This is a genomic window from Salinibacterium sp. NK8237 (genome assembly GCF_015864955.1).
GTDB lineage: Bacteria > Actinomycetota > Actinomycetes > Actinomycetales > Microbacteriaceae > Rhodoglobus.
This window is the reverse complement of record NZ_JADYWE010000003.1, coordinates 1-57,387: the sequence shown is the minus strand read 5'-3', so window position 1 is coordinate 57,387 and position 57,387 is coordinate 1. Positions and strand designations below refer to the sequence as shown.

Below are 57,387 nucleotides of genomic sequence, written 5' to 3'. Positions count from 1 at the left end.
CCATTGTGATTTCCCACAGCCCCGACGCACAGATTCTGTCGGTGATGCCCATCAACCTGCAGCCGGGCCAAAGCATCGAATTCCCCGTGGCTATCGCCATCTACGACTGCACCACCATCGACACGGGCGGAATGGTTGACCCCGGCACGTATGCGGTCAGCAGCACTCTCGCATTCGTTCCCACCGACCCAGCCGACGGCGCCGCCGCTGAGGTACGCAGCGAACAGATGCCGATCGTTCTGCAATAACCCAAGGTTCCTGTCGTTAGACTCGCCGTGTCACTTTTGTCGACGAAGGAGCATCCTGTGAAGGCACGATTGGGCACTGTTTTTGCCCTCGCTGCGGCATTAGCTTTGCTAACCGCAACCCCTGCCCTGGCCGACGACCCAGTGAGCCTCGATGGCGCCTATGTCGTCGATTCCGCTGGGGTGCTTGCGGGCGATAGCGGCGACGTCACCGACGCACTGGATTCGTTGTATGACCGGGCCGGCATCCAACTCTTCGTTGTGTATGTCGACGAGTTCACTAACCCGTCGTCTCCCATTGATTGGGCGGATGCCACAGCCGAAGCTAATGGGTTCGGTAGCAACGATGTGCTTCTCGCGGTGGCAGTCGACACTCGCCAGTATTCGCTTCAGGTAAGCACCGACACGTCTCTGAGCGATGCCCAGTTGGATGCAGCGGAAGCCGCCATTGAGGCGCAACTGCGCGACGATAACTGGGGACAGGCTGCGATCGCGGGCGCAAATTCGCTCGCGGGCGATATCGCTGCGGGCACAGGCACAGGCACGGACTCCGGCACGACCGAGTCATCGAGTGGCGGTATTTCGGTGTTGCCGATTGTGGGCGGCGCGGCTGTGGTTGGTGTTGGCGCTTACGTGTTTTACCGTGTTCGCCGCCGCGGCAAAAAAGGTGCAGCTGCTGGTACCCCTGTCGAGAGCGTGTCGCAAGAGGAACTCGACCGCCGGGCCGGCAGTGCGCTTGTCGAGCTGGATGACTCGCTCAAGACGAGCGAACAAGAGCTCGGTTTTGCTGAGGCCCAGTTTGGCGCGGCGGCCACGACTAACTTCGCAGCATCGCTGAAAGAGGCGAGCGCTGCGGTGGCGCAGGCGTTCCGCATCCGCCAGAAGCTCGATGATAGTGAGCCTGAGACTGCTGAGCAGAAGCGGGCGATGACAATCGAGATCATCGAGCTGTGCGAGCGAGCAGACGATTTGCTTGATGCTCAAGCGGCCGCGTTTGAGGAACTGCGCAAGCTCGAAACGAATGCCCCCGCAGCCCTCGCCGAGACGTCCACGCTGATCGCGAAGGCTTCGGAGCGTTTGCCCGCAACCGAGAGCGCCCTCGAAGCGCTCCGCGGTCGCTATGCGCCGGGTGCTATCGAAGCCGTGACTGACAATGGTGAACGCGCTCGCGCCTTGCTCGCCTCGGCGGTTGCCGATTCCACCGCCGCCAGCGCTGCCATCGAGGCGCAGAAGCCGAGCGAGGCCGCCGTCGGTGTTCGCACGGCTCAAGCAGAACTCGGCCAGGCCATCCAACTCATGGATGCCGTCGATTCCCTTTCGACAGAGCTCCAGTCTGCCGAGACGCAGCTTGCAGCCACGATCACTGACACCACGGGCGATATTGCTGCTGCTCGCGCGCTGCCGAACGATGCCACTGCCGGAGCGTTGCAGCCGGCGATCGCGGCTGCCGAAGCGGCTCTCGCGACGGCGCAGTCCGCGACGGACAACCCGGTGGCGAGCCTCAGCACTCTGGGTGATGCCAATGCGGCGCTCGAGACAGTTTTTGTCGGCGTGCGCGATCAGCAGGCGGCCTTCGCCCACGCCGCTACGCAGCTGTCGGCGGCTTTGGCCGCAGCGCAGTCCCGCATTACGACCACGGCGCAGTTCATCACCACCCGCCGCGGCGGTGTGGGGGCGACGGCACGAACGAGAATCAGCGAAGCAGACCGTCAGTTCAAGCAGGCGTTGGCTTTGCAGACGTCCGACCCTGTGACGGCGTTGACGCATGCGCGCCAGGCTGACCAGTTGGCGGCAAGCGCCTATGACCTCGCTCAGCGTGAGGTGTCGCAGTTCTCTACGGGCAGCAATTCCGGTTCGGGAATGCTTGGCGGCCTGGGTGGCGCGGTTGGCGGCAGCGGCGGTGGCGACCTCTTGGGCGGCATCATCGGTGGTTTGATCGGTGGCAGCCTCGGATCGCGGTCGTCACGACCGTCCAGTGGCGGTTCGTGGGGCGGGGGCTCCCGCTCGGGAGGATTCTCGGGTGGCGGCGGTAGACGTTCCGGTGGAAGTGCTGGACGCAGTGGTGGCGGTCGCAGTCGCGGCGGTAGATTCTAAGTACGGTTTCTTCGAAAACTCACGAAAGGCACTTCGCATGGCAAAGCAGTCGATTCTCGGTCGTATTTCACAAATGGTGAAGGCGAACATCAATTCAATCCTCGATCAGGCTGAGGACCCGCAGCTCATGCTCGACCAGCTGGTTCGTGACTACACCAACTCCATTGCGGATGCGGAGAGCGCCGTCGCTCAGACCATCGGCAATTTGCGCCTCATGGAGCAGGACCACGCCGAAGACCGCGAAGCTGCCTCCGACTGGGGTCGCAAGGCTCTCGCCGCCAGCGTCAAGGGAGACGAACTCCGTGCTGCCGGCAACACCGTTGACGCCGACAAGTTCGACAACCTTGCCAAGATCGCGATCGGACGTCAGGTTTCCGCTGAAAACGAAGCTCGCGCTGCTGCCCCCACGATCGCCTCGCAGACGCAGGTCGTTGACCAGCTCAAGAGCGGCCTCGACGGAATGCGCGCCAAGCTGAGCGAACTCACCGCGAAGCGCGACGAGCTTGTCGCTCGTTCCAAGACTGTCGAAGCTCAGTCGCAGGTTCACGACGCTCTCAAGTCGATCGACCTCCTCGACCCCACGAGTGACCTCGGTCGTTTCGAAGACAAGATCCGTCGCGAAGAAGCCAAGGTTCTCGGTCAGCAGGAGCTTGCAGCATCCAGCCTGGATGCTCAGTTCGAAGGTCTCGAAGACCTCGGCAAGGTCACCGAAGTTGAAGCACGACTCGCTGCTCTCAAGGCTGGCGGCGCTCAAGCACTCACCGCCGGCGAATAGTTCGCCCGCACGAAAGTTCACACCATGGCACTCACTTATGTTGTCGTGCCCCAGTGGCAAGGCTCGGGTTCTTCTCGAGCCATGCAGCTGGTCGACGGAGCCGAGTCGATTCGGGGAGATCTTCCCTCCGCAGCGACTCGCTCCGTCGATATCCCGCTTGAGGCGGGCGACCACCAGGGCACGGGCATCCACCGCTACAGCTCGCTGTTGCTCGTGCGTGACCGCACCCGCAACGCTCTCGCTGCTGACGACACACCCCACCTCACGATTGGTGGTGACTGTGGCGTTGAACTCGCCGCAATCGAGCATGTGAGTGCTCAGCAACCGGCCGTGGTGTGGTTTGACGCGCACCCCGATCTGCACACTGCGGCTTCCAGCCCGTCTGGCGCCTTCACTGGCATGGTGTTGCGCACCCTGCTGGGTGATGGGCCGGCAGAACTTGTTCCCGAGCATCCGGTGCGCGCTGATCGGGTCATTCTGGCCGGAGTGCGCTCGATCGACACTGCTGAAGATGAATACATCACGCAATCCGACATCCGGATGCTGGGCCCCGCCACCTTCTCAACGGAAGCGTTGCTCGATGCCATCACCGCAACCGGTGCCGACAGCGTTTACTTGCACATCGACCTCGACGTGCTCGATCCTGCCGCACTGGCTGGGCTCGGCTCCCCCGTGCCGTTCGGGCTCGAAGCGTCCGCGCTCACCGAGGCCATTCGCGCGGTGCTCGCGAAGTTCCCGCTTGCGGGAGCGGGTATTACCGAGTTTGCTCCGTCATCCGCAGCCCATGCCGTGGATGATCTGCCGACCATTTTGCGATTGATTGGCGCCCTCAGCAGCGCCAACACTCATTCGCGTGGTTCTTCAGAAACCTCGACAGAAACCGAGTAGTTCGCGCCGTCGACATCGCTGAGTGTGACACGGCTGTCGAAGTCTTCATCGAGCGTGGTGTCGGTGAGCACGCAATCGAGCTTGGTGCCGTTCTTGAGCGGGATGCTGTCGTCACCGCAGTCCATTTCGGGCAGTTCTCCCGTGGTCTGTTCAAGCGCGCCTGCTGCCGTGGCAGCGATCTCACTTGCGGGGACTTCGACTGGAGGCTCGCTCGAGCAGCCGGCGATGAGCGCCGTCGACGCGAGCGTGAGTACGAGGATTGCGGAACGCAACACAGGAGCCTCCGAAAAGTTGGTGTGGGTATGAGCTTATCGCCAGCATCCGGCGACAGAACAGTCGGTGAGTCGTAGTCTGAAGACATGACTGACGCCAACACCAGCACGCCGAAAATCACTGTGGAGCGAGACGGATACGTCTTGCTCATCGGACTCAATCGCACCGATAAGCGCAATGCCGCCGACATGGAGATGTTGCAGCAGCTCGCGCTGGCCTATGGCGAGCTTGAGCGCGATCCCGAGCTGCGGGCAGGTTTCGTTTTTGCTCACGGCGACCACTTCACTGGCGGCCTCGACCTTGCCGACATCGGCCCCCGCATCGGAGCGGATGGGCTCGATATGGTTCCCGAGGGCGGCATCAACCCGTGGCAGGTCTCGGGCGAAAAGCTCTCGAAGCCTGTCGTGATTGCGGTGCAGGGCACGTGCCTCACCCTCGGTATCGAGCTGCTGCTGGCGAGCGACATTGCGGTTGCCGCCGACTCGACCGTCTTCGGTCAGGTTGAAGTATCGCGTGGCATCCTGCCGTTCGGCGGCGCCACTATCCGCTTCCCCCGCCAGGTTGGCTGGTCGAATGCGATGCGCTGGATTCTCACTGGTGACAGCTTCGACGCCGCCGAGGCGTACCGAATCGGGATGGTGCAAGAGGTCGTTCCGCACGGCGAGCAGTACGCGCGTGGCCTCGAACTGGCGCACCGCGTCGCAGCCCAGGCTCCCTTGGCAGTGGAGGCAGCGCTCGCCAACGCCAACCTCGCGATTCGCGAGGGCGATGCAGCGGCTGAGGCTGGCCTTCAGCCCGCCCTCGTAGCGGTCGCCCAGAGTAAAGATGCCAGAATTGGCATGGAAGCGTTCATGACCCGCACGACCGCCGAGTTCATCGGCAAGTAGGATCGCCGGCACAACCAACCCCGGCAACACGCGCACCACCACCGCGAAGGAGTTCGAAATGACCGAGAACAACTGGGATGTCATTGTCATTGGAGCCGGAGCGGTTGGTGAAAACATTGCAGATCGCGCCGTTCAGGGCGGGCTCAGCGTCGTACTGATCGAGAGCGAACTCGTGGGTGGTGAGTGTTCGTACTGGGCGTGCATGCCGTCGAAGGCCCTCATCCGCAGCGGTCTCGCTCTGCGGGCGGTCGAGAAGCTACCGGGTGCCGCCGAAGCCGTCACCGGTGGCATCAACGTTGAAGCGCTCCTCGCCCGCCGCAACAGCTTCACCAGCAATTGGGATGACGCTGGTCAGGTGAAGTGGGTGAAGAAAGCGGGAATCGGGCTCGAGCGTGGTCACGCTCGCCTCGACGGAGAGAAGAAGGTCACCATTACAGCTGACGACGGAACTGTGAAGACCTTGACTGCCAATCATGCGGTGGTCGTCGCGACCGGCTCCGACCCGAAGCTCCCCAACATTCCCGGGTTGATCGACGCGAAGCCGTGGACCCCGCGTGAAGCGACCTCGGTGAAAGTTGTTCCCGAATCATTCGCGATCATCGGCGGCGGCGTTGTGGGCGTCGAGATGGCCACTGCCTACCTCGACCTCGGTGCCGAAGTCACCCTGTTTGCCCGCAGCGGATTGCTCCACGGTCAAGAAGACTTCGCCGGCGAAATGGTGGCGAAGGCACTCAAGGAGCGCGGTGTCACCATCGTCGCGGCCTCCCCCACGAGCGTGGAACGCACCGCTGACGGTGTCGTGATCACAACCGACGATGCCACCTTCACGGCATCCGAAGTTCTGATTGCCACTGGTCGCGCCGCGCGTACGAACGACATTGGGCTTGAGAGCGTTGGCCTAACTCCGGGCGACTGGCTCTCGGTTGACGACACGATGCTCGTGCACAACACTGACTGGCTGTACGCCGTCGGTGACGTCAACCACCGTGCGTTGCTCACTCATCAGGGCAAGTACCAGGCTCGTGCTGCCGGTGATGTGATTGCCGCGCGCGCCAACGGCAAACCTGTAGATGACGCCCCGTGGGGTGCGCATGTTGCGACCGCCGACCACGGCGCTGTGCCGCAAGTCACGTTTAGCGACCCCGAAGTTGCTTCGGTCGGTGTGATGTCGCACGACGCCGAGAAGCAGGGCATTGACGCCCAGGTCGTTGACTACAACATCGGGTGGGTTGCCGGCGCGAGCCTGCAGGCCGACGGCTACGAAGGCCACGCACGACTCGTAATTGATCGCGAACGTCAGGTCATTATTGGCGCAACTTTTGTGGGTCAGGATGTCGCGGAGTTGCTGCACTCGGCCACCATCGCCATCGTCGGCGAGGTTCCCATCGCGCGCCTGTGGCACGCGGTTCCCTCGTACCCCACGATCAGTGAGGTGTGGCTGCGACTGCTCGAAACGATCGGGCGTCCGTGAGCCGAGCACTAACGCTGGGCACGCGGTTCGGGCACGCTCTCGCGCGCACCGAACACAGTCCGCGCGCTCAGCGAGTGCTGCTGCACCCCGTGGTCACGCGACCTGGCTACTGGTTTGCTACAGCATCCGGGCTGCTGTGGGGTGGCGTGCTGAGCGGACTGCGGGTGCGTTCTCAAGGCGGCGTTATCGTTGCCGAGCACGTGCCTCGCTGGGCCTTCGGTCGCGGCGGCACCACGATTGGCGCCGTGTATCTCACCTGCGACAACGCGAGCGATAACGTGTTGGCGCATGAGGCTGTGCACCGCAAGCAGTGGCGCAAGTATGGGCTGTGGTTTATTCCGCTGTATCTGCTGGCCGGGCAGAACCCGCTGACGAACCGCTTTGAGGTGGAGGCGGGGCTGGAGTTGGGCGGGTATGTGCGCGCGAAATCATCGCGTGCGCCGAAAGACAGCACGGAGAACTAGTAGGCGGATGCTGGGCGCGAGCTAGTTCGAACTGAGCAGGCGTGCGGGGCCCTGATGGGCAACCCACGCGTAAACGGTGCTCTCGCCGAATGCGCTCACCGGCAGCATTTCGCTGAGCCACGCATCGACCGAACGGGCAACGCTTTGGCCGCGTTCGCGCAGCAACCAGCACACGCTGAAACGACCAGGAGCCGATAGCGGCTGGATGTCGTCAGCCGAGTCAACCTCGATGAACACTTGGCCGCGTGAACGGGCCGGCAATGTCGCGAGAATCATCGATATTGCGTCGATCGAGGTCTCGTCTCCCGCGAGCAGCACACGGTCAGCCGACTGGGGATTCCAGGCGATCTGCGGGGTGAAGAGTTCGGGAAACATTGATCCCAGTATAGGCATGCCTTACCTAAATTACGAAGCCCTCTCGGCGGACTCCAAGCCATGAGTTTCAGCGGCCTAAAAGGATCTCGGCACCGTCGGGTGGCTCAGAGTGCTCGCGAGCTTCCTAGCATCGGCGGTGGTCTGAACAACTGCCTGCCGAATGCCATCGAGCCCGCGGGGCGGGCTCAGGCAGGGCAACCGAAGTAGGGACCGAAGTCACTAAGGCGATACTGCCGACCTCCGAAGGTTGCCCTCATATTCCCATCTCCGCGAGCCACACCGCGACCGCCCGGGAACCAAGCCAGAGTCGCTTCGATCGCAATCAAAACTGCCCCTTCACGCTCGGTGTCAGACGCCCATCGGTGTTTCGTGAGACCGCGTTGCACTTGACCCGCAATGCTACTGCCGAAACTGCCGATTTCGATGTCGTACCACGGCGCCGGCTCGTCGCGCCTCTCTTCGACCCGGTACTCGTATGGGATCTCGACTCCGTTGATGGTGAGAGCCGCGATCTCTACTAGGCCTCGCTCGGTGGCGCCGAGTGAGCGCCAGCTAAACCCACGCTCCGAATCGATCATCGTGGGCTGGCGGGGTACTGGTCGAAACATCGACATCCTCATGACTCTCGCATCAGCGTTTGTAATGAGCGTACGACGCACAGCTACGAAGAGAAATCACCCCGTTTTAGGGCCGTGCGCCATCCGTCCCATGGGACTGAGCTATAGCAGCGCGCCGCCCAGAAGCCGCATTTCGGCGAGGGGCTAAGCCCCAAACGCCACCGGATGCCTTGAGCCCCACTGGAAGCGCCGCTCGAGCTGCGCACCAATCGCGAGTAACACGTCCTCGCGACCGGGGCGGCCAATGAGCTGCACGCCCATTGGCAGCCCTTCCGCGGTTTCGTGCACGGGGAGGCTGATTGCGGGCAGGCCTGAGACGTTGACGAAGCTCGTCCAGGGTGTGTACTGCACTTGCTTTGCAAAGTTCTCGAAGGCATCCTCGGCATGAAACCAGCCGAGCGGGCGTGGGGTCATAGCCATCGCCGGGGTCAGCACAGCGTCGTAGGTCGAGAACTGGCGGATGACGCTGCGCTCGAACCGGGACAGGGTCGCGATGGCGACGCCCACGTCGCGCGCGCTCATCCGACGTCCGCTTTCGATGAGCCATTTCGTGAGGGGTTCCACGAGCTCGAGTTGTTCACCATCGAGCGGGATCCCGGCAGCCCCCGCTTGCCACAGCACCGTGAAGGCTTCGGCGTATTCGGGTGAGGGGTCGAGCGCGAAGTCTTCGCTGCCGTGGCCGAGCTGGTCGAGCGCGCTGCGGGCGAGGGTGAGAGCATCCTGAGCTGCGGGCGAGACGCTGATCTCGTAGGTCTCATCCCACGGTGAGGTTGTCATGACGCCAATGTTGAAGGTGCCCTCACCGCGGATCGCGGCGTTGAGGAAGGCGCCGCCGTCCCACGTGGGCGGACCAACAGAGAAGGGTGAAGGGCCGGCAATGCCATCGAGGAGCAACGCGGCATCTGCCACGGTGCGAGCCAGCGGCCCGGCCACCGGGAGCTGGCCGAGACTACCGAAACCGCTGCCCGCGGGCACGCGACCACGCGAAGGCTTGAGCCCGACGAGTCCGGTCGCCGCGGCGGGGATGCGAATCGAGCCACCACCGTCCGAGCCGGGCGCGAACGGCAAGAGACCGGCCGAGACAGCGACCGCCGCTCCCCCGCTGCTGCCGCCGGAGCCCAGCGAGGTGTCCCAGGGGTTCACAGCCGGGGCATCCGAAAGTGGTTCGGTGTAGGCGGGGAGGCCGAATTCGGGAGTCGCGGTTTTGCCGAGGCTAATTGCGCCGGCGGCATCGAGAACGTCGGCGATCTCATCCGACACCTCGGGCACGAAGTCGGCGAAGGCGCGCGATCCGTAGGCGGTGCGCACTCCGGCGCGGGCCCACAAGTCTTTTTCGCCCGAGGGCAGGCCCCAGAGGGCGGAGGCGCGGGAGCCAGAGGCCTCGAGCTCCGCAGCACGCTGGCGCGCAGCATCCGGAGTCACGACCGTAAAGGCACCAAGCTCAGGGTTCAGCCGTTCGATGCGATCGAGATAGCACTCCACGAGTTCGCTGGGCTTCACCTCGCCCGCTCGCACGAGATGGAGCTGCTCAAGGGCGGTGAGGCGATGAAGTTCTGACACGGATTCAGCCTAAGGGGGTTGACAACAACCCGCGATGCTGGTTGGTTAGTTACATCACCAACTAACCAACTAGCCGCCGTACTGTTACCGCATCACCGCGGCACCGCTAGATCACCACCCGCACTCAGAAAGGAGGCTCACATGGATGACTCTCGCCCCATCTTCGCGCAGGTCGCCGAGAACATTGAGAACGACATCATCTCCGGCGCACTGCCCGAAGAAGGCCAGGCTCCCTCGATCAACGAGTTCGCAGCCTTCTATCGCATCAACCCCGCGACCGCCCTCAAAGGCGTGAACGTGCTCGTCGATGCAGGAATTCTCTACAAGAAACGAGGAATCGGAATGTTCGTCGCCGCCGGCGCTCAAGAACAACTCAAAGGTGCCCGCCGCGACAGCTTCAGCAGCGAGTACGTTCGCCCCCTCTTGGCCGAGGCAGAAAAGCTCGGCATCGACTCTGCCCAACTCACCCAGATGATCGCCAAGGAGGCGAACAACTCATGACCCCCACCATCGAGGTCACTAACCTCAGCAAGCACTTCGGCAAAGTAAACGCCGTCAACGACGTGAGCTTCACGGTCGAAAAGAACAAGATTTACGGCCTGCTCGGTCGCAACGGTGCCGGCAAGACCACGCTCATGCAGCTGCTCACCGGCCAAGAGTTCGCCTCGAGCGGCTCCATCTCGCTGTTCGGTCAACCCCCGGTCGAGAACGCCAAGGTTCTGCAGAACACCTGCTTCATCAAAGAGAGCCAGCGTTACCCCGAAGACTTCCGCCCCAAAGACGTCTTTAAAACTGCCCCGTGGTTCTTCGCCAACTGGGACCAAGAATTCGCCGATCGACTGATCGCCGACTTCCGCCTCCCCCTCGACCGCCGCATCAAGAAACTCTCGCGCGGCCAGCTTTCCTCCATCGGCGTCATCGTCGGCCTCGCCTCGCGCGCCCCGCTCACCTTCTTCGATGAGCCCTACCTGGGGTTGGATGCCGTGGCTCGCCAAATCTTCTACGACCGCCTTCTTGAGGACTACGCCGCCCACCCGCGCACCGTGATCCTCTCCACTCACCTCATCGACGAGGTCAGCAACCTGCTCGAACACGTTCTCGTGATCGACGAAGGCAAACTCCTCATCAACGAGGATGCCGAAACTCTCCGCAATCGCGCCACCAACGTTGTCGGCATGAAGACCGCCGTCGAGGCGTTCATCGGCGACCGCGAAGTGTTGCACCGCGACGGTATCGGCGGGCTCAGCTCTGTCACCGTCGCCGGGCTTAGCGAGAGCGAGCGCCGCGACGCACACGCTGCCGGGCTGGAACTGTCACCGGTGTCGCTGCAGCAGCTCATCATCCAACTCACCCGCACCGAGACCAAGGAATTCGAGGCCAGCGCATGACCACCACAACAACGGCTCTCGCCCAGCCGGCAAGCCCCCTGAAGCGCATCACGCGCGTCACGAAACTGCACTTCGCCAACCCCTGGACGACCCTCGGCTTACCGTGGATCATTCTCGGAGTGATCTTTGTCGGGTCGCTCACGATCTGGTGGCTGATCTACTCGGCGCTCTCTCCCGAGCAAAGAGAAGGCGCACTCGAGGGAACAGAATTTGGTGGATCCAGCTTCTTCATCTTCATCTACATGATGGTGGTGGCGATTCAAGCGATCAGCATCACGTTCCCGTTTGCACTCGGCTACGGCGTCACTCGTCGCGACTACTACCTCGGCAGCGCTCTCGCCTTCATCGCTCTTGCCGTGATCTACACAACAGGTCTCACCGTGCTCGGAGCAATCGAAAAGGCAACAAACGGCTGGGGCATGGGCGGAACGATGTTTGCACCGATTTATTTCGGTGAATCTGCGCCGGAACGCATCTTCGTTACGTTCGTGCTGTTCCTGTTCTTCCTCTTCTTCGGTTCCGCGATTGCTGCGGTCTGGGTGCGGTGGAAGGCAACCGGCGTCACGATGTTCTTCATCATCGTCGGGGCGCTCCTCGTCGGCCTGATCGCGCTGACCACCTTTACCGACTCGTGGGCTGCCGTGGGCTCCACACTGGTCGACCTCGGCGTACTCGGCGTCGCCGCCTGGAGCCTCGTGCTCACCGCGATCAGCGGCGTCGCCGGCTTCGTGCTGCTGCGACGGGCAACCCCGCGCAACGCGGCGTAGCTCTAAGGCTGCGGTTGCTAGAACAACTCAGAGACGCGGATGCCCGGCTCTCCCCTTCCGGGAGGCCGGGCATCCGGCGTCAATGACCAAGCAAGCCGCTTCTAGGGTGCCACTCGGGTCAGGTATGCCTGAAAGAGAAATCCACCCAAACCGAGGACAACCTTTCGCCCATGCAACAGACCTCCGATATCTTTGCAGGAACCTGGTTGACCGTCGATTGATCGAGGGGTATGCGGAGGATCGCTATGTCTTCGAGCTAGCGGCCTCGCTCAGCAACGAATGCAGTGCCTGATCATTCAGAGCCTTGTTCGAAGATTGGGTCGAGGATGGCCGCGACTTGTGCAATCTGATCGTCCAATTTTTCTGCGCAGACGTCTTGTAAGCGTTCTTTCTTGCGCCATGCTGCCCACTTTGGCTGACTCAATGCGCCATATCCTTGGAGAATCGGGGCGATCGGTGACAGACTCACTTCCCGGTAGGCGGCCACTGCGCGCACTGCTTTGAGGAGCTCTGCAGCGTCGAGACCGGCGCCACTGAGCGTAACGATATCGACGTAATCCCGCCAGCGAGTGCTCGCAATGCCTCTTTCTAAAATCGTGACCCCTTTCTCGGCGACAGTCGACTCCGGCGCATATCCGACCAGCCTGATGGGGTTTCCGAGAATTCGCTCCAACGTGACCTCACGCGGAGCCGGGACGATGGGATCCCCAGCGGATACGTCCCATGCCACAACGCCCTGCCAGCTGCTTACTGTTACCTGCACACGAACGCGCACGCCTGGATAGTCAGCGTCGTCTCGAATTTCTGCGATGTTGAGCGTATCGAGCAAGAACTCAACCCCGTCACCTGCATCAACGGCTGCGACGTCGCGCACTACCTGGCTGAGATGTTCTGGAGTGACATCCGCCGCTATCGCGTTTGAGTCTGCATCTTTGGTCGGACGGCGAACCCCGTACGCCCCGAGCAGTAGTCCCCCTTTCAGCACGAAGTCGGGCGCGTGCACGGTGCGGTTGAGTCTGTCGAGGAATGACTCCAGCGAGTGACGAATTAGGTACTCCTGTGTGGGCGCAGGAGAACCGTTCGCAGCAACGCTCGCTCGCGCAGCTGCTTGGATTCGACGAAAGACTTCGTCGCCATTCACGAGAGAGCTTCCAAAGCGGCCAAGACTGGGGTCTTGGTGCGCGGCAGCTGTACAGCAGCCTGCACGAGCTTGGCTGGCTTACCTCCGCGGCGGAGCCACTCTTTGAGCGCCTCTCGAGGAATTTCATAGCCAGTTATTGCTCGCAGACGGAAACAATCGGCAATGGTGCGCTCAGGCGTGTAGATACCGATGGTGTGGGAGCTTCCCGGGATGGCAATTTCGTTGCGCTCGATGCCGAAGGTGGCTTTGTCGAACCGGTGCCAACGGATGGCCCCGTCACTGACCGGTGCGCGCGCTCCTCGGGGGATGGCGACATCGAGCTCAGCGGGGATGGCGTCAGTGAGGTCGTAGTACGCGAGGGCGGAAACGAGACAAATTGTCGCTTCAGGACGCCGCGCTGAAGCTTCAATCTGGTCCCAGTCTGCCGCAGGCGAACCGACGGGGAGATAGAGACCGCGTGCGATCCGTTCCCATTTCCCCGCTTGTGCATCACGGTAGAGACCGCTCCGGTTTGTCTCGGCGCTCTCAGCAGATTTCGGCCTGACTACTTTCATCACCCCTCCTTTACGAAACGAAATGTACACAGCTAACTCTAGCTGGCTACGTTTCGTTTCGTTTCTGAGTGGCCGTACCTGTGCCAGCGCTACGCGTCGAGCGACTTCTGCAGCAGGTACGTGCCGACCCAGCGGTCGAACTTGAAGCCGACGCCTTTGAGGTGCCCGATGGATTCGAAGCCCAGCTTCTGGTGAAGGTGCACGGAAGCCTCGGTGCCCTCATCCGAGATCACGGCAATGACTTCGCGGATGCCGATCTGCCGTCCGCGATCGAGCAGTTCGGTGAGCAGTGCGCCGCCCACGCCCTGACCGGTGGCGGCCGGCGACAAATAGATCGACCCTTCGACGGTGTGCTTGTAGGCAGCCTTGGGGCGCCAAGGGAACATGGCGGCATAGCCAAGCACTCGCTCATTGTCGTCGACCGCAACGATGAACGGTAGGCCCGAGTCTTCAACGCCGGCTCGTTTGGCGGTCATGATCTCGGGCGTGACCTCGACGATGTCGAAAGTGACGACGGTCGTGCTCACATAATGGCCGTAGATGTCGGCGAGCGCCGCGTCATCCGCTGCGATGGCGTCTCTAAAGTGGTGTGCCATGGCTGCTCCCGAGGTGTCGTGACAAATGATGCAAGTGGTGAGGGGTGAGGGGTGACGCGACCTTAATTTTAGGGGTCGATCTACCGGTCAACGCGCCAGTCGATAGGTGCAGCGCCTTGCGCCTCGAGCGCAGCGTTCACTCGACTAAACGGCTTCGAACCGAAGAATCCGCGGCTCGCAGACAGCGGGCTCGGGTGCGCGCTCACGATTACCGGCGTATCGCCAAGCAACGGCGCAACGGATGCCGCATCCTTGCCCCACAACACGGCAACGAGTGGTTGCGGCCTCGCCGCGAGCGCCCGAATCGCGTGGGCTGTAATCTCTTCCCAGCCGTGACGACGATGAGAGCCCGTCTGGCCCGCCTGCACCGTCAGCACCCGGTTAAGCAACAACACGCCTTGGCGTTGCCACGCGCTCAGATCGGGGTGCACAGCGGGCGGGATGCCGAGGTCGTCGTTCAGTTCCTTGTAGATGTTGGCGAGGCTCCGCGGTAGCGGTCGCACCGCCCGGTCGGCCGAGAACGCGAGCCCCACGGCGTGCCCGGGCGTCGGATACGGGTCTTGGCCGACGATGAGCACCCGCACGTCATCGAAGGGCGCTTCGAAGGCGCGCAGTACGACATCCGGTTGGGGAAGCCACGGCCGCCCGGCAGCAGTTTCAGCGTCAAGGAACGTCGTGATCGCCTTCAGTTGACCCTCTAACGGGTGTAATTCGCGAGACCACCCGGGGTCGACACTGCTCAAGTCCATGTCACTACGCTAATGCGCGCCCTGTCTACCGATAGCATCCGTTCATGTCATTCCTGCGCGGAAAATCCGGGGCCATCACGATGGGCCTCATCGGCTACCTCTTCTTTGTCGAGCTGGTGAGCGGAATCATTCAGGGGTATTACATCCCGCTGATCCCGGACATTGTCGATCACCTCGGCATCCGCGATGCTGACTTCAACTGGTTCGAAGCTGCGCAGTTGCTGCTGAGCGCCATTGTGGTGCCCATTTTGGCGAAGCTCGGCGACATGCACGGGCACAAGCGCATCCTGCTCATTTCGACCGTTCTGACCGCCGGCGCAACCTGGTGGCTGGCATTCACGGGTGACTTCACGAGCTTCTTGATTGCGTGGGCTCTGCAAGGTTTCTACGTTGTCTGGCTCCCGCTCGAAGTCGCGCTGATCTTTGACCGCGGACGCGTCACTGGCATGGGTGCATCCCAGACCCGTCGGGCCGCAGGATTCCTCGTGGTTGCTCTCGAAGCCGGTGCCATCATGGGCGCCCTCGGTGGCGGCCGCATCTTCAAGGCTTTCGGCGAGAACGTGCAGCAAACGCTGATGGTCCCGGCCATCGCAGTGACCATCGTCTTCTTCGTGATCCTGTTCGGCGTTCCCGAATCGAAACCGCTGCCGGGCCGCACTCTCGATTTCTGGGGCTTTGTGATCCTCACGATCGGCCTGCTGCTCATCACGTCGGGGCTCACATTCTTGCGCATCAATGGGCCCGAGGCGTGGTGGGTTTACCTCGTCATGCTCGCCGGTGTCGCGACCTTCATCCCGTGGGGTCGTTACGAACTGCGCCAGAAAGACCCCGCGATCGATCTTCGGATGCTGCGCGACCCGAGCATGTGGCCCATTCAGCTCACGGCGGGACTCGTCGGCATTAGCTTGCTCGGCGCTCAGGCGCCGCTCGCGACCTTCGCCGGCACCGACCCGATCAACGGGTACGGCCTCGGCATGGAATCGGATGAGATTTCGTACATCATCGGCGCCTACCTCGTTTCGATGATTGTGGGCGCACTGCTGTTCCCGATTCTGTCGAAGTGGAAGAGCCCGCGCGTCGCACTCATCGTGGCCACCTTCTTCGTGGCAGCTGGCTATTTGATGTTCTTGCCGTTCCACGCGACAGCACTGAGTGTCTTCCTCAACATGAGCATCGCAGGTCTTGGCTCGGGTGCGCTTGTCGGCGCCCTACCCGCTGCGGCCGCAGCAGCAGCACCGCGAGGCCAGACGGGCATCGCGACCGCGCTCACCAACACGACCAAGACAATTGGTGGCTCGTTCGCCTCGGCGATCTTCGCGATCGTGCTTTTGGCCGGGGCGGCATCCGCTGTCACCGAAACCGCCTCAAGCCTGTTCGGCTATCTGACGGTGTTCACCATCTGCGGTGTTGGTGCACTCGTCGCCGCCGTGCTGTTGTTCTTGGTGCCGAAGCTGGCGTTCGCCGATGTCGTGGACGAGATCGACGAGCTCGTTCCAGTAGCAGCGGCCGCAGCGGACGACACTGCGACCGAGAGCGCCGAACCTGCGGCAGCCCCCGGAAACAGCAACGACTAACGAACCTTCAGCTCACCGCGGATCATTTTGAAGGGTGCCGCCTGAGCGACCGGCTTAATCGTGACGAGGTCAAGGTTGACGAACGGCGGCAGCTCGAGAGCGTGCACGATCGCCTCGGCAATGTCATCGGCGACCAGCGGGTCGGGCACATTGTCATAGACGGTGTCGGCCTTGGCTGCATCGCCGCCGAAACGAACGAGCGCAAATTCTTCTGTCTTCACCATGCCGGGAGCAACCTCGATCACCCGGATCGGCTCCCCCGCGAGCTCTAGCCGCAACACAGCGGTGAGGGCGTGCTGAGCAAACTTAGCGGCGTTATACCCGCTGCCACCCTCGTACGGCACTGAGGCTGCGATTGACGTGATCATAAGGATGCTCGCCGTGTCGCCCTCAACGATTGCTTCGCGCAACAGCGGCAAGAGTGCGCTGGTTACTCGCTTGGTTCCCACAACGTTGACGTCGAACATCCGGATCCAGTCATCCGCGTCGCTCTCTTCAACACTCGCGACGCCGAGCGCGCCACCGGCATTGTTGACGAGCGCGTGGATGGGGCCAAGCTCACGCAGGTAGGCAGCGAGCGCCTCGACGTCATCCTGTTTCGTCACGTCGGCAACGAAGGTGTCGACGCCGGTGTCGGCCGCGAGCGCCGCAAGCCGTTCCTCCCGTCGGGCGACAGCAACCACCTGCCAGCCATGTTTCACAAAACGACGTGCAGTCGCTTCGCCGATTCCTGAACTTGCGCCGGTAACTACTACTCGCTTGATCGCCATGCTTTAACGGTAGTGGCTTCGGGCGGTGGCTAGCCACCGGATGCCGCGCTCGCTCACGCCGAGAGCTCGCTAGCGTTCGTTCGCGATCAGATATTCGGCGGAGGCCAGGATGGCGTCGGTGGAGGAAATGTAAGTGAACCCAAGGTCGCGCGGAGCATCAGAACCATCAACATCGAGGTTGCGTTGAATGGAGCCGGCCAGCGCCCGCACCGCGGGATTAAAGGGAGCCACAATCTTCACGAGCCAGTTGGGCAGCTGCCGGGTAGTGATCTTGCGCTCCGGATAGACATTCTTGAGCACGGTGCTGGCTTCGGCGATCATCATCGCACCCGCGTTCGCCGGATACCGTTTGCCGATCGCTGCCGCGGTGTCGATTGCTGCAACGTGCATGCGGGCAACATCGCGCACATCCACAATCGGGAGATTCGACTTGGGGTAGGCCGGATCGACACCTCCCAGAAAGCGCTCCACGTACGCCAAAGAAGTGCCGTAGTGCTCATCCATCGGCGGGCCAAAGACCGCGCCGGGGTTGATCGTGGTGAGCTGCATTTCAGGATGCTCGGCCACGAACTGCCACGCCGCTCGCTCTGCCAAGGTTTTGGATGCCTCATAAGCGGTGGTGTCAGGATGCGTCGGGTCCGTCCAGTTTGCGGGCGTCGAGACATCCATTCGCGGCTTAGTCGAATCCTTATAGATTGCGGCACAGCTTGAGGTGAGAACGACGCGGTGCACCCCCGCTGCCTGCGCGGCGACGAGCGCCCGCCGAGTGCCCTCCACCGCTGGGCGAATCAGCTCCTGGGGGTCCTTAGGCTCATCCACCGGGAAGGGTGACGCGGTGTGAAGAAGCACATCTACCCCGGCCATCGCCTCGGCCCAACCCTCGTCAGAGAGCAGATCAAGAGAGACAAAGCTCAGGTCGGCACCGGGAAACAAAGCCTCGACCTGAGCCTGTCGCGTTCCGGAGCGCACGGCAGCTTTCACCGAGTAGTTACTCGCCAGCAATTCGCGAACAATGTGTTTGGCGATGAAGCCTGAGGCGCCGGTAACGAGAACGGTGGTCATTTGTCTCCTGAAATGTTTTCTGCAGCGAACAGTCGGTTCAATCTAGTTCCCACAACCCGAGAAAAGGCACACGAAGCTCACGGCGAGGCCCAGTACACTTCAACGAATGACCGGAGCTTCTCTCACCACTTCGCAGCCTGCGCGCACCCCCAAAGTACGACTCCCGCACTGGGACAACGCCCGCTTTCTCGCCGTCACCCTCGTGGTGATTGGCCACGGCATTCAACGGATGACGTACGACTCCGACTACGCCCTCGCACTTTACTTATTTATTTACGCGTTCCACATGCCCGCGTTCGCAATTATCAGCGGCTACTTCTCTAAACCCGGAGCACCGACTGCCCTCCAAATGCGACGCGTCATCACCGACATCATCGTGCCGTACTTCATTATGGAGACCATCTGGACTCTCGTGAAGTTTTTGGTTGAAGGAAAAACGGATCTCAATCCCTCCACGCCGAGTTGGACACTGTGGTTCCTGCTCGCCCTAGGAATTTTCCGTCTTATCTTGCCGTACCTGTCTCAGGTACGGTGGCCCCTACTTTGGGCCGTTATCGCGTCGATCGGGGTCGGGTATCTAGACAACGTTGACAGCACCTTCTCGCTTTCGCGGGCCATCGGAATCCTCCCGTTCTTCGTTCTCGGCTGGGAGCTACGCGAGTGGGGCCTGATGGAGAAATGGAATGTTGCGGAGCGCATCGTGCTGCTGCGAGCGCTCGCGGTCACCGTCTTCTTGGCCTTTATGGCGATCATCCTCGCCAATATCGAACTCTGGCGCGCCATCGATCTCCGTTTCTGGTTCTTTTACGATGCCTCCTACCACGGCCTTGGCGAAGACCAATGGTGGGCCGGAGGAGTGCGCTTCGGGCTCATACTTCTCGCCGTCCTGCTCAGCGCTGCGTTCTTTGCGCTCGTGCCACGCCGCCACACTTGGGTTACGGATGCCGGTCAAGCCACCATGTACGTCTACCTCCTGCACAGCTTCATCCTCTATCCCCTCCGAGAGAGTGGACTGCTGCTAGACGACCGCGCCTCGGCGATGTGGCTCGTGAGCATGGTGCTCTGCTCGATCGGTATCGCTCTCCTGCTATCGACACCACTGGTTAAGAAGATTTTCCGGCCCATCATCGAGCCGAAGCCCAACTGGGTTTTTGTTCCCTTGCCCAAAGAGACAGATCTGTCTACTAAAAAACGTTGAGTTACGACATATTTCACGAGTGATTGACCAGCCCATACAGGCCTCCTTAGGCTCACAGTGTGGCGGTCATCCCGATCCACCAACCGACCTAGGAGGCCGCCGTGAGCGACTGGAACTTTGAAACCAAGCAGATCCACTCGGGCGCGCAGCCTGATCCCACGACCAACTCGCGGGCAACGCCGATCTACAAGACCACCGCGTATGTCTTCAACAACGCGGATCACGCTAAAAACCTCTTCGCGCTTGCCGAATTCGGCAACATTTACACTCGCATCCAGAATCCAACTCAGGATGTCGTCGAGCAGCGCGTTGCTGCCCTCGAAGGCGGAACCGCAGCGCTGTTGCTCGCGTCCGGCCAGTCGGCAACGACTTTCGCCGTTCTCAACATTGCTCAGGCCGGCGACCACATCGTTTCGTCGTCGTCTGTCTATGGCGGAACCTACAACCTCTTCAAGTACACGCTCGCGAAGCTTGGCATCGAGGCCACCTTCGTTGAGAACCAAGATGACGCCGCGGAGTGGGCCGCCGCCATCCGCCCCAACACGAAGCTCCTTTTTGCAGAGACAATCGGTAACCCACGCATCAACGTTCTCGACATCGAACTCGTCGCCGACGTCGCCCACGCTGCTGGCGTTCCGCTCATTGTCGACAACACGATCGCGACTCCGTACCTCATTCGTCCGTTCGAGCACGGCGCCGACATCATCGTGCACTCCGCTACCAAGTTCTTGGGCGGTCACGGCACGGTTCTTGGTGGAGTCATCGTCGATGGCGGCAAGTTCGAGTGGTCGAAGAACGTCGACAAGTTCCCCGGCCTCACCGAGCCAGACCCCTCGTACCACGGCGCCAGCTACACCGGCGTTCTCGGCGATGGCATTGCCTACATCATCAAGGCCCGCGTTCAGTTGCTGCGCGACCTTGGTTCTGCCATCTCCCCCGACAGCGCCTTCTCGCTCATCCAGGGAATCGAAACCCTCAGCCTGCGCATCGAACGTCACGTTCAGAACGCTCAAGCAATCGCCGAGTGGCTCGACAGCCACGACGACGTCGACACCGTCTTCTACGCCGGACTCCCCTCGAGCCCGTGGTACGCGAACGCCAACAAGTACGCGCCCAAGGGTGTCGGCGGAGTTCTCTCCTTCGAACTCAAGGGTGGAGTGGATGCTGGGCGCTCGTTCGTGAACAGTGTCGAGCTCTTCAGCCACGTCGCCAATATCGGTGATGTGCGCAGCCTCATCATTCACCCCGCATCGACGACGCACTCACAGCTCTCCCCCGAGCAGCAGTTGACTGCCGGAGTAACACCAGGACTGGTGCGTCTCTCGGTGGGCCTCGAGAACATCGAGGACATCAAGGCCGACTTGCAAACCGGTTTCGATGCCGCACGCGCCACAGCCGCTGAGGCTCGCGCGCGCGCCTAAGACTGCTGGCACAACGGTGGCGGTAGTGCTCTTCGGAGCACTACCGCCACTGCCCGTTAACGCGCTCGGCGTTCACCGTCTCCGTAATAATTTCGTGCCACACAGAATAGTTCGCGATACTTAAGATGACATGGACTGGCAGACACCTGAAGACACTGTTCCTTCGGCATTCATCACTGACGCAAACGTGCGTTCGCTCCTCGGCAAACCCCCGGCGACGGGCGCGTGGCGCGAGGGCGATCCGGTAGGTCACCGCCAGTTTGTCACTGTCACCGATCTTGCTTTGGAGTTCGGCCGCCGCCTTCCCTCGGCGCGAATCGCGTATGAGACGCACGGCACGCTCAACGACGACGCGTCCAACGCGATCCTCGTTGCCCACGCCCTCACCGGCGATAGCCACATTGTGGGCAATCCCGGAAACGGGCATGCAACCGCCGGATGGTGGAACGACCTTGTTGGCCCAGGCAAAGCCATCGACACAGACCGCTGGTTCGTCGTCTCCCCTAACATCTTGGGTGGCTGTCAGGGCAGCACCGGTCCGGCATCCCACGCCCCCGATGGCGCCGAGTTCGGCGCCCGCTTTCCGTTCATCACGATCCGCGACCAGGTAGCCGCGCAGGTTGCTCTGAGCGATGCCCTCGGCATCGACACATGGGCTGCCGTGATTGGTGGTTCGATGGGCGGCATGCACGCCCTTGAATGGGCGGTCGGGCATCCGGAACGCGTCGAGAAGGTAGCCGTTTTGGCGGCTCCGCCGGTCTCTACCGCCGACCAGATCGCCCACAACTCTGTGCAGGTGGAATCGCTCCGAACCGACCCCGCCTTTGCCGATGGTGACTATTACGATGCGGCGGATGGCGATGGGCCCCACCGCGGGCTCGCCTTGGCACGTCGACTCGCTCTTCTGAACTATCGATCCCCCGACGAGCTCAATGACCGTTTTGCCCGCACGTGGCAGAGCGATGTGAGCCCGTGGGGCAAAGGTGGCCGCTACGCCGTTGAAAGCTACCTCGATTTTCACGGCAACAAGTTTGCGCGCCGCTTCGATGCCAACAGCTACGTCACTCTCGTCGAGGCAATGAGCTCGCATGACATTGCGCGCGGTCGCGGCACCATCGCACAAGCACTGGCTCGCGCCACAATGCCCGCGCTCGTGGTGGGCATCGATAGCGATCGCCTCTTTCCGGTGTCCGGGCAAGAGATCATTGCCGAGCATCTGTCGGGCAACATCGATGGCGCGCTGCCTCACGTCATCCACTCGCCATTCGGGCATGATGGGTTTCTGATTGAAGATGCGCTTGTCAGCGCCCAGCTGGAACGCCTGCTCGCTCTCTAGATTTCCTGAGAGTTGCCCGCCATACGCGTGTTGCGCGAAAAAATGTCGCTTTCTCCTAGCATGCGGCGGTGCGTCACCCCCGAGGGAGGCACGAAATGTGCAAACATTGCCACAAATGGACCTGACTACGAAAGAACGAGATCGCCTACTTCAGCGCACTGCGCGAGTAGCGAGTCTTAGTTTTCTGATCGTTTCGATCGTATGCCTGAGCATCCCGGGGGCGGTGTCGACAACGACCCTGCTGCTGTGCCTCCCGCTCTATGCGGTCATGGCCGTGTTGCAGTTCCAAACCGGGAACAGCCGTTCGCTCGGCTGGGTCATTCCCTCGTTCGTCGTGGGCATCATCGCAATCCTGCTCATTGCAGGCACACCGGGCGGGCCGAGCCAAGCAGGGCTCTCCGCTGTCGCACAACTCTCGTCGGCATCCCTCGCCTGTCTTGCCATCGTTTTGACGACCACCCTGCTGCGCCGCGTCGTGCTGCTCGTCAGCTTCCTCTCGGTGGCGAGCGTCACCATTATTTCGCTCGCCCCGTTCCAGCCGCCCGTGCGTACACTCGCCCTCGCTATCTTCGGCTGGATCCTTGCCGCCCTCATCGGCTTCTGGATTAGCTCTGGTGTTCCGCAAGCCGTGCGCCGCATCGCCAGCATTGGTCGTGCTCACCGCGCAGAACGCCAAGCCAGCGAAACCGAAGCCCAACGCCGTCAGGGTGCTCGCCTGCTTCACGACACCGTGCTGGCCACCCTCACTTTGCTCGCCCACTCCGGTGTCGGCGTCTCCGCAGAAGCCATGCGTCAGCAAGCCGGCGACGATGCTCGACTACTGCGTCAGCTTCGTCTCGGCGCCACCCCCACGCCGCAAGCATCAGGCGACTACAACCTGAGCGCCCCCGTGAGCGAAACAGTGCTCGGCACGACGCTCGAATCAGTCAAGCAACGTTTCGGCCGCATGGGACTCGAAGTCAGTTGGCATGGCACCGGCCAGGTTCTGCTTCCCAGCGACGTCCTCGACGCCTTCCTGCTCGCCCTCGCTGAGTGTCTCGAAAATGTTCGCCGCCACTCCGGCGTCACCGAAGCTCACGTCACCATCACCGAAGACAACACCACTGTTCGAGCCATGATCACCGACTCCGGTGTCGGCTTCATCCTCGACGACGTTGATTCAGCGAGCCTCGGCTTCAAAGAGTCCGTCGTCGCACGGTTGAAAGAAGTAGGCGGACAGGCTCGACTGTTCTCCACCCCCGGCTCCGGAACCACTGTTGTCTTGGAGGTTCCCCGATGACCTACGCACCCCCCGAAGAAAACACTCTCGGCGTCATCGTCGGCGGCAAACCACGCCACGCCAAGAGCGCAACCGTTCGGCGCCTGGCCGGCGACGACACTCCCCGACTCATTGGCCTCGGCACCGGCTTCGTCGGCGTCGGAGCGGCCATTCTCGTGAGCCTTCGCGCCATCTATGGTCTGGTCTGGCTCGTGATCCAATGGGACATCTACCCCAACCCGATCGCGGCAGCTATCGCGTGGGGCCTCCTGATAGTTATTATCGTCGGCACCATCGCGGTGGTTCAACTCACCAGCGGCCAACTTCCGCTCTGGATGTTTGTGCTCTTTCTTGTCGGCCTCGCCGCGGTCATGGCGCTCGACATCTTTGCCATCTGGGATCTTCACGACATCGGCGGCCACGCCACCTCCGCTGTGGCAGCCGGAATGGCACTGCTGCTGGTGCTGACGGTTCGCCCCAGCGCAGACATCATCATCGCTATCTCTGCGATCGGAGCAGGCTTAACCGCCGCCATCGTGGTGAATGTGCCGCTGACTGACGACAACATTGCTCCACAGATCACGACTGTGGCTTTCGCCGTTCTCCCCACCGTGATCGGCCTTTCCCTCATCGTCAATTTCCGCCAACTCGTGCAGGTCGAGCTCGACCGCGTGCTCGTTCAAAGCACCCTGACTGCACCACGTTTTGCTGTCGGCATGATGGCATCCGAAGAACTTGCCCGCCTCGACCTCGCCGCCGAAAAGCTGCTCGACTCCGTGGCAAACGGGTCGACCAAGCTACCGTTGCAACCCAAAATTGCCTCGACGGCGGCATCCCTCGCCACCGAATTGCGACTGCACCTCATTGAAGGCCGCCGCGAGACCTGGCTCTATCACGCGATCACCGAGTCAGACCTGCTCGGCAAATCGGTAACCCTTACCGACAAGGGAAGCCTTGCCGGTTTGCTCGACCCCACCCAGCGAGACGGCTTGCTCTCGACTGCGTGGCTCTTTGTGACTGACACCACCAAACGCGGGGCCAAAAACTCCGTCCACATCACAATCGCGCCATCAACTACCGTTTTGGCGCCTGGTTTCGAAGACAAAGTGGCAGTCGGAATCTCAATCACCTCGACCGGAGTGGCACGAAATCGTGTCGACGCTTCCACCTGGGAAGCGGTCGCGAAGGTCGGAACGTATGCCGATTCCATAGAGAACTCCAGCGTGCGCCTCGACATTGAATGCTTAGTCGAAAACCCCGCTGACCAATAATTTTCGTAAGATAAGACGATCGACCAGAGGACTTAATCGTGACTGAACCAACAACGCGCATCCGGCTCGCTATCGTTGACGACCACCGAATGTTGCTCGGTGCACTCACCGAGTGGATTCGCCAGGCCGCAGCCGACATCGACATGGTTGTTGCCGTGCCGACGTGGCCCGAGCTCACGATCCATCCTGAGTTCCCCGTCGACGTTGTGCTGCTCGACCTCGACCTCAAAGACAACATCCCGGTTTCGCTGAAGATCAACACCCTCAAGTCGATGAACGTTCGCGTCGTTCTCATGAGCACCTACTCCGAACCCAACGTGGTTCGCGAAGCTCTCGCCGCTGGCGCCCTCGGCTACCTCGTTAAGAGCGAAGACGCCGAAATGATTGTGGAAGCAATTCGCGCGGCTGCCAAGGGTGAGTCGTTCATTTCAGCCGAACTCGACCTCGCGATCAATGCCGATGAGATCGGTGGCGCCCCCAAGCTCAGCGCTCAAGAGCGTCGCGTCATGGCGCTCTATGGCGGCGGTGAGCCCGTGAAATCGGTCGCCTACCAACTCAGCATTTCTGAAGAGACCGCCAAGAGCTACCTCAAGCGCATTCGCGAAAAGTACCGTGTTGCCGGATTCGATGTCGGCACCAAGGTAGCGCTGCGTAAGCGCGCTCTCGAGGATGGCATCCTCATCGAGACCGACACGATGCACCACCTCTAAGCTCTACGGCGCATTCCGGCCGCAATAACAAACCGCACTGACTCCGCTTCACGCGGATCCAGTGCGGTTTGTTCGTTAAGAACGGGCGCCGTCAGACAACGGCACGTCGGTGATAGTTAGCTATCCGCACGCAGAATTGCTTCTTCGAGACGCTCGAGCTTGCCGGTCATCTCTCCAGTACGCCCCGGGCGGATGTCGGCCTTCAGCACGAGCGAGACGCGCGAACCAAACTGGCCAACCGCTTCTGTCGCCGCTTTAACGACCGCGAAGACTTCATCCCAGTCTCCCTCGATCGTGGTGAACATCGAGTCGGTCTCATTCGGCAAGCCAGAGTCGCGTACAACTTTCACTGCGGCCGCGACGGCATCGTGGACTGAATCGGTTCCATCGGAACCACCACTGGGTGCGATTGAGAATGCGACGATCATTCTGACTCCTTTGCCATGCGGCGTTCGAGATGTGGGGCGTTCTTAGGTGAAAAGTGCGGCTGTAGCAGGTCGTGTGCGCGTGCAGGCGAGTGCGAGCCTAGCTTCACGAGATGCACGATCGCCGATGCTAACAAGGCAATGAGAAGCAGGTTTCGCACAGTGAGGATAGAAACCATGATCGGGTTTGCGGCCAGAAGCTGGTCATAGAAATACGGATACACAAGCTGGGTGAGTGCCGCGATCGCAAGACCGAGCGCCGCAGGTATTCGAAACCGCAGCGACCCCTCCATGCGGTCAACGAGCAAGCCGAGCACGATCGGCACAGCGAGCCACGCGACGAACTGTGGAGAGCCAACCTTGTTGACAACAATCATCGCGCTGACGAGGGCGAGGCTCAGTGTCGCGAGCACGCCCAGAGTCGACGAGCCTGCGCGCACTGCCCGTAGCCCCAGAAGGGCGATGGCGAGAATGACGATTCCGAGCAGGGGCGTCATTACAGCAGCTGCGAACTCAATACCGGCTCCCGTCACCTGAAAGGTGAGGATCGAGGCGTCATAGTAGATAAAGGTGTCAGGCACCCCCGCCACGACCTGCCAGAGCCAGAACCCGGCGACGGGAGATTCGATTTGGATGCCGCGGCCCGTCTGCTCGCCTACGAAGCTGAACACGTTCATCCCAGACCCAGCCAACAGTGCGAACACCACCACGGTGGCGGTCGCTCCTGCCGCGGCAAATGCAATGGCCCAACGATCGCGCACCGTGATGAACGCAGCGAGCAGCAGCGCGGCAGGCCACACCTTGATCCAGGTAGCACACGCCAACACGAGCCCCGCGACCCGCGGGTGACTGTTGAGGAGCCTCACCCCGACGAGTGCGACCGCTACTGTTACCGCGTCGATGCGACCGAGCGCGATCGGGCCGAGCGCGAGCAAGAACGCCAGCCACCACCATCCGATAATTACACCGGACCGTGAGCGGCCCCAGCGGGTTAGAAAGCCGAGCGCGACGAGGTTGAGGAGCATCACGAGAGCGAGCCACGTCGACCCAATGTGGCCGAGACCGAAAGTAACCGAGGCGAGAATCGGAACGATGGCGAGCAACGGATACACCCACGGAATATCGACGCCCACTACAACGCCCGACGCGTAAGCCTGGTCTGCCCAGCCCGCATACACGATGGTGACGTCACCAAAGGGATTGCCGGGGCCATGAAGATTGAGCAAGCCCAACACGAGGTGAACCGCAATAAAGAGCAGCCAAAGCGCGAAGGCACTGACCGTGTTGCGGGTTAGCACGCCGGCGTGGAAACGGTTGAGCTGCCGCCAGCGATGGCCGCGAGTTCAGCGACCACCGGCGGCACGTGGACACACAGGTCGAGGATGGTGAGTGGCCCGCCCCCGCTCGCAAGCTCGGCCGCGCGACCGTGAATGTACGACGCCGTTGCGGCGAGCCCCACGAGCGCTGTCTGGTCAGCAAGAACCTCGTCTGAATGCGTCGCGACCAACGCCCCGAGGATGCCGCCGAGCGCGTCTCCGGCGCCCGCGGTAGCCAGCCAGGCCGGCGCCGCGGCAATCGCGACTGTCGTGGTTCCGTCGGAGACGTACGTCGTGTGGCCCTTGAGGAGCACGGTGCATCCCAGCGTTCTAGCGGCGGATTCCGCCCAGTCGCGCGGAGCCGACGCGATCGCGTCGACGGGTTCGCCGAGCAACCGGGAGAGTTCACGGTAGTGAGGGGTGATCACCGTCGGTGTGCTGACGCGGTGCACCACGTCGAGGGCTCCCCCGTCGAGCACCATGGGCACCTTTTGGTTGAGGGCCGCCGAGATGTGTTCTTCGGCAACTGGCTCACGACTGGCATGGTCCATGCCCGAGCCAATCAGCCAGGCCTGCACGCGACCGTCGCCCATGACAGCTTCGGGGCGGCGTTGCAGGATCAGGTTTTCGGCACGCTGAGCACCGAGGTAGCGGATCATTCCCAGGCCGGTTCGCGCAGCAGCTTCGACGCCGATCACGGCGGCGCCCGGATACTGCGCCGATCCGGTGATCACCCCAAGCACCCCACGGCTGTACTTGTCGTCAGAGTCTTTGGGCAGAGCGATGTGACGTGCTGCCTCAGCAGCACCCCACATCGGCTCAGTCTCCATAGATGTCAACGATAGTTGAGAACGCTGTTAGCGACGCCGGGTGGCGTCTTGCACTTCGCCAACGAGCACTTCGATGATGTCTTCGAGGAACAGCACACCGGTTGTCTCGCCGGTCGCATCGAAGCTGCGAGCAACGTGCACACCTGAACGACGCATGGTAGCTAGCGCGTCCTCGATGTCGGTCTCGCAGTACATCGAGATGAGCTGACGAATACGCTTGGGCGGCACTGGCTCCGAGAATTCGCTCTCATCAAGATCGATGACGTCCTTCAGATGCAGGTACCCCGTTGGCTCCCCCGCATCGTTCAGCAGAATGTAGCGCGAGAAGCCGCGCTGAGCGACCGCCCTTTCGAGATCGGCAGGAGCGGCATCCTCGGGCAACGTAACGAGCCCCGACATCGGGATTGCAACATCCCGAACCTTTTTGGAGGTGAACTCGAACGCACCAGTGAGGGTGCCACCGGCATCTGTCAGCACGCCTTCTCGCTTCGACTGCGCCACAATCGTGGCGACTTCATCGAGCGTGAAAACACTGTTCGCTTCGTTCTTGGGCACGACATTGAAGAGTCGCAGGATGCCGTTCGCCGTCGCGTTGAGGGCAACGATGATCGGGCGGAAGACTGTCGCAATGAACACGAGCGGCGGCGCCAAAATGAGCACCGCGCGATCGGGAATCGAGAACGACAGGTTCTTCGGCACCATCTCGCCAAGCACAACGTGCAGGAACGACACAATGATCAGCGCGAGAATGAACGCAATCGTGCTGATCAGTTGTTCGCTAAGGCCGGTCAGAGCAAGCGGCACTTCGAGCAAGTGGTGGATGGCAGGTTCTGACACGTTCAGTATCAGCAGTGAGCAGACGGTGATTCCGAGTTGGCAGGCTGCGAGCATCAGTGTCGCGTGTTCCATCGCCCACAGCGCAGTCTTTGCCGAGCGTGAACCGGATGCCGCGAGGGGTTCAATCTGTGAGCGTCGCGCCGAGATGACGGCAAACTCTGCCCCCACGAAGAAAGCGTTGATGACCAGCAGGATGAATAGCCAGACAATTCCCCAGACGTCCATTAGCGCACCACCTCAGCTTCGCTTGTCGCGTCAATGGGATCAGGGGTGAACCTCACGCGGTCGATGCGGCGGCCTTCCAGTCGTTCAATGCGGAACACTCCGCCGGCGGCAGAAATGGTATCGCCGGTGCGCGGCACACGACCGAGTTCGCTCATGAGCCAGCCAGCAACCGTTTCGTAGGGCCCTTCTTCGGGAACCTCAACGCCCGTGCGCTCGAGAAGCTCATCGGGGCGCAGAATTGCGGGAAAAGTGAACCAGTCACGAGAACGCACCACATCGGCTTTCGAACGGTCGTGTTCATCAGATACTTCGCCCACGAGCTCTTCCACGAGGTCTTCGAGGGTGGCGACTCCGGCTGTTCCGCCGTATTCGTCAACGACAACGGCCATCTGGTAACCACGTCCACGAAGTTCGGAGAGCAGGGAATCCAGTCGCATCGTTTCGGGCACTCGAAGCGCTTCGGTCTGCAGCGCGGAGACGGGCACGTCGGCACGTTTCTTGTGTGGCACAGCAACCGCCTGTTTGATGTGCACGAAGCCCACGACATCGTCGATGCTGTCGTCAATGACGGGGAAGCGAGAGAAGCCGGTGCGCTTGGCAAGATCAATGACGTCCTGCGCGCTGTCGGTGCGGTCGATGCTGTCTACCCGCGGGCGCGGTGTCATCACATCTTGCGCCGTGTGATCGGCGAAGGCGAGAGTGCGCGCCAGCAGAGTGGCAGTATCAGCTTCCAAGCTGCCTTGGCTAGCCGAACGACGCACTAGGGATGTCAGTTCTTCTGCCGTGCGCGCGCCAGAAAGCTCCTCTTTCGGCTCGATTCCCACGGAACGAAGAATCGCGTTTGCCGTGTTGTTTAGCAGGCTGACCGCAGGCTTGAACACGGTAGTGAACAAAATCTGAAAGGGCACAACAAACTTGGCGGTTGCCCGCGGCAGTGCAAGAGCGAAGTTCTTGGGAACCAGCTCACCAACAATCATCGAGAGCAGCGTGGCAAAGGTGATCGCGAGCACGCTAGCAATCACGACCACGACACCCTCGGGCAGCACAGTGCCCAGTGGGATCGAGAGCCAAATACTGAACGCCGGTTCGAGCGTATAACCCGCGAGCAGCGTAGTGAGCGTGATGCCCAGTTGAGCGCTCGACAGGTGTGTAGAGGTGTGCTTAAGCGCCGCGATGATGGGGGCGAGTCGCTTTTCGCCACGCTCTTGCCGGGACTCTAGATCGGAACGATCGAGATTGACGAGAGCAAATTCAGAGGCGACGAAGAAGCCAGTGCCAACAGTCAGCACTATGCCAGCGGCGAGGAGAAGCCATTCATTCATGACAATTCACCTCCAGCCGCGGAGGTAGGTAGAGAACGGGCGAAATAGAGGTGATGGTCGCACGGAGCATGGCTCCGGCGACAACTAGAGGGAGGGTCGTCCATTATGGCCCCAATTATAGGACAGATTCCTTAGGAACGACCGATCTACTACCAGCTCACCGGCAGCGCTTTTCCCTCTTCATAGCCGGCAGCTGACTGGATGCCGACCAGCGCCCGCTCACGAAACTCCGTCAAGGTAGCGGCTCCGGCATAAGTGCACGAGCTACGCACCCCCGACGTGATCATATCGACGAGATCATCGAGGGACGGCCGAGCAGGATCAAGATAAATCTTGGAACCAGAAATGCCCTCAGCAAAGAGTTCTTTTCGGGCGAGATCGTAAGCATCGAGGCCACCAAAGCGAGCCCTCACTGCCTTCGTCGACGCCATCCCCCAACTTGTTTTGTACAACGCGCCGGCGTCGTCGTGGCGCAATTCGCCCGGGGCTTCGATCGTGCCGGCAAACCACGAACCGATCATGACGGATGCTGCACCAGCGGCGAGCGCGAGCGCGACGTCGCGCGGATAGCGCACCCCTCCATCAGCCCACACGTGGGCGCCGAGTTCGCGCGCGGTTGCCGCCGTCTCTAGCACCGCGGAAAACTGCGGACGACCCACCGCGGTCATCATGCGCGTGGTGCACATGGCGCCCGGCCCGACGCCGACCTTGATGATGGTTGCTCCTGCTCCAACAAGGTCACGCACGGCGGCGCTCGTCACCACGTTGCCAGCAACCAGCGGTACGCCGAGGTCGAGGGCGGCGACCGTTTCGATCGCCCGCACCATGCCTTCTTGGTGTCCGTGCGCGGTGTCGAGAACGAGGGCGCACGCCCCGGCGGCGACGAGCGCCCGTGCGCGGGCTCCGACATCACCGTTGATTCCGAGAGCGGCGGCAACCGCGAGCGCGCCATCGCTGTCGAGCGCTGGCAGGTAGAGCGTAGAGCGAAGCGAGCTCTTCATACTTGTCGTTCCTATTACTGTGTCGCCAACCACGACGGGTACGAAGTTGAGTTCTCGCTCCACAAGAAGGTCGAAGAGTTCGCGGGGGCTGTCAAACTCCGAGCGGTCGATGGAGTGCGTGATAGTCCGCGCGATGTCACCCAATTCGGCACCGGGCATCGCGGTAGCCAGTCGTTCGGCATCCACCACACCGACGAGTTCGCCATCGTTCTGGAGTACAACCCCGTGGCCGGGCAGCGGAGGCACAAGCAACAGCGCTTTCTCAACAGTGTCGCGCGGACTCAAGAACACTGCAGAGTCGAGATCGATGGGTTGGTTTCGAACCCACGCGAGAGCCTCAGCCATGTCGTCATCGCTGAGATCTTGCGGGAGCACGCCGAGTCCACCTCGGCGCGCCAAACTTGCAGCGAGTCGAGGGCCAGTCACGGAGTTCATGTTGGATGCCACGAGAGGAATGGTCGCGGGCGTCCCGTCCCCTGGCGACAGCGATACCGCCATCCGACTCCCCACGGAAGAGTGGCTGGGAACCAGAAACACGTCCGAGTAGGTGAGGTCGTGTCTGGGAGTGGTCTCATAGAAATCCATAGTGACGAGCCTAATTGTCACCAGATGAAAACAATCTGCAGAAAAGTCACGAAATTAACAGAGATCGCCGCCCCACGGCCAGCAGACGCACAACAAAGCGATTAACATTGTGAGGGATGTCTGGCGCGCAGACCGCGCGCCGTTTTTGTGAACACCAGAACTGAAAGTAGGCGGTTTGACGTGTCAGGCCAAGTAACCGGAATCGCAGCGGACGGAGACTCCTCGGGCGACTTCGGGGCCAACGAATGGTTGGTTGACGAGATGTACGCAAAGTACCTCGAAGACAAGAATCTCGTGGCGGAATCATGGTGGCCCTTCTTGGAGAGCTATCAGCCCTCGGCAGACTTGACGCCCTCGAGTGCCGTTCCCACATCGACAACTCCGGATGCTCCGGCCGCAGCCCCGGCGACGACGCCGGCCGCACCGCAGCCCGCCGCCGCAGCAACTCCTGCCGCACCTGCGGCGACTGCAGCAAGCGCAGCGACTGCGCCCTCAGCTCCCGCCGCTCCTGCGACCCCCGCTGCTGCGCCCGCAGCCGAGGCCAAGCCTTTCGTCGATGAGGCTAATCCCAGCACGGGCAGCCAGCCCATCGCTCGCACGACATCAATTGAGCCCAAGCCGCAGCCGATCCCGGCTGAAGCGCCGTCAACGACTCCTATTGAGACACTCAAGGCTGAGGCCGCCGCGAAGCCCAAGACCGAAAACGTCGTTGCTCCCCTTCGCGGCGCCGCGAAGGCCCTCGCCTCCAACATGGACTCGAGCCTCACGGTTCCTACCGCTACGAGTGTTCGCACGATCCCGGCGAAGCTCATGATTGACAACCGCATTGTCATCAATAACCACCTTAAGCGTGCTCGCGGTGGCAAGGTGTCGTTCACGCACCTCATTGCGTGGGCCATCATCGAGACTCTCAAAGAGTTCCCGAGCCAGAACGTGTTTTACGACGAGCCAAACGGCAAGCCGTCGGTTGTCACTCCGGCGCACATCAACCTTGGCATCGCTATTGACATGCCCAAGCCTGACGGAACGCGCGCGCTCGTTGTTCCCGGCATCAAGAATGCCGAGACCATGGGTTTCGCCGAGTTCCTTGCCGCCTACGAAGATGTTGTGTCTCGTGCTCGCGCAAACAAGCTCACCGGCCCGGACTACATGGGCAACACGATTTCGCTCACCAACCCGGGCGGAATCGGCACGGAGCATTCAGTCCCTCGCCTCATGCGTGGTGCGGGCACGATTGTCGGCGCTGGTGCACTTGAGTACCCGGCCGAGTTCCAGGGTGCAAGTCTTCGCACTCTCACCGAGTTGGGTATCGGCAAGACCGTTACTCTCACGAGCACCTACGACCACCGCGTCATTCAGGGTGCCGGCTCGGGTGAATTCCTCAAGAAGATCCACGAGCGACTCATTGGTGCAAACAACTTCTACGAAGACATCTTCGCGGCGTTGCGCATTCCGTATGACCCCATCCACTGGGCCAACGACATCAATGTCGACCTCGCCGACAACATCAACAAGACGTCGCGCGTTCAAGAACTGATCAACTCCTTCCGTGTTCGCGGTCACCTTATGGCTGACACCGACCCGCTCGAGTACCGCCAGCGCTCACACCCCGACCTCGACATTTCCAGCCACGGCCTCACCTTCTGGGATCTCGATCGTGAGTTCGTCACTGGCGGTTTCGGTGGCAAGCGTCAAGCGCTACTGCGCGAGATTCTCGGCACGCTTCGTGATGCGTACTGCCGCACCGTCGGCATTGAATACATGCACATTCAGAACCCTGAGCAGCGTCGCTGGATTCAGGATCACGTCGAGAAGCCCTACAGCAAGCCTGGCCACGACGAGCAAATGCGCATCCTGGGCAAGCTCAACGAAGCTGAAGCATTCGAGACCTTCCTTCAGACCAAGTACGTCGGTCAGAAGCGCTTCAGCCTTGAGGGTGGAGAGTCGACGATTGCACTGCTCGATGCTGTTATCCAGAAAGCTGCGGAAGCCAACCTAGAAGAGGTTGCAATCGGCATGGCCCACCGTGGCCGCTTGAGCGTGCTCACAAACATCGCGGGCAAGACCTACGGTCAAATTTTCCGCGAGTTCGAGGGAACCCAGGACCCCCGCACGGTTCAGGGTTCGGGTGACGTGAAGTACCACCTCGGCACCGAGGGCACCTTCACTGCTGCTGATGGTCGCCAGATCCCTGTCTACCTTGCCGCTAACCCTTCGCACCTTGAAGCGGTGGATGGCGTGCTTGAGGGAATCGTTCGCGCCAAGCAAGACCGTCGCCCGATCGGTTCCTACGCCGTTCTGCCTGTCATGGTTCACGGAGACGCGGCTATGGCCGGTCAGGGAATCGTTGTTGAGATCTTGCAGATGTCGCAGCTGCGTGCCTACCGCACGGGTGGCACCATCCACGTCAACATCAACAACCAGGTTGGCTTCACAACGCCACCGAGCGAGGGTCGCACGTCGCAGTACTCGACGGATGTTGCCAAGACTGTTCAGGCGCCGATCTTCCACGTGAACGGTGACGACCCTGAGGCAGTTGTTCGAGTCTCTGAGCTCGCCTTCGCCTACCGTCAGAAGTTCCACCGCGACGTCGTGATCGATCTCATCTGTTACCGCCGCCGTGGCCACAACGAGGGCGATGACCCCTCGATGACGCAGCCGCTCATGTACAACCTGATCGAAGCCAAGCGCTCCGTTCGTACCCTCTACACCGAGGGTCTCGTCGGTCGTGGCGACATCACTCAGGAAGAGTACGAAGCCAGCCATCAGGACTTCCAAGACCGCCTTGAGCGAGCCTTTGCCGAAACGCATGCCGCTCAGACCGGTTCGATGCCGATCCTCACCAAGGATGGCAACGGTGTTTCTGACCTTGAGCGTCCCGGCTCGCAGCGCGACGACGCCATCGGAGAGCCCATCACGACGGGCATCGACGAGAGCGTCGTTCAGCTCATCGGCGACGCGCACGCTAACCCCCCGGCAAACTTCACCGTGCACAAGAAGCTGCAGGCTCTGCTGAAGAAGCGCACCGACATGAGCCGCAAGGGCGGCATTGACTGGGCTTTCGCCGAGTTGCTCGCTATCGGTTCTGTGCTTCTCGAAGGCACCCCGGTGCGTATGGCCGGTCAGGATGCTCGCCGCGGCACCTTCGTGCAGCGCCACGCCGTGCTCCACGACCGTGAAAATGGTCAAGAGTGGTTGCCGCTGCAAAACCTTTCCGAAAACCAGTCACGCTTCTGGATCTACGATTCGCTGCTCAGCGAGTACGCCGCTCTCGGCTTCGAGTACGGTTACTCGGTCGAGCGTGCGGACGCTCTCGTCATGTGGGAAGCCCAGTTCGGTGACTTCGCCAACGGCGCCCAGATTGTCGTTGACGAGTTCATTTCGAGCGCCGAGCAGAAGTGGGCGCAGCGTTCAAGCGTCGTCATGCTGCTGCCGCACGGCTATGAAGGTCAGGGCCCCGATCATTCGTCCGCCCGCATCGAGCGCTACTTGCAGATGTGTGCCGAGAACAACATGATCGTGGCACGCCCATCGACGCCGGCATCGTATTTCCACTTGCTGCGTCGCCAGGCCTACTCGCGTCCGCGCCGTCCGCTGATCGTGTTCACCCCGAAGGCGATGCTTCGCCTGCGCGGTGCCACCAGCGACGTCGCCGACTTCACGAGTGGTCGCTTCGAGCCCGTTCTCGACGATGTTCGTCTCGACGACAAGTCGGCCGTCACTCGCGTCATCGTGACGTCGGGAAAGACCTACTACGACATCGCTGCCGAACTCGACAAGCGCGAGATCAAGCACATTGCCGTAGTGCGCATGGAGCAGTTCTACCCGCTCCCCGTTGCCGACATGAATGTGGTTCTCAGCCAGTACCCGAACGCAGACATCGTGTGGACTCAGGATGAGCCCGAGAACCAGGGTGCCTGGCCGTTCATTAGCTTGGAACTGCAGCGCCACCTTGAGTCGCGCGAGATCAAGCTCGCCTCGCGTCCGGCATCCGCCTCACCGGCGACCGGTTCGTCGAAGCGCAGCGCTCTCGAGCAGGCCGAACTGATCGACCACGCGATTACTCAGCCGTAACCGCAACCGCGTTAACGACGAAAGCGGGCATCCTCTTCGGAGAGTGCCCGCTTTCGCGTGTGCGGTGAGCCGCCTGAGGCGCTCAACGCTAGAGAGTGTTTAGGCGCCCGCCAGCTTCGACAAAATCGCACTGCGCAGATCGTCGGGTGCCGTCTCACGGCAGGCCTGCTTGACCTTGAGCTTTAACGCGAGTGCCACAAGGTGTTCGCTCGAGCAGGATTCGCAGTTGTCGAGATGGTTTGAGACATCCTGAAAGTCGGCCTCGTTGAGTTCGCGGTCGAGGTATTCCTCGAGTTCAGCTTTTGCTTTTTCGCAACCGCAGTCGGTCATTTGGTGCTCCTTGATGCTGCTGGCGTGACGGGGGTGCGGTCACGCGCGTAGTCGGCCAGTAGTTCGCGCAACATACGACGGCCACGGTGCAGTCGGCTCATTACGGTGCCTACGGGGGTTTTCATGATGTCGGCGATCTCCTGATAGGAGAAGCCCTCAACGTCGGCGAAGTAGACCGCGAGGCGGAAGTCTTCGGGAATCGACTGCAGGGCATCCTTCACCGCACTGTCGGGCAGGTGGTCAATCGCCTCGGCTTCAGCAGACCGGGTCGAGACCGACTGGGTGACGGATTCTGCGCCGCCCAATTGCCAGTCTTCGAGTTCATCGATCGTGCCCTGATAGGGATTGCGCTGATTCTTGCGATAGATGTTGATAAACGTGTTGGTCTGGATGCGGTATAGCCAGGCCTTCAGGTTCGTGCCCTGCTGGTATTGCCCGAACGCCTGGAACGCTTTAACGAAGGTCTCTTGAACGAGATCTGCAGCGTCCGTGGGGTTGCGGGTCATACGCATGGCAGCGCCAAAAAGCTGGTCCATAAAGGGCAGCGCTTGCTCTTCAAACAGTCGTCGCTTCTCGTCAGCGGCAGCATCAGTAGCGCTGGGCTCAATTCTGTCGGTAGTCATTAGCGACAATTCTAGTTCGCTGATGACGGCATCCTGCTGAGTGTTCAGTACTGCGGTCATGCGGGCGCCTCCTCCGTGGGGTCTTAAACGCCGATACTCTTAGTAACTGATGTTCGTATCTAAGTATTCCAACCCAGAGTTCAGCCCGTATGACGATGAGACGGTGCCAGACACCACGGTGCCCGGAAACTGGCCCGCGCCCACCGTTTCGCATGCCCTCACGGCGTCACTGAGTTTGCCGGGCAGCAAGAGTCTCACGAACCGCGAACTGGTCTTGGCCGCACTGGCCGATGGCCCCTCTCGTTTGCACTCGCCCCTTCATTCGCGCGATAGCGCTCTCATGATTCAGGCTCTTCGCGCGCTCGGCGTGGGAATTGACGAGATCGCGACGGGGAACGCGTTTGGACCCGACCTGCAGATCACCCCGGGCGAACTCGAAGGTGGCACCTCAATCGATTGTGGTCTCGCGGGAACGGTCATGCGTTTCCTGCCGCCCGTTGCGGCGCTCGCCCTCGGGCCGGTCGCTTTCGATGGCGACGAAGCAGCCCTTCGTCGTCCCATGCGCACCACGATTGACTCACTGCGAGCGCTCGGCGTGGATGTCTCCGACGACGGTCGCGGAACCCTCCCCTTCAGCCTGTATGGCATGGGCACGGTTGCCGGCGGCGACGTCAGCATCGATGCCTCGGCATCCAGCCAATTCGTTTCTGGTCTTCTTCTAGCGGCAGCACGCTTCGAGAAGGGGCTCACGCTGCGTCACACCGGCGACAAGCTGCCCAGCATGCCGCACATCGAAATGACGATTGAGTGCCTCGCTGCTCGAGGCGTCGTTGTCGAGAGCCCGGAACCCGGGGTGTGGGTTGTTCCCGCTGGCCCGATCCGCGCGATCGATGTGGCACTCGAGCCCGACCTCTCTAACGCAGCGCCGTTCTTGGCTGCCGCGATCGTGGCCGGCGGAACGGTCACGATTGAAGGCTGGCCAGAGTCGACCACTCAGGTCGGTGCTGACCTTGAGCACCTTCTTCCCCTTTTCGGCGCGACGGTCACGCGCAAAGATGGTGCGCTCACTGTCGATGGCGGCGTAGGCGTGGTGGGCGGTCACCGTTACCCCGGAATTGAGCTCGACCTCTCTACCGGTGGCGAGCTCGCTCCCGCGATCGTGGCGATCGCAGCACTCGCGTCGTCCGCGAGCACAATCACGGGAATCGGCCACTTGCGCGGCCACGAAACCGACCGTCTCGCAGCCTTACGCACCGAGATCAACGCACTCGGCGGATCCGTCACCGAACTCGACGACGGTCTCCACATTGAGCCAGCCCAGCTCCACGGTGGTGTGTGGCACAGCTACGAAGACCACCGCATGTCGACCGCCGGCGCGATCATTGGCCTTGCCATTGATGGCGTGGAGATCGAGGGCATCGACGCGACCGCCAAGACTCTCCCCCAGTTCCCTGAGCTGTGGCGCACGCTCGTCGGTGATGCTCCGCTGACCACTGACACTCTCGGATTGCTCTAACGATGAGCTGGCTTACAGGCGATGACGACGATGACGACCGCAAGTACAGCGAATACGACGAGAGTTCGATTCGCATGCGACCGAACCCTAAAGCCAACAAACCGCGGAGCAAGATTCGCCCCGACCACGCGGACGCCATTGAAGGACGCGTCTTTAGCGTCGATCGGGGCCGCTACGGCGTCTGGGTAGACGAGGGCACACCAGACGAACGCCAGATCATCGCCGCTCGTGCCCGCGAACTCGGCCGCAACCAACAGGGCAAAGTGTCTGTCGTTACGGGTGACTGGGTCGATCTCGTCGGCGATACGACCGGCACAGAAGGCACTCTCGCGCGCATCGTGCGCATCCGCGAGCGCACCACGCTGCTTCGCCGCAGCGCTGATGACACGGATGCCGTCGAACGCATCATTGTTGCCAACGCCGACCAGATGCTCATCGTTGTTGCCGCCGCCGACCCGGAGCCGCGACCGCGACTCGTCGACCGCTATCTCGTGGCGGCCTTCGATGCGGGGATTGATCCCATCCTGTGCATCACCAAGACTGACCTGCAAGATCCGACGCCGTTCTTGGAGAACTTCGCGGGTCTCGATCTGACGGTGATTGAGAGCCGTTCTGATGAAGTCCCTCTCGAAGAGTTACGCGCCCTGCTCGATGGACACACGACGGTCGCCGTTGGCCACTCGGGGGTGGGAAAATCGACACTCGTGAACGCGCTTGTTCCCGACGCTAATCGGGCGGTTGGCCATGTCAACGCGGTCACAGGGCGCGGGCGTCACACCTCGTCATCGACGATTTCCTATCGTGTGGGCACCGGCTGGGTCGTCGATACTCCTGGAGTTCGATCTTTTGGCCTCGGTCACATCGACCCGAGCAAGATCTTGTCGTCGTTTACCGACTTGGCCGAGCTTGCCCAAGAATGTCCGCGCGGCTGCACTCACTTGCCCGATGCTCCCGACTGCGCGATCGCTGAAGCCGTCGCAGCCGGAGCGCTCGGCGAGGTCGGCAAGTTGCGCCTCGACTCGTTCCAGCGGCTCATCACGACACTCGGTTCCGCTAGCGTGTAGTCGTGACCGAATACACTCTCGCCGACGATCTTTCCCTCGCGCTCGCCCTCGCTGGCGACGCCGACCTCATCTCGCTCGACCGCTTCACCGCGCTCGATCTCGAAGTCACGACTAAGCCCGACCGCACGCCAGTCACGGATGCCGACAAGGCTGTTGAGCGCAGCATCCGTGCCGGAATTGCTGCTGCCCGCCCTGGAGACTCGATTCTCGGAGAAGAGTATGGCGAGGCCGGAGACTCGAACCGCCAGTGGATTATCGATCCCATCGATGGCACCTCCAACTTTTTGCGCGGCGTCCCCATCTGGGGAACGCTCATCTCGCTCGTCATCGATGGCGTACCCCAGGTTGGCGTGGTCAGTTCCCCCGCTCTCGGCAAGCGGTGGTGGGCGGCTATTGGTCACGGCGCTTTTGCTCAGGCCCACGATGGCGAGCCCGAACAGATTTCAGTAAGCAAGGTCTCCTCGCTTGAGGCGGCATCCATCAGCTACAACAGCCTGCCGGGCTGGGATGAAGCTGGTCGCCTCGATGCTGTCGTCGCCTTGACGCGCGCCACGTGGCGTTCACGCGCGATCGGCGACATGTGGGCGTACATGTTGCTTGCCGAAGGTGCGCTCGATGTCGTGGGCGAATTCGATCTGAAGCCGTACGATATGGCGGCTCTGATCCCTATTGTGTTGGAGGCCGGCGGTCGTTTCACTTCAGTTGAAGGCATTCCCGGACCGTGGGAAGGTAACGCTCTGGCAACAAATGGCGTTCTTCATGACGAAGTTCTGGGGTTTTTGGGCTCTCACTAGCTTTTCACCCGCTTCCGCCACCTGTGAATGTGCTGTGTTTCACTAAGCTTGACCAGAACGAAGCGTGACCACCTCAGACGAAAGAGACCCACTTCCATGACGACAGAGAACATCTGGCGCCGGACGCTCGCCATCGCCACCATTGCTGTTGCAGCCGTGGCGCTCAGTGGCTGCAGCATCCTCGATCAAGTTACGAACGAAATTTCCGATGCCGTCGACCCCGGAGCCGGCACCACTCAAGACATCTTCAGCCTCGTTATTGGTGACTGCGAAGTCGGCAACCAAGATGGTGGCGAAGTTTCCAGCACCAAGACCGTCGACTGCGCCGAGCCGCACGATGCCGAGGTTTACGCTGCCTCGTACATGGCCGAGGGAGACTTCCCCGGCGACTCAGCGATCGAAGATCAGGCTACGGCTGACTGCTACGCAGAGTTCGGAACCTTTATCGGCGCAGAGTACGAAGACTCGGTTTACGACTTCTCCTGGTACTACCCCACCGAGGGCAGCTGGTCAGAGGGCGACCGCGAGATCTTGTGTCTTGTCTACGACCCCTCAGGTGACCAGATCAGCGGTTCGCTTGCCGGTGCCGCAGAGTAATTTTCTTTTCAGAACGGCTGGCGAAGACACTGTCTTTGCCAGCCGTTCTGGCGTTAACGGGAAGAACTGAGAGCACGGAGACGTTGCATCCGTTATCCGGATGAGAAACGCTGGAGCAAGTCGACACGAAAGCGGTAACGGATAATGAAGATCGAATTCCCCGGCTCCAACGATTCCATGCTGGCGGCCCGCCTCGACCTCCCCGACGGCACCCCTTCTGCCTATGCCCTCTTCGCCCACTGCTTTACATGCTCGAAGGATTCCTTCGCTGCGTCGCGCATTTCAAAAGCGCTCGTTGACTATGGCATCGCCGTGTTGCGGTTCGATTTCACCGGTCTGGGCGGCTCCGACGGAGATTTCTCCAACACCAACTTCAGTTCCAACATCGACGATGTCGTTGCTGCCACCGAATATCTCGGCACCAACTACCGCGCCCCCACGATTCTCATCGGGCACTCCCTCGGTGGAGCCGCCGTGCTCGCTGCAGCGCATCGTGTGCCCTCCACACGTGCTGTCGTCACCCTCGGCAGCCCAAGCGATCCCGCCCACATCTCCAACCTCTTCTCTCACGCCAGTGCCGAAATCGTGGCTGAAGGAGAAGCAATGGTTCAGCTGGGCGGCCGCGAGTTCCGCATTCGCAAGCAACTCCTCGACGACATTGCTGCCCAGCCTCAGTCCGCGCGACTGCGCGATTTGGATGCCGCACTTTTGGTCATGCACTCCCCCATCGATCAGACGGTGGGCGTCGACAATGCGCGCGAGATCTTCGAAACGGCGAAGCATCCCAAGTCCTTCGTGGCGCTCGATGGTGCGGATCATTTGCTGAGCAATCGGGATGACGCTGCTTTCGCCGCCAGCATCATCGCAGCGTGGTCGGCCCGCTACGCTTTCGACCACTCCACAGCTGCTCAGCCGGCGAAGAGCGACACTCCCGTAAACACTGCTGCGGTCGCCAGCCCGAGCGCGACTATCACTGAGGACGGCAGTTCGGTGATCGTCACCGAGAGCGGCCCTGCGCGCTACGAACAGCGCGTCTTCGCCTCGGGCCACGAATTTATTTCGGATGAGCCTGCACCATTAAGCGAAAACCATGGCCCAGCACCCTATGACCTTGTCTTGGCCGGGCTCGGAAGCTGCACTTCCATCACCATCAGGATGTACGCCGACCGTAAGAAGATGCCGTTGAAGTCGGTCAGTGTTCGGCTGAGTCGCGAGCGTATCGACGCGGCCGCGTGCGAGCACTGCACCTCGACCGAGGGAATGGTCGAGCACTTCACACGTGAGCTCACGTTCGAAGGCGACCTCACCGATGAGCAACGTGCTTCGCTTCTCGTCATTGCCGATAAGTGCCCTGTGCATCGCTCACTTGAGGGCGAGATCTCGATCACGACGACAGAAACCGCGCCGTCACTCTAGCTCTCCCAGCAAGCGAGGGTTACAGTAGTTAGGTAAGCCTAACTTTTAGTGAAATGAGCTGGCGTCCGCGCCCATCGCCTATGACAATTGAACGTGACTCCGTCAAGCATCCCCTCGTCATCCGCCACGTGACCGTCAGCGCCGTCAGCCACCCGGCACCGTCGATAGCGCGCATCACCCTTCGCGGTGATGAACTCGCCGGATTTGTCAGCAGCGGCCCCACCGACCACGTCAAGGTGTTCTTTCCCGACCCCGCAACCGGCGTGCTCACTGCACCCACGATGACCGCCGAGGGAATCAAGAAGCCCAAGGGCGAGGGCAAGGTTATTTCGCGTGACTACACCCCGCTCGGCTTCCGCAGCGATGCTGGTCGTCACGAGCTCGACATCGACTTCGTCGTCCACGGAGACGAGGGACCTGCCTCCGCTTGGGCCGGAAAAGCCGCCGTTGGCGACAGCCTCGTGATTGCCGGTCCGCGGGGATCACGACTGCTGCCCGTTGGTGCAACCCACGTCATCCTGATCGCGGACGAGACTGCGTTCCCGGCAGCCTCTCGCTGGATCGATATGCTGCCCACCTCGGTAAACATCACCGCCCTGTTCGATGTCGCCGACGAAGGCCTTGAGAGCTACTTCAGTGACGAGCTGAAGTCACGCATGGATGCCGGTTGGTTCTATCGTCGCGACGGCCTCGGTCAGCTGGAAGCCGCCTTGCGCGCGCTCGGCGAAATCGGCGAGTCGACCTTCGTTTTCCTTGCGGGAGAAGCGACAACTCTGGTTCCGCTCCGCCGCTACCTGCGTCGTGAGCTAGGCCTTCCCAAGCAGCAAGTGACAGCCGACGGTTACTGGCGCCGTGGAGTGACAAACGCTGACCACCACGAGCCGATCGATCCCTCAGACCCCGAGGACTAAGCGGTCTTTACGAGCGCGCGTTTCGCAGCGCTGAGTGGCGGAACGCCCGCTCGACTGAGCACCAGTCCGGCGCGAGATTGACGGGTCTGCGAGGCAGGCTCAAGTGTATGCTGATGGCACAAGTGAACAGCCGTCATTCTGCTGCGGGAGAGTCCTTCCGATCGATGGTTGGCGCCGTAGGAGCAAACCCTCTCCGGGAATCTCTCAGGCCCCAGTACCGCAGTGGATAGGCAACTCTGAAAAGTAGTCGGCCCTGTCCGACTCGCCGACGGGGCAACGCAACGCCACAAGCGTGCGGAAACTCTCAGGCCCGATACAGAGCGGAGAGGACTCAACGACGCCCGCACGACGCAGTGTGGTGAAGAAACGGAGTCACCGTGGCCATTCGCAATCTGACCCCCCGAACCGAAGTACCAACGCCCTCGCTCGAAGAGGTGCCCCTCAGCAGCTTCGATCTGTTCACGGTCGGCATTGGCCCGTCCAGTTCACACACGGTTGGCCCCATGCGCGCGGCTGCGTCATTTGCCGCTGATCTTTCCGAACACGAGATGCTCGACTCGGTCGCCACTCTCAGCGTTCGCCTCTATGGCTCTCTCGCCGCAACCGGTGCTGGCCACGGCACGATGAGCGCGGTGCTCATTGGCTTGGAAGGCAAGCTCCCCGACCAGGTTCTCCCCGCGGAGATGGAACAGATTCTGGCCCGCATCGAAGAATCCGGAGTGTTGCGCTTGGGCGCGAGTCACGATGTGCCGTTCCGCGCGTCCGATATTGCCCTGCACCCGCTCACCGTGCTCGACGGGCATCCGAACGGCATGCGCTTTGCGGCATACGATGCGGATGGCGCCGCAATTCTCGAGGCAACCTACTTCTCGATCGGCGGCGGTTTCATCTATCGCGAGGGCGATAACCGCGATGGCAGCTCCTCTAGCGGCCCAGCCGCCGTGGCTGATCCTCTGCCGTTCCGCACTGCAGCGCAATTGCTCGCGCACTGTCGCGCCGAAGGGCTCAGCTTCAGCGGCGTGATGTTGCGCAACGAGTTGGCGCGCCGCCCCGAGTCTGAGGTGGTTGCTGGCCTTCTGCACATCCGCGATGTCATGGATGAGTGCAAGAACAATAGCCTTGAACGCACCGGCAACCTGCCCGGTAACTTGAAGGTACGTCGCCGGGCCCCCGACTGGCACCGACGCCTGCGCGAAGAAGACCCCAACCGCGATCCCAACTTTTGGCAGGAATGGGTCAACCTTGTGGCTCTCGCCGTCAACGAAGAAAATGCCTCGGGTGGCCGGGTCGTCACTGCCCCCACCAACGGTGCTGCCGGCATCATCCCGGCCGTGCTGTTCTACGCGACCCACTACGCACCAGGCATGAAAGACGCCGACCAGGCGACGAAGGATGACGCAACCGTGCGCTTCTTGCTGGCCAGCGCGGCCGTGGGCGTGCTCTACAAGCGCATGGCTTCCATCTCGGGAGCCGAGGTCGGATGTCAGGGCGAGGTTGGCTCAGCCTCCTCCATGGCCGCCGCGGGGCTCGCAGAGATTCTCGGTGGAACTCCCGCACAGGTCGAGAATGCGGCCGAGATTGCGATGGAACACAACCTCGGACTCACGTGCGATCCCATTGGTGGACTCGTGCAGATTCCGTGCATTGAACGCAATGCGATTGCTGCCTCGAAGGCGATCAATGCCGCGAAGATGGCGTTGTGGGGCGATGGCGAGCACCGCGTCTCGCTCGATGAGGTCATCATCACCATGGCCGAGACCGGCAAAGACATGAGTTCCCGCTACAAAGAAACGTCGATGGGTGGTCTCGCCGTCAACGTTGTCGAGTGCTAGCGGGCTCGAAAGTACCGCAGCGGCCGAGTACTAGCTAACGCGCTCGAACGTAGCGCAGCAGCAGCGTTCCATCGGGCGCGGACAGCGCGTGCGCGAGCGACATGTTTTGTGGTGTCGCATCCGCAGCATCCACGATTCGTCGAGCCGAGCCGCCTTCGAGTCGCGGACTCACGGTGAGGCAGAGTTCGTCAACAACGCCCTGAGCAATCATCGTCGCGAAGAGTGTCGGCCCGCCTTCACTGTGCTGCTGAACCAACCCGCGTTCCGCGAGGAGGTGTTTCATCTCGACGGTATCTACGGCAGAATCCCCCGCAATGATCACGTCAGCAACCTCTTCGATTCGTTTACGGCTCTCCGCGGGTGCGCTCTCGGTGGTCACCACGAGGGGGCGCGTCGCATAGCTACCCAAGTCTCCCGGCTCCAGCCGCAGGGATGCCGTCACTATGGCAAACGGTGGCTGAGCGGCGAGTCCTTGCGAAGTCCGCCACTCTGCAGACTTCTCGTCGAGAGCGAGATTGCGGTATCCCTCTTGCCGCACTGTTCCCGCACCAACGACGATGACATCCGCAAGGCGACGGAGCAGCCCGAATACTCGCCCGTCTGAGTCCGTGCCAAGCCCACCAGACACTCCCTCGTGGGTGGCAGCGCCATCAATGCTCGACACGAAGTTCGCGCGCAACCACGGCACCGACCGATCAGCCACCGCGTAACTCGCGAGAAGTTGTTCGTCGGTGAGAGGTGCTCCTGCGTTGAGGGAATGGATGTCGGATGCGTCGGCCACGGTGCCTACCTTTCGTTGATGTCGGACATGTTGTGCTTCAGCAGCGCGGGCTCGCGGAGCCCCAGAATCGCTTCCGTCATGCGCACGGCAGCCACTGTTTCAGCGACCTCGTGCACCCGCACCACCCGCGCGCCGTTGAGGATGGATACCACGGCGGCTGCGAGCGAACCTTCTAGCCGTTCACGCTTCGGCTTATCGAGCACTTCGCCGATGAAATCTTTATTGGAGAGAGCGACGAGGGTCGGCAACCCGAGTTCGGTGATGACGTCGAGCCGGCGGGTGAGTTCGAGGCTGTGCAGCGTGTTCTTGTTGAGATCATGTCCAGGATCGATGAAGAGCCGATCATCGGCAACTCCGGCGGCCAGAGCTTGCTCAACTCGGCTCTGCAGAAAGTCTCGCACCTCTGCCGCCACGTCGTCATACTGTGGCCGCGCGAACTGGGTGCGTGGCTGCGCACGCGAATGAACAAGAATGAGCGATGCATCGCTGGAAGCAACAACGCCGGCAAGGTCCGGATCGCTCAAGCCTGTCGTGTCATTGATCACCGTGGCACCGGCCGCGATACTCCGGCGAGCAACCTCAGCGTGGAACGTGTCGACCGAGATCACGACGTCGGATGCTTCGCGAAGCGCCTGCACCACCGGAACGACGCGCTGGCACTCCTCCTCCACGCTCAGAGGGTCACCCGGAGCGAACGGTACGCCGCCGATATCGATCCAATCGGCCCCCTGCTCGACAGCCTGCAGCGACGCGGCGACAGCATCCTCAAGCGCGTAATTGGTGCCCGCGTCATAAAAGGAATCGGGCGTGCGATTCACAATCGCCATCACCGCAACCTGGCGCGAGAAGTCGAAGGTTCGATCGCCAATAGTACGTCGTGGATTCCGCAGCGGCGGGAGCTCAAAACTCATACTCCCCATACTGGGCGACGATGCTGACAAGCGCATCTCCGCCTCACCCGGTGCCCGCAGCGGATCGCTACGCTCACGTTCGCCGTCCGTCAGGACAACGGTGACCGTGTCGGCGCAATCACCGAGTCGACGATCGCTTCAATAGCGAATTCCGATGCTCGACCGAGTTCGACGGTGTCAGGGGCGAGAAGCCACTGCACTTGCAACCCGTCCATGACTGCCAAGATGCTGGCAGATGCGAGGGCGATCGTTTCTTTCGAGGTGACTCCATGCTCGGCACACACCATCGTAAAGGCGTCAGAGACCGCACCACGCAGCACTTCATACCGCTTCTCGAAGAAATCGCGCCCCGGATGATCGTCTGTCACCGACTCCGCAGACAGCACGGCATAGGCCTGAACGATACCGGGGCGCCCCTCGTTAATAAACGCCGTGCGAACCAAGTGGCGGAATAGTGCGATCCCGTCCGGGATGTGTTGCTCGTCGAGATCAGCAACGTCTGTCTCATCGCGGAGGGCAAGCACTTCGAGAAGAAGCTTGTCCTTTGAACCAAAGTGATGCAGGATTCCGGCGTGAGTCATGCCCACTTCATCGGCAATCTCTTGCAGCGTTCCGCCAGTAAAGCCCTTGTTGCCGAAGATTTCGACCGCGGCATCGAGGATGTCACGGCGCCGAGCGAGCGTTTCAGGGCGGGAACGGGGTGGCCGCCGACTAACTGCCATGGTTCGCATCCCCTTTAGCTGCTTTCCGGATGAAAGTATATCCGCGCACGAGCATCGAGATCGACTGAACCGATGCTTGCTTAACTTACTTACTTGATTGTAAGGTAAAACCGCATTCAGTTCGACACCGTCGTCGTCCTTCGGACACGCCCGGCGTCATATGCTCACACGCACAGAGTCGTGCACCCACACGAAGGAGAATAGCAATGAGGCTAAGAACATCCATTGGTGCCATCGGCATCGCGGCGGCGCTGGCACTGACCGGTTGCGCCACGAGCGGCGGCGACACCGCTGCCGGAAGCGGCGCGGCACTCACGATCGCGAAGCCAGACGGCGCGATTACCACCGAATCTCACAATCCGTATTTGGGCGACTCGTCCGCTAAAAAGTACGGCTATTCCCTGGTCATCTTTGAGTCGCTAGCTCTTGTCAACCCGACAGGGGACCTCAGCACCACGCCGTGGCTCGCGGAGTCCGTGGAGTGGAACGACGACTACACCGAGCTCACCGTTGTGCCCCGCAGCGGAGTCACTTGGAGCGACGGAACCGACTTTACGGGCGACGACATCGTCTTCACGTTCGACCAATTCCTCAACGGTACGCTCACCGATACCAGCGGACTCAAGTACGAGGGCGCGACTGTTGACGGAGACGCCATCACACTGAAGTTCGGCGACTCGAAGTACGTTTCGCAAGCCCGAGTCCTGCACACCCCCATCGTGCCCAAGCACATCTGGGAGAACATCGCAGACCCCAACACTGACCCGCTCACCGACGAAGGCCTCGCCGTCGGCACCGGCCCCTATATTCTCGACAACTGGTCGACCGAATCTGTCACTCTCACGGCGAATCCGAACTACTGGGGCGGTGAACTGGCCGTTCCTGAACTGCACTACGTGTCGTACGGCGACAACGCGGCCCTCACCACCGCACTCGTCTCGGGCGAAGCCGACTGGGCGCAAGCATTCATCCCACAAATTGAAGCGAGCTATCTGGCCGCTGATGAGACCAACCATTTCCTCGTGTCGCCAACCGCCGGAGCCGGCACGCTGTTCCTCAACCTTCAGACAAAGCCATTCAACGACCCAGCCCTCCGCGAAGCATTGGCATGGACTATCGATCGTCAGGCCTACGTCGACATCGCGCGTGAAGGAGCAAGCGAGGCTATTTGGAGCGTGACCGGGCTGAGCGATCTTCTCGAAAATGAGATCCTGCCCGAGTACAGCGGCCAGAATTACAAGGTCGACGTCGATAGAGCGAAGCAGATTCTTACGGATGCCGGCTACACCTGGCAAAACGACAGTCTGATCGACCCCGATGGCGAGGCCGTCTCGTTCTCGATCTCTGTTCCTGCAGGATGGAGCGACTGGAACACTGAGCAGGCGCTACTCGCTGAAGAACTTGGCGAAGGCCTCGGAATTGACGTCAACGTCGACCAGCCTGACTGGGGCGGCTGGGACGCCGCACGCCAAGAAGGAACGTTCCAGGCGATCATCCACTGGCTCGAGGACACGGGCAATGCCTACGGCCTTTACACCTCGACCATGGACACCAAGTGGATCGTCGATGATCGCGCTCAGTTCAACTTCGGACGTTTCGACGACCCCGCAGTCACTGAAGGGTTGAACACCTACGCGAACACCGCATCCGACGCTGAACGAACGGCTGCTCTCGAGGTTATCCAGAAAGCCTTCGTAGACAACGTTCCCGCCATTCCACTCGGGGCGCACCCACTTCTCGGCGAGTACAACACCCGGAACTACGTTGGGTTCCCCACCGAAGACGATCAGTACGCATCGGCGGATCCCACACAGCCGGGGGTCGTCCAGATCCTCAGCAAGCTGACGCCAACTAGTTAGCCACCGGGCTAACAACTCCACCTCTGGCGGGGCAGTGCGTCCATCGCACTCGCCCCGCCAGACATCAGGCACAAGGCGTAAGCCCCTAGACGCTAGGCACCAAGAAAGCGAGCATGCACCAATGGGAGAATCACTGCTCTCCGTCAGAGACTTCTCAGTCGTCTACGACGTTGATCCGCCCGTGGCAGCCGTCACCAACGTCAACATCGACCTCCGTCGCGGTGAGATCCTCGGGCTGGCCGGCGAGAGCGGATGCGGCAAGACCACCCTTGCCTATGGGGTCCAGCGACTACTCAAAGCCCCCGCGGTAATTACCAGCGGTTCCGTCGTCTTCCACGACTCTTCCGGCGAAGATATCGAAATCAACGCGCTAGACCCCGAAGATATGCGCCGGTTTCGTTGGGACAAAATCTCGATGGTATTTCAGGGCGCGATGAACTCGCTCAACCCTGTAGCGACGATCGGATCACAGCTCGAAGACGTTTTCGAGGTTCACCGACCGACCTACGCTAGAGCGCAGCGCCGTGCCGCGGTCATCGAACTCCTTGAGATCGTCAAAGTTGGCGCGCAGCGATACCGCTCATTTCCGCACGAGCTTTCAGGGGGCATGCGGCAGCGCGTAATGATCGCTATGGCGCTCGCGCTCCGCCCGCAGCTGATGGTGATGGATGAGCCGACCACCGCACTCGATGTGCTCGTGCAGCGCGAGATTCTGCGTCAAATCTCCGCCCTCCGGCACGAGTTCGGATTCTCTGTCATCTTCATCACACACGATCTCCCCCTTCTCCTCGAAATCAGCGATCGCATTGCCATCATGCGCGACGGCGAGATTGTTGAGCTCGACACGGCAGAGCAAATCTGGACTAATCCACAAGACGACTACACAAAGTCACTACTGGCATCCTTCCCGCGCCTCACCGGTGAGAAAGGCCTGGTTTCGCGATGAGCCTTCTTGAATTCGATGGTGTCACCAAGATTTACTCCGTACGGGGTGCCGGCCAGATCAAAGCCTTAGATGATGTGAGCTTTACGCTCAAGTCCGGCCACACAACCGGGCTTGTCGGCCAGTCAGGAAGCGGCAAGTCGACTATCGCAAAGATCCTCACTCAACTCGAAACGCCAACAACCGGAGAGGTGCGTTTGGGCGGAAAACCGATCCCCCGCCGCGGCAAGGGTCTTCGCTCCTACCGCCAGCAGCTGCGCATGGTCTTCCAAGATCCATTCGCGTCGCTCAATCCGTATCACTCGATCGGGTACCACATCCAGCGTCCACTTCAGCTCGACAATGTCGTGCCGAAGGAACAGCTCGACGACGAGGTTCGACGCCTTCTCGGCCGCGTGCACCTTGAGCCAAACACCGTCATCGACCGACGACCGCACGAACTTTCCGGCGGGCAGCGGCAGCGCGTTGCCATTGCCCGCGCGCTTGCTTCACGGCCCCAATTCCTCGTCGCCGACGAACCGGTCTCGATGCTTGATGTGTCAATCCGCCTCGGGGTGCTGAACTTGCTCGCCGATCTGCAACGCGAAGAGGGCCTCGGGGTGCTGTATATCACCCACGATCTGGCGACCGCTCGCCACTTCAGCGACGAGATTATTGTTCTTAACCAGGGTCGGGTGGTCGAACGCGGAGCCGCCGATGACGTCATACTTCGCCCGCAAAACCCTTACACACAAAGGCTTCGTGCGGCATCCCCCGATCCCGATAGGCACTTCGGGTCGGCAACCGGCATTCTCGGAGGAACCCAGTGACCGCTATCCAGCCTCAGCCTTTCACCGACGATTCCGACAGTGTCGACGCCGGTACCACCCCCACGAATGCCGTTAAGGGACATTCACGTGTCCCTTGGAGGTTCCTCGGCGGCCGCGCGCTGTTCTACCTCTTCACGCTATGGGCCGCGATCACAATCAACTTTTTCCTGCCGCGCATGATGAAAGGCGATGCGGTCACCCAATACCTCGCCCGAAACCGCAACGTCACTCCCGAGGCCGCCGAGGCGCTGCGCTCGCTCCTCGGTCTCGACACTGATAAATCACTTCTGCAGCAATATGTCGAGTACCTCGGTCTTCTGCTTCGCGGCGATCTCGGGGTCTCGCTGCTGCACGGCTTGCGCCCCGTCACAGAGGTCATCAGTCAGTCGCTACCCTGGACTCTTGGTCTCGTAGGCTTCGCAACCCTCATCTCTTTCGCGATCGGAACCATCGGCGGCGCGATCGTCGGATGGCGACGCGGGAGCAAGCTCGATGCCCTCATTCCCATCACAACATTCCTGAGCACCATCCCTTACTTCTGGCTTGGCCTACTCGCAATCGCCCTGTTCTCGGTGAACCTCGGCTGGTTCCCGATCGGTAAGGCATACGGTGTCGGGATCTCGCCGGAGCTCTCGTTCGAGTTCATCGGCCAGGTGATCCATCACGGAACCTTGCCCGCGCTCACCATCGTCATCGCGTCACTGGGCGGATGGATGCTCGGCATGCGCAACATGATGCTCACCGTGCTTGATGAGGACTATGTCATGGTGGCGCAGGCCAAAGGAATGCCCAACAATCGGGTGCTCTGGCGGTATGCAGCGCGCAATGCAGTGCTCCCCCAGATCCAGAGTTTCGCCTTGTCAATTGGCTTCATCGTCGGCGGAACGATCGTGATGGAAGTGGTGTTCAGCTACCCGGGGCTCGGCAAACTTCTCCTCGATGCCACCAATGCGAAGGACTACGCGCTTATGCAGGGCGTCTTCCTCGTGATCACTCTTTCAGTGTTGCTGGCGAATGTGCTCGCTGACATTGCCTACGCATTCCTTGACCCGCGCACGCGCCAGACGGAGGACTGAGCCATGAATACAAGTGTGAACGACACCTCGACCAGCCGCCCGGCGTGGACTCCAGAAACCGCCCTCATCAACACTCTCCAGAAGCGTCGCGGTGGCTACGGGCCCGAGAAGCCAACATTCTGGACGAAGCTGAGTTCAGCCTTTGCGATGTTCCGTAACGGCAAATCAATCGCGGGACTGTCGATCCTCGGCTTTTTCGTGCTCGTGGCAATCTTCGCTGATGTGCTGGCACCGTATTCGCCGACAGCCATTGACAACACCGCTCGCTTTCAACCCCCGTCCGCGGCGCACTGGTTGGGAACCACCCACATCGGCGAGGATGTGTTGAGTCAAGTAATCCACGGCACTCGTGGTGTCATCGTTGTGGGCTTTCTTGCTGCAATCATCGCCACCACGATCGCGATTATCGTCGGGGTTATCTCTGGCTACGTGCGAGGCTGGCGAAGCGAGGGACTTTCTGCCCTCACCAATGTCTTTCTTGTGATCCCGGGGTTGCCGCTCATCATCATCGTTGCATCCATGTTTGATGATCCACCTTTGATCCTGATCGCCGCAGTACTTGGTGTCATCGGGTGGGCATGGGGCGCGCGGGTGCTGCGCGCTCAGACCATGTCGCTGCGCAATCGTGACTTCATCCAAGCAGCGCGCGCCAACGGTGAGCCCCTCCATCGAATCATCCTGGTCGAAATGCTTCCCAACCTCATGGCGCTTATCGCTGCGAGTTTCGTGGGGACCGTGACCGCCGCAATCCTCGGGCTTACGACCCTCTCGTATATTGGGGTTATCCCGGTCACAACCTACAACTGGGGCACAATTCTCAACTGGGCAGGGGCTCAGGGAGCGTTTCGCCAAGATCAGTGGTGGTGGTACATGCCACCAGGGCTCTGCATCGCAGCGATTGGGGTCGCCCTATCGCTGATCAATTTCGGCATCGACGAATACGTGAACCCACGCTTGCGGTCCGCCGGAGAGCGGGCACGGGCAATGAAGAAGAAGGGCTTGAACGTCAACGACACTGTGACCGCCGTTCGGCCAGCGACACCAGCATCGACTGCACCATCACCAACAACGGAGAACTCGTGACCGGCATCAACACCACCGCCCCCCTCTACCGCGACGCGACAAGTACCGTCGCCGCCAGGGTCTCCGACCTCCTCTCCCGAATGACTGTTGAGGAGAAGGTCGGGCAAATGATGCAGCTCGACGCGCGGGAGGACCTCCCAGAACAAGTGCTCCGCCAGCATGTTGGCTCAATATTGCACGCATCTCCTGAACGCCTCGCAATCGCGCACGAGCTTGTCGCCCAGACGCGGCTTCAGATCCCGCTCATTGTCGGTGAGGACTGCATCCACGGCCACTCGTTCTTCGAAGGTTCGACCATTTTTCCGACCCAGCTCGGCATGGCAGCGTCGTGGGATCCCGACCTGCTTGAGCGCGTCGCACGGGTTACCGCACAAGAGGTCGCCGCTACCGGCGTGCACTGGACCTTTTCGCCCGTGTTGTGCATCGCTCGCGACCTGCGCTGGGGGCGAATCAATGAGACCTTTGGTGAGGACCCCTTCCTCATCGGCGAACTCGCTTCTGCAATGGTGCGCGGATATCAAGGTGACGGCCCCAGAGACGACACCGCAATCCTCGCGACCGCTAAGCACTTTGCCGGATACTCCGAAACTCAGGGTGGGCGCGACGCCAGCGAAGCCGACATTTCGCGCCGTAAGCTCCGCTCGTGGTTCCTCCCGCCGTTTGAACGGGTCGCAAAAGAAGGTTGCCGCACCTTCATGCTCGGCTACCAGACGACTGACGGCGTGCCGATCACAGTGAACGAATGGCTGTTGAACGATGTGCTGCGCGGTGAATGGGGCTATACGGGAACTCTCATTACCGATTGGGACAACGTCGGGCGTATGGTCTGGGAGCAGCAGGTTCAGCCCGATTACGCCCACGCTGCGGCCGCGGCGGTGAAGGCCGGCAACGACATGGTCATGGCAACTTCCGGCTTCTTCCACGGCGCTCTCGAGGCGATCGAACGCGGTTTGCTCGTCGAGTCAGACCTTGACTCCGCCGTCTCGCGCATCCTGCACCTGAAGTTCGAATTCGGGCTTTTCGAGAATCCTCGACACCCCGATGCCAGCCGTATCGACACGATCGTCGGCAGCGCGCCGCACCAGACGCTTAACCTCGAAGTGGCTCGCCGTTCGCTGGTCCTCCTGCGCAACGATGGCACGCTCCCTCTCTTCCCTGTGACGGATGCGGACGCGGATGTCGCTACCGTCGCCCTCACGGATGCCACGCCCCGTCGGGTCGCAGTAGTTGGCCCCCTCGCTGACGACGCACAGACGCAACTCGGCGACTGGGCTGGATCATCAGGGCAGGCGGATTGGCTGCCGAACGGACACCCGCGCGGCATGATCACTACGACTCTCGATGGTCTCCGCAACGCTTCCCCTGCCAATTGGACAATCGAATACGCCGAAGGTGCCGACATTCTCACCCTCGACGAGGATCCAGCGGGCGCATTCTTCCCCGACGGTCAGCCACGTCCGCAATTGGTAGTGCCGTGCCCGCCGGATGACGAGAAAATCGCAGCAGCGGTTGCCGCGGCACGTCAGAGCGATATCGCCGTAGTAGTCGTCGGAGACCGCATCGAACTCGTCGGCGAAGGCCGCTCGACCGCCACTCTTGAACTCATCGGTGGCCAGAACGCGCTCATCGATGCGATCGCGGAGACAGGGACGCCCTTTGTTCTCGTTCTTCTCGCCTCAAAGCCCCTCGTGCTCCCGCCATCGGCTGATCGCGCAGCCGCGCTGCTGTGGGCCGCAAACCCCGGTATGGAGGGTGGTCGAGCGATCGCCGAAGTGCTTCTCGGGATTGTCGAGCCCAGCGGACGTCTTCCGATTTCGTTCGCCCGTCACGCCGGACAACAACCCACGTACTACAACCAGATCCGGGGTCAACACGGCAACCGTTACGCTGATCTCACCCAGAGCCCCGCATATGCGTTCGGAGAGGGTCTCTCCTATACGACGGTCCAGTACGACAATCTCCGGGTACTCGGGGACGAATATGGCCTCGACGGCACCGTTCGGGCAGAGGTCTCCGTGACAAATACGGGCACCCGACCAACACGCGAGGTTGTTCAGGTCTACATCCGCGATCAAGTGACATCCGTCAGTTGGGCCGACAAGGAGCTCAAGGCCTACCGTCTCGTCGACCTCAGGCCAGGCGAGTCGCAGGTGGTTTCGATCGAACTCGATGTCGCCGACTGCACGCTGGTGGATGCCGATGCGACGCGACGTGTCGAACCGGGAACCTTTCAATTGCTCGTCGGGCCCTCATCGCGTGACGACGTGCTGCTCACTGCGCCGTTCTCCGTCTCGGCCGCCGCGCCGGAACCGGTGACGGGCCCCTGAGGCCACGGAGTGTTGATGGAACGACACGATGCCGAACCGTCGGTCGCCGATTATGCGGTGCGACTCCGGCACTAGATTGAGCCTGAAGAGGGTGCTCCCTATACTGGGCGAAGAGGCTGACCCCAGAGTGCGATCCGAGTAGCGAGGGGCACTAACGCATGGCCATATTTACGATCGCTCGCATTTATGACGAGCACGAGAGCGTCGAAGAGTACAGAGTTCTCGTCGACAGCCTCTGGCCTCGCGGCGTCAGCAAATCAGCTGCCGCACTCGACGAAAACGCCCTGCTTCCCGGCATCCTGAACCGACTAACCAGCCACGCGCGTGTCACGCTGCTTTATGGAGCTAAAGATCCTCGCATAAACCACGCCGTGATTCTCCGCGATTACCTCGCCGAGCACGCTTAACCAGCTCTGCAGCTCTGCACTGCGAAACGCCAGCTCGCTACGAACGCCGTCGCCCTGCCCGGAGTGACAACTACCGTGCGCGAGGTAGCACCTCCGCAACACCGGACGCGGCCGCCAGAACCACAGCGTTCATCAGGAGCAGCGTGCAACTAACTTGCTCGGCATCAGTTAGCCACGCAGCAGCAGAAGCGTGCCAGCAAGCACCGATGCCGCAGCAATCACCAATGCGATACCGAGGAGCACAGCGTGCACACGGTAGAACGCGGTGGTGTTTCCCGCGGTGTCGTGCGCCCGCGGGTCAGCGCTGACGCGCTTGAAGAATCGCGGCCACGCAATGACATTGAACAACGCGCTGATAAACAGAATGATTGCGGCAAACAGCTCCATGATGTTCTCAGCCTACGCCGCGCTCGTGAGCCCCTGCGCCACTCCTCCGATCCAACCTGCGAGACAATGGGTGGATGCTCGAGTACACGTTACGCGGAGGCCCCGGTGCCACCGCCGAAGCCGAACTCGAAATCAAACGCTCACGCTTCCTGTGCCGCGTAGTCCGAGTCGACAACGAAGCGGATGCCCGAGACGTCATCGAGCAGGCGCGTAAAACCTATTGGGATGCCCGGCACCACTGCTCGGCGTTTGTCCTCGGCTCTTCAACGGAGCCCGATCAGGTCCGCCGATCAAACGATGATGGTGAGCCGTCCGGAACCGCCGGGCGCCCCATCCTCGACGTAATCACTGGTCGCAACCTCATTGATTGCGTTGCGGTGGTCACACGCTATTTCGGCGGCACTCTCTTGGGCACCGGTGGTCTCATACGCGCCTACTCGGATGCCACAGCACTCGCCGTCGACGGCTTGCGGGCCCAGAAGCGTCTTGTTCTGCGGGAACGGCGCGAGTTGTTTCAGCTAGCACTCCCCCATTCGGATGCCGGCCGGGTTGAGTCTGAGTTGCGCCAACACGGCGTCACGGTCGTCGGCACCGAGTACGGCAGTTCAGCGGTGATGACGTTGGCGGCAGACCCTGGCGACGAATCGGCTTTGGCCGAGCGCGTTGCCGGCATCACGTCGGGCACGCAGTCGCTACACCCTGTCGGCTCCGAGTGGGTCGACGCAGAGCTCCGCTAGCCCAGCGCTGAATGTTTGTCCACTCGTCGTCCTGCTTCGAACGATCAAAAGCTGTGCGCGCGGAAGACCCGAGCTGGTTCGCTGGTTAAAGCAAAATAGCCACACCCCGAAGGGTGTGGCTATTTTACAATTGAAGTCCGGCGGTGTCCTACTCTCCCACAAGGTCCCCCTTGCAGTACCATCGGCGCAGAGAGTCTTAGCTT

Annotated in this window: 55 protein-coding genes and 1 riboswitch (1 of these 56 only partly in view); of the genes, 33 read left to right on the top strand and 22 right to left on the bottom strand. The window is 61.3% G+C overall.

Going from position 1 to position 57,387, the window contains the following annotated elements:
• The 4 genes in view from I6E56_RS13815 to I6E56_RS13800 are tightly spaced (at most 57 nt apart) and all read left to right on the top strand, a layout consistent with a single transcriptional unit that may run on beyond the window.
• On the top strand, positions 1–248 hold the final stretch of the coding sequence (locus I6E56_RS13815) for a hypothetical protein (protein ID WP_197139110.1). The gene continues 490 nt to the left of window position 1, outside the view; only the last 248 of its 738 coding nucleotides appear in the window; its start codon lies beyond the left edge, outside the window; its stop codon occupies positions 246–248.
• A 57-nt stretch (positions 249–305) separates the two neighbouring features.
• Complete coding sequence (locus I6E56_RS15240) at positions 306–2,339, top strand: TPM domain-containing protein (protein WP_197139109.1); 2,034 nt, start codon at positions 306–308, stop codon at positions 2,337–2,339.
• Between the two features lie 37 nt (positions 2,340–2,376).
• A complete protein-coding gene (locus tag I6E56_RS13805) occupies positions 2,377–3,114 on the top strand; it encodes a PspA/IM30 family protein (protein WP_197139108.1) in 738 nt (245 codons plus the stop codon).
• Between the two features lie 24 nt (positions 3,115–3,138).
• Positions 3,139–4,002 (top strand): arginase family protein, encoded by an 864-nt coding sequence (locus I6E56_RS13800; RefSeq protein ID WP_197139107.1) that lies wholly within the window; start codon positions 3,139–3,141, stop codon positions 4,000–4,002.
• Here I6E56_RS13800 and I6E56_RS13795 read toward each other — a convergent pair.
• Complete coding sequence (locus I6E56_RS13795; protein WP_197139106.1) at positions 3,960–4,277, bottom strand: DUF4333 domain-containing protein; 318 nt, start codon at positions 4,275–4,277, stop codon at positions 3,960–3,962. The genes I6E56_RS13800 and I6E56_RS13795 overlap by 43 nt on opposite strands.
• A gap of 84 nt (positions 4,278–4,361) precedes the next feature.
• Between I6E56_RS13795 and I6E56_RS13790 the strand changes: the two genes are divergently transcribed.
• The 3 genes from I6E56_RS13790 to I6E56_RS13780 are packed head-to-tail and all read left to right on the top strand — an operon-like array spanning position 4,362 to position 7,097.
• Positions 4,362–5,162, top strand: a complete 801-nt coding sequence (locus tag I6E56_RS13790; RefSeq protein ID WP_197139105.1) for a crotonase/enoyl-CoA hydratase family protein — start codon at positions 4,362–4,364, stop codon at positions 5,160–5,162.
• A 58-nt stretch (positions 5,163–5,220) separates the two neighbouring features.
• The gene (locus tag I6E56_RS13785; RefSeq protein WP_197139104.1) at positions 5,221–6,633 is read left to right on the top strand and encodes an NAD(P)/FAD-dependent oxidoreductase; all 1,413 of its coding nucleotides are present in this window, start codon (positions 5,221–5,223) and stop codon (positions 6,631–6,633) included.
• Entirely contained in the window at positions 6,630–7,097 is a 468-nt protein-coding gene (locus tag I6E56_RS13780) for a hypothetical protein (RefSeq protein WP_307842871.1), read from the top strand. The genes I6E56_RS13785 and I6E56_RS13780 overlap by 4 nt, the downstream gene beginning before the upstream one ends.
• Before the next feature lie 21 nt (positions 7,098–7,118).
• Here the strand turns inward: I6E56_RS13780 and I6E56_RS13775 are convergent, their stop codons facing one another.
• The 3 genes from I6E56_RS13775 to I6E56_RS13765 form a co-directional block, all read right to left on the bottom strand.
• Entirely contained in the window at positions 7,119–7,472 is a 354-nt protein-coding gene (locus I6E56_RS13775) for a siderophore-interacting protein (protein WP_010205043.1), read from the bottom strand.
• Positions 7,473–7,657: 185 nt separating this feature from the next.
• On the bottom strand, positions 7,658–8,080 hold the full coding sequence (locus I6E56_RS13770) for a hypothetical protein (RefSeq protein ID WP_197139103.1): 423 nt from the start codon (positions 8,078–8,080) through the stop codon (positions 7,658–7,660).
• 153 nt (positions 8,081–8,233) lie between these two features.
• A complete protein-coding gene (locus I6E56_RS13765) occupies positions 8,234–9,649 on the bottom strand; it encodes an amidase (protein WP_197139102.1) in 1,416 nt (471 codons plus the stop codon).
• A gap of 141 nt (positions 9,650–9,790) precedes the next feature.
• Here I6E56_RS13765 and I6E56_RS13760 point away from each other — a divergent pair, with 141 nt between their 5' ends.
• The 3 genes from I6E56_RS13760 to I6E56_RS13750 are packed head-to-tail and all read left to right on the top strand — an operon-like array spanning position 9,791 to position 11,804.
• On the top strand, positions 9,791–10,150 hold the full coding sequence (locus I6E56_RS13760; protein ID WP_010205039.1) for a GntR family transcriptional regulator: 360 nt from the start codon (positions 9,791–9,793) through the stop codon (positions 10,148–10,150).
• Positions 10,147–11,037: an ABC transporter ATP-binding protein gene (locus tag I6E56_RS13755; protein WP_197139101.1), complete on the top strand. Its 891-nt coding sequence runs from the start codon at positions 10,147–10,149 to the stop codon at positions 11,035–11,037. The genes I6E56_RS13760 and I6E56_RS13755 overlap by 4 nt, the downstream gene beginning before the upstream one ends.
• Positions 11,034–11,804: an ABC transporter permease gene (locus I6E56_RS13750; protein WP_197139100.1), complete on the top strand. Its 771-nt coding sequence runs from the start codon at positions 11,034–11,036 to the stop codon at positions 11,802–11,804. Before I6E56_RS13755 ends, I6E56_RS13750 begins: the two co-directional genes overlap by 4 nt.
• A gap of 292 nt (positions 11,805–12,096) precedes the next feature.
• On the opposite strand, the gene I6E56_RS13745 is transcribed toward I6E56_RS13750, so the two are convergent.
• The 4 genes from I6E56_RS13745 to I6E56_RS13730 form a co-directional block, all read right to left on the bottom strand.
• Complete coding sequence (locus I6E56_RS13745; protein WP_197139099.1) at positions 12,097–12,945, bottom strand: nucleotidyl transferase AbiEii/AbiGii toxin family protein; 849 nt, start codon at positions 12,943–12,945, stop codon at positions 12,097–12,099.
• Complete coding sequence (locus tag I6E56_RS13740) at positions 12,942–13,499, bottom strand: type IV toxin-antitoxin system AbiEi family antitoxin (protein WP_197139098.1); 558 nt, start codon at positions 13,497–13,499, stop codon at positions 12,942–12,944. Before I6E56_RS13740 ends, I6E56_RS13745 begins: the two co-directional genes overlap by 4 nt.
• An 89-nt stretch (positions 13,500–13,588) precedes the next feature.
• Positions 13,589–14,095: a GNAT family N-acetyltransferase gene (locus I6E56_RS13735; protein WP_197139097.1), complete on the bottom strand. Its 507-nt coding sequence runs from the start codon at positions 14,093–14,095 to the stop codon at positions 13,589–13,591.
• A gap of 80 nt (positions 14,096–14,175) precedes the next feature.
• The gene (locus I6E56_RS13730; RefSeq protein ID WP_197139096.1) at positions 14,176–14,844 is read right to left on the bottom strand and encodes a uracil-DNA glycosylase; all 669 of its coding nucleotides are present in this window, start codon (positions 14,842–14,844) and stop codon (positions 14,176–14,178) included.
• 44 nt (positions 14,845–14,888) lie between these two features.
• Between I6E56_RS13730 and I6E56_RS13725 the strand changes: the two genes are divergently transcribed.
• Positions 14,889–16,418, top strand: a complete 1,530-nt coding sequence (locus tag I6E56_RS13725; protein ID WP_231606731.1) for an MFS transporter — start codon at positions 14,889–14,891, stop codon at positions 16,416–16,418.
• On the opposite strand, the gene I6E56_RS13720 is transcribed toward I6E56_RS13725, so the two are convergent.
• Both I6E56_RS13720 and I6E56_RS13715 read right to left on the bottom strand, forming a co-directional pair.
• On the bottom strand, positions 16,415–17,188 hold the full coding sequence (locus I6E56_RS13720; protein WP_197139095.1) for an SDR family oxidoreductase: 774 nt from the start codon (positions 17,186–17,188) through the stop codon (positions 16,415–16,417). The genes I6E56_RS13725 and I6E56_RS13720 overlap by 4 nt on opposite strands.
• A gap of 69 nt (positions 17,189–17,257) precedes the next feature.
• The gene (locus I6E56_RS13715) at positions 17,258–18,250 is read right to left on the bottom strand and encodes an NAD-dependent epimerase/dehydratase family protein (protein ID WP_197139094.1); all 993 of its coding nucleotides are present in this window, start codon (positions 18,248–18,250) and stop codon (positions 17,258–17,260) included.
• 106 nt (positions 18,251–18,356) lie between these two features.
• Here I6E56_RS13715 and I6E56_RS13710 point away from each other — a divergent pair, with 106 nt between their 5' ends.
• The 6 genes from I6E56_RS13710 to I6E56_RS13685 all read left to right on the top strand — a co-directional run bounded on the left by I6E56_RS13710 (position 18,357) and on the right by I6E56_RS13685 (position 25,444).
• Positions 18,357–19,448, top strand: coding sequence for an acyltransferase family protein (locus I6E56_RS13710; RefSeq protein WP_197139093.1), 1,092 nt, complete (start codon positions 18,357–18,359; stop codon positions 19,446–19,448).
• Between the two features lie 101 nt (positions 19,449–19,549).
• Positions 19,550–20,869: a bifunctional o-acetylhomoserine/o-acetylserine sulfhydrylase gene (locus I6E56_RS13705; RefSeq protein WP_197139092.1), complete on the top strand. Its 1,320-nt coding sequence runs from the start codon at positions 19,550–19,552 to the stop codon at positions 20,867–20,869.
• A gap of 130 nt (positions 20,870–20,999) precedes the next feature.
• Positions 21,000–22,205 (top strand): homoserine O-acetyltransferase, encoded by a 1,206-nt coding sequence (locus I6E56_RS13700; RefSeq protein ID WP_197139091.1) that lies wholly within the window; start codon positions 21,000–21,002, stop codon positions 22,203–22,205.
• Between the two features lie 115 nt (positions 22,206–22,320).
• On the top strand, positions 22,321–23,484 hold the full coding sequence (locus tag I6E56_RS13695; protein WP_197139090.1) for a sensor histidine kinase: 1,164 nt from the start codon (positions 22,321–22,323) through the stop codon (positions 23,482–23,484).
• The gene (locus I6E56_RS13690) at positions 23,481–24,734 is read left to right on the top strand and encodes a hypothetical protein (RefSeq protein WP_197139089.1); all 1,254 of its coding nucleotides are present in this window, start codon (positions 23,481–23,483) and stop codon (positions 24,732–24,734) included. Before I6E56_RS13695 ends, I6E56_RS13690 begins: the two co-directional genes overlap by 4 nt.
• Positions 24,735–24,772: 38 nt before the next feature.
• A complete protein-coding gene (locus tag I6E56_RS13685) occupies positions 24,773–25,444 on the top strand; it encodes a response regulator transcription factor (protein WP_197139088.1) in 672 nt (223 codons plus the stop codon).
• Between the two features lie 116 nt (positions 25,445–25,560).
• Here I6E56_RS13685 and I6E56_RS13680 read toward each other — a convergent pair whose 3' ends face one another.
• The 6 genes from I6E56_RS13680 to I6E56_RS13655 all read right to left on the bottom strand — a co-directional run bounded on the left by I6E56_RS13680 (position 25,561) and on the right by I6E56_RS13655 (position 31,985).
• Positions 25,561–25,872, bottom strand: coding sequence for a thiamine-binding protein (locus tag I6E56_RS13680; protein WP_197139087.1), 312 nt, complete (start codon positions 25,870–25,872; stop codon positions 25,561–25,563).
• On the bottom strand, positions 25,869–27,167 hold the full coding sequence (locus I6E56_RS13675; RefSeq protein WP_197139086.1) for a glycosyltransferase 87 family protein: 1,299 nt from the start codon (positions 27,165–27,167) through the stop codon (positions 25,869–25,871). Before I6E56_RS13675 ends, I6E56_RS13680 begins: the two co-directional genes overlap by 4 nt.
• Positions 27,161–28,015: an ADP/ATP-dependent (S)-NAD(P)H-hydrate dehydratase gene (locus I6E56_RS13670; protein WP_197139085.1), complete on the bottom strand. Its 855-nt coding sequence runs from the start codon at positions 28,013–28,015 to the stop codon at positions 27,161–27,163. The genes I6E56_RS13675 and I6E56_RS13670 overlap by 7 nt, the downstream gene beginning before the upstream one ends.
• Positions 28,016–28,042: 27 nt before the next feature.
• The gene (locus tag I6E56_RS13665) at positions 28,043–29,077 is read right to left on the bottom strand and encodes a hemolysin family protein (RefSeq protein ID WP_197139084.1); all 1,035 of its coding nucleotides are present in this window, start codon (positions 29,075–29,077) and stop codon (positions 28,043–28,045) included.
• On the bottom strand, positions 29,077–30,399 hold the full coding sequence (locus I6E56_RS13660) for a hemolysin family protein (RefSeq protein WP_197139083.1): 1,323 nt from the start codon (positions 30,397–30,399) through the stop codon (positions 29,077–29,079). The genes I6E56_RS13665 and I6E56_RS13660 overlap by 1 nt, the downstream gene beginning before the upstream one ends.
• Before the next feature lie 149 nt (positions 30,400–30,548).
• The gene (locus I6E56_RS13655) at positions 30,549–31,985 is read right to left on the bottom strand and encodes a GuaB1 family IMP dehydrogenase-related protein (protein ID WP_197139082.1); all 1,437 of its coding nucleotides are present in this window, start codon (positions 31,983–31,985) and stop codon (positions 30,549–30,551) included.
• A gap of 180 nt (positions 31,986–32,165) precedes the next feature.
• Between I6E56_RS13655 and I6E56_RS13650 the strand changes: the two genes are divergently transcribed.
• Positions 32,166–36,059: a multifunctional oxoglutarate decarboxylase/oxoglutarate dehydrogenase thiamine pyrophosphate-binding subunit/dihydrolipoyllysine-residue succinyltransferase subunit gene (locus I6E56_RS13650; RefSeq protein ID WP_197139081.1), complete on the top strand. Its 3,894-nt coding sequence runs from the start codon at positions 32,166–32,168 to the stop codon at positions 36,057–36,059.
• Positions 36,060–36,158: 99 nt separating this feature from the next.
• On the opposite strand, the gene I6E56_RS13645 is transcribed toward I6E56_RS13650, so the two are convergent.
• Positions 36,159–36,389 (bottom strand): anti-sigma factor, encoded by a 231-nt coding sequence (locus I6E56_RS13645; protein ID WP_197108994.1) that lies wholly within the window; start codon positions 36,387–36,389, stop codon positions 36,159–36,161.
• Positions 36,386–37,012, bottom strand: coding sequence for a sigma-70 family RNA polymerase sigma factor (locus I6E56_RS13640; protein WP_231606742.1), 627 nt, complete (start codon positions 37,010–37,012; stop codon positions 36,386–36,388). Before I6E56_RS13640 ends, I6E56_RS13645 begins: the two co-directional genes overlap by 4 nt.
• Before the next feature lie 109 nt (positions 37,013–37,121).
• Between I6E56_RS13640 and aroA the strand changes: the two genes are divergently transcribed.
• From aroA to I6E56_RS13605, 7 genes are all read left to right on the top strand, one after another.
• Positions 37,122–38,528: a 3-phosphoshikimate 1-carboxyvinyltransferase gene (gene aroA / locus I6E56_RS13635; protein ID WP_197139079.1), complete on the top strand. Its 1,407-nt coding sequence runs from the start codon at positions 37,122–37,124 to the stop codon at positions 38,526–38,528.
• Positions 38,529–38,530: 2 nt separating this feature from the next.
• Complete coding sequence (gene rsgA, locus I6E56_RS13630; protein ID WP_197139078.1) at positions 38,531–39,592, top strand: ribosome small subunit-dependent GTPase A; 1,062 nt, start codon at positions 38,531–38,533, stop codon at positions 39,590–39,592.
• Between the two features lie 2 nt (positions 39,593–39,594).
• The gene (locus tag I6E56_RS13625) at positions 39,595–40,386 is read left to right on the top strand and encodes an inositol monophosphatase family protein (protein WP_197139077.1); all 792 of its coding nucleotides are present in this window, start codon (positions 39,595–39,597) and stop codon (positions 40,384–40,386) included.
• A 96-nt stretch (positions 40,387–40,482) separates the two neighbouring features.
• Positions 40,483–40,983 (top strand): septum formation family protein, encoded by a 501-nt coding sequence (locus I6E56_RS13620; RefSeq protein WP_197139076.1) that lies wholly within the window; start codon positions 40,483–40,485, stop codon positions 40,981–40,983.
• Positions 40,984–41,127: 144 nt separating this feature from the next.
• A complete protein-coding gene (locus I6E56_RS13615) occupies positions 41,128–42,399 on the top strand; it encodes an alpha/beta fold hydrolase (protein WP_197139075.1) in 1,272 nt (423 codons plus the stop codon).
• An 80-nt stretch (positions 42,400–42,479) separates the two neighbouring features.
• The gene (locus I6E56_RS13610) at positions 42,480–43,310 is read left to right on the top strand and encodes a siderophore-interacting protein (protein WP_197139074.1); all 831 of its coding nucleotides are present in this window, start codon (positions 42,480–42,482) and stop codon (positions 43,308–43,310) included.
• 134 nt (positions 43,311–43,444) lie between these two features.
• Positions 43,445–43,540: riboswitch (glycine riboswitch) on the top strand.
• Positions 43,541–43,687: 147 nt separating this feature from the next.
• A complete protein-coding gene (locus I6E56_RS13605; protein ID WP_374062149.1) occupies positions 43,688–45,142 on the top strand; it encodes an L-serine ammonia-lyase in 1,455 nt (484 codons plus the stop codon).
• Positions 45,143–45,176: 34 nt separating this feature from the next.
• Here I6E56_RS13605 and I6E56_RS13600 read toward each other — a convergent pair whose 3' ends face one another.
• The 3 genes from I6E56_RS13600 to I6E56_RS13590 all read right to left on the bottom strand — a co-directional run bounded on the left by I6E56_RS13600 (position 45,177) and on the right by I6E56_RS13590 (position 47,556).
• Positions 45,177–45,923 (bottom strand): pyrimidine reductase family protein, encoded by a 747-nt coding sequence (locus I6E56_RS13600; protein WP_197139073.1) that lies wholly within the window; start codon positions 45,921–45,923, stop codon positions 45,177–45,179.
• 5 nt (positions 45,924–45,928) lie between these two features.
• Entirely contained in the window at positions 45,929–46,834 is a 906-nt protein-coding gene (folP, locus tag I6E56_RS13595; RefSeq protein ID WP_197139072.1) for a dihydropteroate synthase, read from the bottom strand.
• A gap of 89 nt (positions 46,835–46,923) precedes the next feature.
• On the bottom strand, positions 46,924–47,556 hold the full coding sequence (locus tag I6E56_RS13590; RefSeq protein ID WP_197139071.1) for a TetR/AcrR family transcriptional regulator: 633 nt from the start codon (positions 47,554–47,556) through the stop codon (positions 46,924–46,926).
• A gap of 206 nt (positions 47,557–47,762) precedes the next feature.
• Here I6E56_RS13590 and I6E56_RS13585 point away from each other — a divergent pair, with 206 nt between their 5' ends.
• From I6E56_RS13585 to I6E56_RS13555, 7 genes are all read left to right on the top strand, one after another.
• Entirely contained in the window at positions 47,763–49,415 is a 1,653-nt protein-coding gene (locus tag I6E56_RS13585; RefSeq protein ID WP_197139070.1) for an ABC transporter substrate-binding protein, read from the top strand.
• Between the two features lie 121 nt (positions 49,416–49,536).
• Positions 49,537–50,361, top strand: coding sequence for an ABC transporter ATP-binding protein (locus I6E56_RS13580; RefSeq protein WP_197139069.1), 825 nt, complete (start codon positions 49,537–49,539; stop codon positions 50,359–50,361).
• Positions 50,358–51,167, top strand: coding sequence for an ABC transporter ATP-binding protein (locus tag I6E56_RS13575; RefSeq protein ID WP_197139068.1), 810 nt, complete (start codon positions 50,358–50,360; stop codon positions 51,165–51,167). The genes I6E56_RS13580 and I6E56_RS13575 overlap by 4 nt, the downstream gene beginning before the upstream one ends.
• Positions 51,164–52,243, top strand: coding sequence for an ABC transporter permease (locus tag I6E56_RS13570; protein WP_197139067.1), 1,080 nt, complete (start codon positions 51,164–51,166; stop codon positions 52,241–52,243). The genes I6E56_RS13575 and I6E56_RS13570 overlap by 4 nt, the downstream gene beginning before the upstream one ends.
• A 3-nt stretch (positions 52,244–52,246) precedes the next feature.
• On the top strand, positions 52,247–53,326 hold the full coding sequence (locus tag I6E56_RS13565; RefSeq protein WP_374062147.1) for an ABC transporter permease: 1,080 nt from the start codon (positions 52,247–52,249) through the stop codon (positions 53,324–53,326).
• Complete coding sequence (locus I6E56_RS13560) at positions 53,323–55,653, top strand: glycoside hydrolase family 3 N-terminal domain-containing protein (protein ID WP_307842870.1); 2,331 nt, start codon at positions 53,323–53,325, stop codon at positions 55,651–55,653. Before I6E56_RS13565 ends, I6E56_RS13560 begins: the two co-directional genes overlap by 4 nt.
• 158 nt (positions 55,654–55,811) lie before the next feature.
• Positions 55,812–56,060: a DUF488 domain-containing protein gene (locus I6E56_RS13555; protein ID WP_197139066.1), complete on the top strand. Its 249-nt coding sequence runs from the start codon at positions 55,812–55,814 to the stop codon at positions 56,058–56,060.
• 168 nt (positions 56,061–56,228) lie between these two features.
• Here I6E56_RS13555 and I6E56_RS13550 read toward each other — a convergent pair whose 3' ends face one another.
• The gene (locus I6E56_RS13550) at positions 56,229–56,447 is read right to left on the bottom strand and encodes an SCO4848 family membrane protein (RefSeq protein ID WP_197139065.1); all 219 of its coding nucleotides are present in this window, start codon (positions 56,445–56,447) and stop codon (positions 56,229–56,231) included.
• Between the two features lie 74 nt (positions 56,448–56,521).
• On the opposite strand from I6E56_RS13550, the gene I6E56_RS13545 reads away from it, so the two are divergent.
• Positions 56,522–57,184, top strand: coding sequence for a YigZ family protein (locus I6E56_RS13545; RefSeq protein WP_197139064.1), 663 nt, complete (start codon positions 56,522–56,524; stop codon positions 57,182–57,184).
• Positions 57,185–57,387 lie beyond the last annotated feature (203 nt).

Coding starts and splice junctions, on each gene's coding strand:
- I6E56_RS13805 (WP_197139108.1), top strand. CDS start 2,377: ATGGCAAAGCAGTCGATTCTCGGTCGTATTTCACAAATGGTGAAGGCG.
- I6E56_RS13800 (WP_197139107.1), top strand. CDS start 3,139: ATGGCACTCACTTATGTTGTCGTGCCCCAGTGGCAAGGCTCGGGTTCT.
- I6E56_RS13790 (WP_197139105.1), top strand. CDS start 4,362: ATGACTGACGCCAACACCAGCACGCCGAAAATCACTGTGGAGCGAGAC.
- I6E56_RS13785 (WP_197139104.1), top strand. CDS start 5,221: ATGACCGAGAACAACTGGGATGTCATTGTCATTGGAGCCGGAGCGGTT.
- I6E56_RS13775 (WP_010205043.1), bottom strand. CDS start 7,472: ATGTTTCCCGAACTCTTCACCCCGCAGATCGCCTGGAATCCCCAGTCG.
- I6E56_RS13770 (WP_197139103.1), bottom strand. CDS start 8,080: ATGTTTCGACCAGTACCCCGCCAGCCCACGATGATCGATTCGGAGCGT.
- I6E56_RS13760 (WP_010205039.1), top strand. CDS start 9,791: ATGGATGACTCTCGCCCCATCTTCGCGCAGGTCGCCGAGAACATTGAG.
- I6E56_RS13755 (WP_197139101.1), top strand. CDS start 10,147: ATGACCCCCACCATCGAGGTCACTAACCTCAGCAAGCACTTCGGCAAA.
- I6E56_RS13750 (WP_197139100.1), top strand. CDS start 11,034: ATGACCACCACAACAACGGCTCTCGCCCAGCCGGCAAGCCCCCTGAAG.
- I6E56_RS13740 (WP_197139098.1), bottom strand. CDS start 13,499: ATGAAAGTAGTCAGGCCGAAATCTGCTGAGAGCGCCGAGACAAACCGG.
- I6E56_RS13735 (WP_197139097.1), bottom strand. CDS start 14,095: ATGGCACACCACTTTAGAGACGCCATCGCAGCGGATGACGCGGCGCTC.
- I6E56_RS13730 (WP_197139096.1), bottom strand. CDS start 14,844: ATGGACTTGAGCAGTGTCGACCCCGGGTGGTCTCGCGAATTACACCCG.
- I6E56_RS13725 (WP_231606731.1), top strand. CDS start 14,889: ATGTCATTCCTGCGCGGAAAATCCGGGGCCATCACGATGGGCCTCATC.
- I6E56_RS13720 (WP_197139095.1), bottom strand. CDS start 17,188: ATGGCGATCAAGCGAGTAGTAGTTACCGGCGCAAGTTCAGGAATCGGC.
- I6E56_RS13715 (WP_197139094.1), bottom strand. CDS start 18,250: ATGACCACCGTTCTCGTTACCGGCGCCTCAGGCTTCATCGCCAAACAC.
- I6E56_RS13710 (WP_197139093.1), top strand. CDS start 18,357: ATGACCGGAGCTTCTCTCACCACTTCGCAGCCTGCGCGCACCCCCAAA.
- I6E56_RS13700 (WP_197139091.1), top strand. CDS start 21,000: ATGGACTGGCAGACACCTGAAGACACTGTTCCTTCGGCATTCATCACT.
- I6E56_RS13695 (WP_197139090.1), top strand. CDS start 22,321: ATGGACCTGACTACGAAAGAACGAGATCGCCTACTTCAGCGCACTGCG.
- I6E56_RS13690 (WP_197139089.1), top strand. CDS start 23,481: ATGACCTACGCACCCCCCGAAGAAAACACTCTCGGCGTCATCGTCGGC.
- I6E56_RS13680 (WP_197139087.1), bottom strand. CDS start 25,872: ATGATCGTCGCATTCTCAATCGCACCCAGTGGTGGTTCCGATGGAACC.
- I6E56_RS13670 (WP_197139085.1), bottom strand. CDS start 28,015: ATGGAGACTGAGCCGATGTGGGGTGCTGCTGAGGCAGCACGTCACATC.
- I6E56_RS13665 (WP_197139084.1), bottom strand. CDS start 29,077: ATGGACGTCTGGGGAATTGTCTGGCTATTCATCCTGCTGGTCATCAAC.
- I6E56_RS13660 (WP_197139083.1), bottom strand. CDS start 30,399: ATGAATGAATGGCTTCTCCTCGCCGCTGGCATAGTGCTGACTGTTGGC.
- I6E56_RS13655 (WP_197139082.1), bottom strand. CDS start 31,985: ATGGATTTCTATGAGACCACTCCCAGACACGACCTCACCTACTCGGAC.
- I6E56_RS13645 (WP_197108994.1), bottom strand. CDS start 36,389: ATGACCGACTGCGGTTGCGAAAAAGCAAAAGCTGAACTCGAGGAATAC.
- I6E56_RS13640 (WP_231606742.1), bottom strand. CDS start 37,012: ATGACTACCGACAGAATTGAGCCCAGCGCTACTGATGCTGCCGCTGAC.
- aroA (WP_197139079.1), top strand. CDS start 37,122: ATGTTCGTATCTAAGTATTCCAACCCAGAGTTCAGCCCGTATGACGAT.
- rsgA (WP_197139078.1), top strand. CDS start 38,531: ATGAGCTGGCTTACAGGCGATGACGACGATGACGACCGCAAGTACAGC.
- I6E56_RS13620 (WP_197139076.1), top strand. CDS start 40,483: ATGACGACAGAGAACATCTGGCGCCGGACGCTCGCCATCGCCACCATT.
- I6E56_RS13615 (WP_197139075.1), top strand. CDS start 41,128: ATGAAGATCGAATTCCCCGGCTCCAACGATTCCATGCTGGCGGCCCGC.
- I6E56_RS13610 (WP_197139074.1), top strand. CDS start 42,480: ATGACAATTGAACGTGACTCCGTCAAGCATCCCCTCGTCATCCGCCAC.
- folP (WP_197139072.1), bottom strand. CDS start 46,834: ATGAGTTTTGAGCTCCCGCCGCTGCGGAATCCACGACGTACTATTGGC.
- I6E56_RS13590 (WP_197139071.1), bottom strand. CDS start 47,556: ATGGCAGTTAGTCGGCGGCCACCCCGTTCCCGCCCTGAAACGCTCGCT.
- I6E56_RS13585 (WP_197139070.1), top strand. CDS start 47,763: ATGAGGCTAAGAACATCCATTGGTGCCATCGGCATCGCGGCGGCGCTG.
- I6E56_RS13580 (WP_197139069.1), top strand. CDS start 49,537: ATGGGAGAATCACTGCTCTCCGTCAGAGACTTCTCAGTCGTCTACGAC.
- I6E56_RS13575 (WP_197139068.1), top strand. CDS start 50,358: ATGAGCCTTCTTGAATTCGATGGTGTCACCAAGATTTACTCCGTACGG.
- I6E56_RS13565 (WP_374062147.1), top strand. CDS start 52,247: ATGAATACAAGTGTGAACGACACCTCGACCAGCCGCCCGGCGTGGACT.
- I6E56_RS13555 (WP_197139066.1), top strand. CDS start 55,812: ATGGCCATATTTACGATCGCTCGCATTTATGACGAGCACGAGAGCGTC.
- I6E56_RS13550 (WP_197139065.1), bottom strand. CDS start 56,447: ATGGAGCTGTTTGCCGCAATCATTCTGTTTATCAGCGCGTTGTTCAAT.
- I6E56_RS13545 (WP_197139064.1), top strand. CDS start 56,522: ATGCTCGAGTACACGTTACGCGGAGGCCCCGGTGCCACCGCCGAAGCC.